At 63.6% G+C, this 54807-nt stretch carries 59 protein-coding genes (2 of these 59 running past the window's edge); 41 read left to right on the forward strand and 18 right to left on the reverse strand.

Annotated elements, in window-relative coordinates:
• Both NO357_RS13740 and pbpC read left to right on the forward strand, forming a co-directional pair.
• Positions 1-20 carry the 3' portion of an alpha-2-macroglobulin family protein gene (locus NO357_RS13740; RefSeq protein WP_306736264.1) on the forward strand. Its footprint begins 5416 nt before the window's first position, so the window shows 20 of its 5436 coding nt (coding positions 5417-5436); its start codon lies beyond the left edge, outside the window; it ends in the stop codon at positions 18-20.
• Entirely contained in the window at positions 17-2062 is a 2046-nt protein-coding gene (gene pbpC / locus NO357_RS13745) for a penicillin-binding protein 1C (protein ID WP_306736265.1), read from the forward strand. Before NO357_RS13740 ends, pbpC begins: the two co-directional genes overlap by 4 nt.
• Before the next feature lie 52 nt (positions 2063-2114).
• On the opposite strand, the gene NO357_RS13750 is transcribed toward pbpC, so the two are convergent.
• Positions 2115-3290: an acetyl-CoA C-acyltransferase family protein gene (locus NO357_RS13750; protein ID WP_306736266.1), complete on the reverse strand. Its 1176-nt coding sequence runs from the start codon at positions 3288-3290 to the stop codon at positions 2115-2117.
• A 117-nt stretch (positions 3291-3407) separates the two neighbouring features.
• On the opposite strand from NO357_RS13750, the gene NO357_RS13755 reads away from it, so the two are divergent.
• Complete coding sequence (locus NO357_RS13755) at positions 3408-4964, forward strand: hypothetical protein (protein ID WP_306736267.1); 1557 nt, start codon at positions 3408-3410, stop codon at positions 4962-4964.
• Positions 4965-5220: 256 nt separating this feature from the next.
• On the opposite strand, the gene NO357_RS13760 is transcribed toward NO357_RS13755, so the two are convergent.
• Both NO357_RS13760 and NO357_RS13765 read right to left on the reverse strand, forming a co-directional pair.
• The gene (locus NO357_RS13760; RefSeq protein ID WP_306736268.1) at positions 5221-5961 is read right to left on the reverse strand and encodes a metallophosphoesterase family protein; all 741 of its coding nucleotides are present in this window, start codon (positions 5959-5961) and stop codon (positions 5221-5223) included.
• A complete protein-coding gene (locus NO357_RS13765; RefSeq protein WP_306736269.1) occupies positions 5958-6944 on the reverse strand; it encodes a LysR family transcriptional regulator in 987 nt (328 codons plus the stop codon). Before NO357_RS13765 ends, NO357_RS13760 begins: the two co-directional genes overlap by 4 nt.
• A gap of 89 nt (positions 6945-7033) precedes the next feature.
• On the opposite strand from NO357_RS13765, the gene NO357_RS13770 reads away from it, so the two are divergent.
• Positions 7034-7498: a cupin domain-containing protein gene (locus NO357_RS13770; RefSeq protein WP_306736270.1), complete on the forward strand. Its 465-nt coding sequence runs from the start codon at positions 7034-7036 to the stop codon at positions 7496-7498.
• A 4-nt stretch (positions 7499-7502) separates the two neighbouring features.
• Complete coding sequence (locus tag NO357_RS13775) at positions 7503-7877, forward strand: hypothetical protein (protein ID WP_306736271.1); 375 nt, start codon at positions 7503-7505, stop codon at positions 7875-7877.
• Positions 7878-7945: 68 nt separating this feature from the next.
• On the opposite strand, the gene serA is transcribed toward NO357_RS13775, so the two are convergent.
• A complete protein-coding gene (gene serA / locus NO357_RS13780; protein ID WP_306736272.1) occupies positions 7946-9541 on the reverse strand; it encodes a phosphoglycerate dehydrogenase in 1596 nt (531 codons plus the stop codon).
• Between the two features lie 93 nt (positions 9542-9634).
• Positions 9635-10780 carry a phosphoserine transaminase gene (locus tag NO357_RS13785; RefSeq protein WP_306736273.1) on the reverse strand — a complete coding sequence of 382 codons (1146 nt, stop codon included), beginning with the start codon at positions 10778-10780 and terminating at the stop codon, positions 9635-9637.
• Positions 10781-10938: 158 nt separating this feature from the next.
• Between NO357_RS13785 and serB the strand changes: the two genes are divergently transcribed.
• The gene (serB, locus tag NO357_RS13790; RefSeq protein WP_306736274.1) at positions 10939-11814 is read left to right on the forward strand and encodes a phosphoserine phosphatase SerB; all 876 of its coding nucleotides are present in this window, start codon (positions 10939-10941) and stop codon (positions 11812-11814) included.
• A gap of 169 nt (positions 11815-11983) precedes the next feature.
• Positions 11984-12814 (forward strand): 3-oxoadipate:acetyl-CoA acetyltransferase, encoded by an 831-nt coding sequence (locus tag NO357_RS13795; protein ID WP_306736275.1) that lies wholly within the window; start codon positions 11984-11986, stop codon positions 12812-12814.
• Positions 12815-12856: 42 nt separating this feature from the next.
• Here NO357_RS13795 and NO357_RS13800 read toward each other — a convergent pair whose 3' ends face one another.
• Entirely contained in the window at positions 12857-13090 is a 234-nt protein-coding gene (locus tag NO357_RS13800) for a hypothetical protein (protein ID WP_306736276.1), read from the reverse strand.
• A gap of 199 nt (positions 13091-13289) precedes the next feature.
• Between NO357_RS13800 and NO357_RS13805 the strand changes: the two genes are divergently transcribed.
• The 3 genes from NO357_RS13805 to NO357_RS13815 are packed head-to-tail and all read left to right on the forward strand — an operon-like array spanning position 13290 to position 14803.
• Positions 13290-13811: a glutathione peroxidase gene (locus NO357_RS13805; RefSeq protein ID WP_306736277.1), complete on the forward strand. Its 522-nt coding sequence runs from the start codon at positions 13290-13292 to the stop codon at positions 13809-13811.
• Positions 13808-14242 carry a thiol-disulfide oxidoreductase DCC family protein gene (locus NO357_RS13810; RefSeq protein WP_306736278.1) on the forward strand — a complete coding sequence of 145 codons (435 nt, stop codon included), beginning with the start codon at positions 13808-13810 and terminating at the stop codon, positions 14240-14242. Before NO357_RS13805 ends, NO357_RS13810 begins: the two co-directional genes overlap by 4 nt.
• Before the next feature lie 3 nt (positions 14243-14245).
• A complete protein-coding gene (locus tag NO357_RS13815; protein WP_306736279.1) occupies positions 14246-14803 on the forward strand; it encodes a CIA30 family protein in 558 nt (185 codons plus the stop codon).
• A gap of 10 nt (positions 14804-14813) precedes the next feature.
• Here the strand turns inward: NO357_RS13815 and rlmN are convergent, their stop codons facing one another.
• Positions 14814-16001 carry a dual-specificity RNA methyltransferase RlmN gene (gene rlmN, locus NO357_RS13820; RefSeq protein ID WP_306736280.1) on the reverse strand — a complete coding sequence of 396 codons (1188 nt, stop codon included), beginning with the start codon at positions 15999-16001 and terminating at the stop codon, positions 14814-14816.
• Between the two features lie 170 nt (positions 16002-16171).
• Between rlmN and NO357_RS13825 the strand changes: the two genes are divergently transcribed.
• Positions 16172-16840 carry a hypothetical protein gene (locus tag NO357_RS13825; protein ID WP_306736281.1) on the forward strand — a complete coding sequence of 223 codons (669 nt, stop codon included), beginning with the start codon at positions 16172-16174 and terminating at the stop codon, positions 16838-16840.
• A 16-nt stretch (positions 16841-16856) separates the two neighbouring features.
• Here the strand turns inward: NO357_RS13825 and NO357_RS13830 are convergent, their stop codons facing one another.
• Positions 16857-17633 (reverse strand): SDR family oxidoreductase, encoded by a 777-nt coding sequence (locus NO357_RS13830; RefSeq protein ID WP_306736282.1) that lies wholly within the window; start codon positions 17631-17633, stop codon positions 16857-16859.
• A gap of 107 nt (positions 17634-17740) precedes the next feature.
• Positions 17741-18268 carry an invasion associated locus B family protein gene (locus NO357_RS13835; protein ID WP_306736283.1) on the reverse strand — a complete coding sequence of 176 codons (528 nt, stop codon included), beginning with the start codon at positions 18266-18268 and terminating at the stop codon, positions 17741-17743.
• 177 nt (positions 18269-18445) lie between these two features.
• Here NO357_RS13835 and NO357_RS13840 point away from each other — a divergent pair, with 177 nt between their 5' ends.
• Positions 18446-19438: an asparaginase gene (locus tag NO357_RS13840; RefSeq protein ID WP_306736284.1), complete on the forward strand. Its 993-nt coding sequence runs from the start codon at positions 18446-18448 to the stop codon at positions 19436-19438.
• 94 nt (positions 19439-19532) lie between these two features.
• Here the strand turns inward: NO357_RS13840 and NO357_RS13845 are convergent, their stop codons facing one another.
• The gene (locus tag NO357_RS13845) at positions 19533-20375 is read right to left on the reverse strand and encodes an LOG family protein (RefSeq protein WP_306736285.1); all 843 of its coding nucleotides are present in this window, start codon (positions 20373-20375) and stop codon (positions 19533-19535) included.
• 76 nt (positions 20376-20451) lie between these two features.
• On the opposite strand from NO357_RS13845, the gene NO357_RS13850 reads away from it, so the two are divergent.
• The 6 genes from NO357_RS13850 (at position 20452) to uraH (ending at position 24856) form a co-directional block, all read left to right on the forward strand.
• A complete protein-coding gene (locus NO357_RS13850) occupies positions 20452-21372 on the forward strand; it encodes a threonine/serine dehydratase (RefSeq protein WP_306736286.1) in 921 nt (306 codons plus the stop codon).
• A 185-nt stretch (positions 21373-21557) separates the two neighbouring features.
• Entirely contained in the window at positions 21558-22385 is an 828-nt protein-coding gene (gene dapD / locus NO357_RS13855) for a 2,3,4,5-tetrahydropyridine-2,6-dicarboxylate N-succinyltransferase (protein WP_306736287.1), read from the forward strand.
• Positions 22385-22747: a hypothetical protein gene (locus NO357_RS13860; RefSeq protein ID WP_306736288.1), complete on the forward strand. Its 363-nt coding sequence runs from the start codon at positions 22385-22387 to the stop codon at positions 22745-22747. Before dapD ends, NO357_RS13860 begins: the two co-directional genes overlap by 1 nt.
• 96 nt (positions 22748-22843) lie before the next feature.
• Entirely contained in the window at positions 22844-23176 is a 333-nt protein-coding gene (locus NO357_RS13865) for a DUF8846 family protein (protein ID WP_306736289.1), read from the forward strand.
• A gap of 102 nt (positions 23177-23278) precedes the next feature.
• The gene (locus NO357_RS13870; protein WP_306736290.1) at positions 23279-24280 is read left to right on the forward strand and encodes a type I glyceraldehyde-3-phosphate dehydrogenase; all 1002 of its coding nucleotides are present in this window, start codon (positions 23279-23281) and stop codon (positions 24278-24280) included.
• A 222-nt stretch (positions 24281-24502) separates the two neighbouring features.
• Complete coding sequence (gene uraH / locus NO357_RS13875; RefSeq protein WP_306736291.1) at positions 24503-24856, forward strand: hydroxyisourate hydrolase; 354 nt, start codon at positions 24503-24505, stop codon at positions 24854-24856.
• Positions 24857-24871: 15 nt separating this feature from the next.
• Here the strand turns inward: uraH and NO357_RS13880 are convergent, their stop codons facing one another.
• On the reverse strand, positions 24872-25801 hold the full coding sequence (locus tag NO357_RS13880) for a LysR family transcriptional regulator (RefSeq protein ID WP_306736529.1): 930 nt from the start codon (positions 25799-25801) through the stop codon (positions 24872-24874).
• Positions 25802-25908: 107 nt separating this feature from the next.
• Here NO357_RS13880 and NO357_RS13885 point away from each other — a divergent pair, with 107 nt between their 5' ends.
• Genes NO357_RS13885 through ade form a run of 6 tightly spaced genes read left to right on the forward strand, consistent with a single transcriptional unit; the run spans position 25909 to position 34688 of the window.
• Positions 25909-27153 (forward strand): urate hydroxylase PuuD, encoded by a 1245-nt coding sequence (locus NO357_RS13885; protein ID WP_306736292.1) that lies wholly within the window; start codon positions 25909-25911, stop codon positions 27151-27153.
• A gap of 3 nt (positions 27154-27156) precedes the next feature.
• Positions 27157-28611: a xanthine dehydrogenase small subunit gene (gene xdhA / locus NO357_RS13890; RefSeq protein WP_306736293.1), complete on the forward strand. Its 1455-nt coding sequence runs from the start codon at positions 27157-27159 to the stop codon at positions 28609-28611.
• Entirely contained in the window at positions 28608-30908 is a 2301-nt protein-coding gene (gene xdhB / locus NO357_RS13895; protein ID WP_306736294.1) for a xanthine dehydrogenase molybdopterin binding subunit, read from the forward strand. Before xdhA ends, xdhB begins: the two co-directional genes overlap by 4 nt.
• Positions 30905-31720, forward strand: a complete 816-nt coding sequence (gene xdhC / locus NO357_RS13900; protein ID WP_306736295.1) for a xanthine dehydrogenase accessory protein XdhC — start codon at positions 30905-30907, stop codon at positions 31718-31720. The genes xdhB and xdhC overlap by 4 nt, the downstream gene beginning before the upstream one ends.
• Positions 31717-32997 carry a guanine deaminase gene (guaD, locus tag NO357_RS13905; RefSeq protein WP_306736296.1) on the forward strand — a complete coding sequence of 427 codons (1281 nt, stop codon included), beginning with the start codon at positions 31717-31719 and terminating at the stop codon, positions 32995-32997. The genes xdhC and guaD overlap by 4 nt, the downstream gene beginning before the upstream one ends.
• Complete coding sequence (ade, locus tag NO357_RS13910; RefSeq protein WP_306736297.1) at positions 32994-34688, forward strand: adenine deaminase; 1695 nt, start codon at positions 32994-32996, stop codon at positions 34686-34688. The genes guaD and ade overlap by 4 nt, the downstream gene beginning before the upstream one ends.
• Positions 34689-34776: 88 nt before the next feature.
• On the opposite strand, the gene NO357_RS13915 is transcribed toward ade, so the two are convergent.
• Positions 34777-35478, reverse strand: coding sequence for an HAD family hydrolase (locus tag NO357_RS13915; RefSeq protein WP_306736298.1), 702 nt, complete (start codon positions 35476-35478; stop codon positions 34777-34779).
• 107 nt (positions 35479-35585) lie between these two features.
• Here NO357_RS13915 and clpS point away from each other — a divergent pair, with 107 nt between their 5' ends.
• The 6 genes from clpS to NO357_RS13945 all read left to right on the forward strand — a co-directional run bounded on the left by clpS (position 35586) and on the right by NO357_RS13945 (position 40810).
• Complete coding sequence (clpS, locus tag NO357_RS13920; protein WP_306736299.1) at positions 35586-35924, forward strand: ATP-dependent Clp protease adapter ClpS; 339 nt, start codon at positions 35586-35588, stop codon at positions 35922-35924.
• A gap of 22 nt (positions 35925-35946) precedes the next feature.
• Complete coding sequence (locus NO357_RS13925; protein ID WP_306736300.1) at positions 35947-36939, forward strand: class I SAM-dependent methyltransferase; 993 nt, start codon at positions 35947-35949, stop codon at positions 36937-36939.
• A gap of 42 nt (positions 36940-36981) precedes the next feature.
• Positions 36982-37797, forward strand: a complete 816-nt coding sequence (locus tag NO357_RS13930; RefSeq protein ID WP_306736301.1) for an SDR family NAD(P)-dependent oxidoreductase — start codon at positions 36982-36984, stop codon at positions 37795-37797.
• 22 nt (positions 37798-37819) lie between these two features.
• On the forward strand, positions 37820-38713 hold the full coding sequence (gene hemF, locus NO357_RS13935; protein WP_306736302.1) for an oxygen-dependent coproporphyrinogen oxidase: 894 nt from the start codon (positions 37820-37822) through the stop codon (positions 38711-38713).
• A gap of 127 nt (positions 38714-38840) precedes the next feature.
• The gene (locus NO357_RS13940; RefSeq protein WP_306736303.1) at positions 38841-39590 is read left to right on the forward strand and encodes an SDR family NAD(P)-dependent oxidoreductase; all 750 of its coding nucleotides are present in this window, start codon (positions 38841-38843) and stop codon (positions 39588-39590) included.
• 176 nt (positions 39591-39766) lie between these two features.
• A complete protein-coding gene (locus NO357_RS13945; RefSeq protein WP_306736304.1) occupies positions 39767-40810 on the forward strand; it encodes a cytochrome-c peroxidase in 1044 nt (347 codons plus the stop codon).
• 126 nt (positions 40811-40936) lie between these two features.
• Here the strand turns inward: NO357_RS13945 and hemE are convergent, their stop codons facing one another.
• On the reverse strand, positions 40937-41986 hold the full coding sequence (hemE, locus tag NO357_RS13950) for a uroporphyrinogen decarboxylase (RefSeq protein ID WP_306736305.1): 1050 nt from the start codon (positions 41984-41986) through the stop codon (positions 40937-40939).
• A gap of 103 nt (positions 41987-42089) precedes the next feature.
• Here hemE and hemC point away from each other — a divergent pair, with 103 nt between their 5' ends.
• The 5 genes from hemC (at position 42090) to rpsO (ending at position 45318) form a co-directional block, all read left to right on the forward strand.
• Complete coding sequence (gene hemC, locus NO357_RS13955) at positions 42090-43052, forward strand: hydroxymethylbilane synthase (RefSeq protein WP_306736306.1); 963 nt, start codon at positions 42090-42092, stop codon at positions 43050-43052.
• On the forward strand, positions 43049-43555 hold the full coding sequence (locus NO357_RS13960; RefSeq protein WP_306736307.1) for a DUF1643 domain-containing protein: 507 nt from the start codon (positions 43049-43051) through the stop codon (positions 43553-43555). Before hemC ends, NO357_RS13960 begins: the two co-directional genes overlap by 4 nt.
• Positions 43555-43851, forward strand: a complete 297-nt coding sequence (locus tag NO357_RS13965; RefSeq protein ID WP_306736308.1) for a DUF5665 domain-containing protein — start codon at positions 43555-43557, stop codon at positions 43849-43851. The genes NO357_RS13960 and NO357_RS13965 overlap by 1 nt, the downstream gene beginning before the upstream one ends.
• Positions 43852-43959: 108 nt before the next feature.
• A complete protein-coding gene (locus NO357_RS13970; protein ID WP_306736309.1) occupies positions 43960-44904 on the forward strand; it encodes a calcium-binding protein in 945 nt (314 codons plus the stop codon).
• Between the two features lie 144 nt (positions 44905-45048).
• Positions 45049-45318 carry a 30S ribosomal protein S15 gene (gene rpsO / locus NO357_RS13975; protein WP_306736310.1) on the forward strand — a complete coding sequence of 90 codons (270 nt, stop codon included), beginning with the start codon at positions 45049-45051 and terminating at the stop codon, positions 45316-45318.
• A gap of 86 nt (positions 45319-45404) precedes the next feature.
• On the opposite strand, the gene NO357_RS13980 is transcribed toward rpsO, so the two are convergent.
• Complete coding sequence (locus NO357_RS13980) at positions 45405-45956, reverse strand: HPF/RaiA family ribosome-associated protein (protein WP_306736311.1); 552 nt, start codon at positions 45954-45956, stop codon at positions 45405-45407.
• A 56-nt stretch (positions 45957-46012) separates the two neighbouring features.
• On the opposite strand from NO357_RS13980, the gene NO357_RS13985 reads away from it, so the two are divergent.
• Both NO357_RS13985 and pnp read left to right on the forward strand, forming a co-directional pair.
• On the forward strand, positions 46013-46537 hold the full coding sequence (locus NO357_RS13985; RefSeq protein WP_306736312.1) for a DUF2267 domain-containing protein: 525 nt from the start codon (positions 46013-46015) through the stop codon (positions 46535-46537).
• A gap of 266 nt (positions 46538-46803) precedes the next feature.
• The gene (gene pnp, locus NO357_RS13990; protein WP_306736313.1) at positions 46804-48963 is read left to right on the forward strand and encodes a polyribonucleotide nucleotidyltransferase; all 2160 of its coding nucleotides are present in this window, start codon (positions 46804-46806) and stop codon (positions 48961-48963) included.
• 335 nt (positions 48964-49298) lie between these two features.
• On the opposite strand, the gene NO357_RS13995 is transcribed toward pnp, so the two are convergent.
• On the reverse strand, positions 49299-49952 hold the full coding sequence (locus tag NO357_RS13995) for a peroxiredoxin (protein WP_306736314.1): 654 nt from the start codon (positions 49950-49952) through the stop codon (positions 49299-49301).
• Between the two features lie 167 nt (positions 49953-50119).
• Here NO357_RS13995 and NO357_RS14000 point away from each other — a divergent pair, with 167 nt between their 5' ends.
• The 3 genes from NO357_RS14000 (at position 50120) to trxC (ending at position 53174) form a co-directional block, all read left to right on the forward strand.
• Positions 50120-51565: an aldehyde dehydrogenase family protein gene (locus NO357_RS14000; protein ID WP_306736315.1), complete on the forward strand. Its 1446-nt coding sequence runs from the start codon at positions 50120-50122 to the stop codon at positions 51563-51565.
• Positions 51566-51631: 66 nt separating this feature from the next.
• A complete protein-coding gene (locus NO357_RS14005) occupies positions 51632-52669 on the forward strand; it encodes a serine/threonine protein kinase (RefSeq protein WP_306736316.1) in 1038 nt (345 codons plus the stop codon).
• A 70-nt stretch (positions 52670-52739) separates the two neighbouring features.
• On the forward strand, positions 52740-53174 hold the full coding sequence (trxC, locus tag NO357_RS14010) for a thioredoxin TrxC (RefSeq protein WP_306736317.1): 435 nt from the start codon (positions 52740-52742) through the stop codon (positions 53172-53174).
• Between the two features lie 89 nt (positions 53175-53263).
• Here trxC and NO357_RS14015 read toward each other — a convergent pair whose 3' ends face one another.
• Positions 53264-53488 (reverse strand): hypothetical protein, encoded by a 225-nt coding sequence (locus tag NO357_RS14015; protein WP_306736318.1) that lies wholly within the window; start codon positions 53486-53488, stop codon positions 53264-53266.
• Between the two features lie 184 nt (positions 53489-53672).
• Here NO357_RS14015 and NO357_RS14020 point away from each other — a divergent pair, with 184 nt between their 5' ends.
• A complete protein-coding gene (locus tag NO357_RS14020) occupies positions 53673-54056 on the forward strand; it encodes an acyl-CoA thioesterase (protein ID WP_306736319.1) in 384 nt (127 codons plus the stop codon).
• A gap of 33 nt (positions 54057-54089) precedes the next feature.
• Here the strand turns inward: NO357_RS14020 and NO357_RS14025 are convergent, their stop codons facing one another.
• Positions 54090-54476, reverse strand: coding sequence for a DUF302 domain-containing protein (locus NO357_RS14025; RefSeq protein WP_306736320.1), 387 nt, complete (start codon positions 54474-54476; stop codon positions 54090-54092).
• 20 nt (positions 54477-54496) lie between these two features.
• Positions 54497-54807, reverse strand: the 3' portion of a protein-coding gene (locus NO357_RS14030) for a L,D-transpeptidase (protein ID WP_306736321.1). Its footprint extends 244 nt past the window's final position; 311 of the gene's 555 nt are visible here — the last part of the coding sequence; its start codon lies off the right edge, out of view; the stop codon is at positions 54497-54499.

Below are 54807 nucleotides of genomic sequence, written 5' to 3' on the forward strand. Positions count from 1 at the left end.
GGTTTCGCATCGCCGAATGAGGACCTGGCTGCTCATAGCCCTGGCCGTCCTCATGTTTGTCGGGGCCGCAGGGCGCGATGCGCTGGACCGCTGGGTGGCGGGGACCGAACTGCCGCCGCTGCTGGCCGAGACCTCGGTCGAGATGCGCGACCGCGAGGGTCAGCTTTTGCGGGTTTATACGCTGCGAGACGGGCGCTGGCGGTTGGGGGCAGGGGTGGCGCAGGTTGATCCCGTGTACCTGCGGATGCTGGTGGCTTATGAGGACCGGCGGTTCTGGCGCCACGCGGGGGTGGACATGCGGGCGATAGTGCGCGCGGTGGCGCAGGCGATTTGGCACGGCAAGGTGGTGTCGGGCGGGTCGACGCTGACCATGCAGGTGGCGCGGCTGCTGGAAGACAGCGGCACCGGGAAAATCTCGGGCAAGATCAGGCAGATGCGGCTGGCGCTGGCGCTGGAGCGGAAGCTGTCGAAAGAGGAGATTCTTGCGCTTTACCTGACCCATGCGCCTTTTGGCGGCAATCTCGAAGGTGTGCGGGCGGCGACGCTGTCTTGGTTCGGCAAGGAGCCGCGTCGGCTGACGCCGGCGCAGGCGGCGCTTTTGGTGGCGCTGCCGCAATCGCCCGAGGCACGGCGGCCGGACCGCGACTGGAAGGCAGCCAAGACGGCGCGCAACCGGGTGCTGACGCGGATCCGCGCGGCGGGGATCATCGGAGCGGAGGCGCATGACACCGCCTTGGCCGAGCCGGTGCCGCGGGCGCGGCGACCTTTTCCGGCACTGGCGCCACATCTGACCGATCGGGTGCGGGCGCAGGAGCCTCTCGCCGTGCGGCATGACCTGACGCTGGATGGTGAGCTGCAGACAGCGCTGGAACGGCTGGCGACAACAAGCTTGCGCGGGTTGCCCGATCAACTGTCGATCGCGATGCTGGTGGCCGATCACAGGAACGGCGAAGTCCTCGCCTCGGTCGGATCGGCAAGTTATGGCACCACCAGCGCGCGGCAGGGCTTCGTGGACATGACCCAAGCCCTGCGCAGCCCGGGCTCGACGCTGAAACCGCTGGTCTACGCCATGGGGTTCGACCGTGGGTTGGCGCATCCCGAAACGATCATCGACGACCGGCCAGTGGCGTTCGGTTCCTATGCGCCGCAGAACTTTGATGGCGGGTTCCGGGGCGAGTTGCGGGTGGCCGAGGCTCTGCGGCTGTCGCTCAATATCCCAGTAGTGATGTTGATGGACGAGATCGGCCCGGCCCGCTTCATGGCCGGGCTGCGCCGTGCCGGAGTTGAGGCGGTGGTCCCGGGTGGCAAACCCGGACTGGCGGTGGCCCTTGGTGGTGTTGGTATACGGCTTCAGGATCTGGTGCAGCTCTATGCCAGCCTGGCGCGTGGTGGTGACGCTATTGAGCTGAGGTGGAAATCCGCTGAGGTGCGGGGAGAGGGGCAGCGCGTCGTCAGCCGTGCCGCGGCCTGGCAGGTGAGCCATATCCTGGCCGGCCTGACCCCGGCCGGGGGCAAGGGAAAGGGCCGATTGGCCTACAAGACCGGCACGTCCTATGGGCATCGCGATGCCTGGGCCATTGGCTTCGATGGGGCGCACGTCGCCGGCGTCTGGATCGGGCGGGCGGACGGCACGCCGGTGCCCGGGGCGTTCGGTGGCGAGTTGGCCGCACCGATCCTGACTGAACTGTTTCACCGGCTGAAACCCGCGCTTGATGAGCTGCCGCCGCCGCCGCCCGAGACGCTGATCGTGGCCAACGCCCGGTTGCCGCAGCCGCTGCAGCGCTTCCGTGGCCGCCGCGCGGTGTTCGAGGCAGCCGCCGATGCACCGGTGCTGGCCTTCCCGCCCGACGGCGCCACGCTGCCATTGGAAGACGACATCCCGCTGGTGGTGAAGATCCGCGAGGGCCGCCCCCCGTTCACCGTGCTGGCGGACGGGGCGCCGCTGGTGACCGGCGCGCGGGGACGCGAGATTGAACTGCCGTGGCGCGGCACGGGCTTCCTGAACCTCTCGGTAATCGACGCAAAGGGGCGGTCGGCGCGAGTCAGTATTCGGCTGGAGTGAGACGTCAAATAGGCCCCGGGACAAGCCCGGGGCCGGGCGGGTAACGTTGCGCTCAGAGCGCCTCGATAGCTAGTGCGATGCCCTGGCCACCACCGATGCACATGGTGATCAGCGCCTTTTTCCCGCCCACCCGGGCGAGTTCGTAAAGTGCCTTGACCGTGATGATCGCGCCGGTGGCTCCGACCGGGTGGCCAAGCGCGATGGCGCCGCCGTTGGGATTGACCTTCGCCGGGTCAAGGCCGAGGTCCTTGTTGACCGCGAGCGCTTGGGCCGCGAAGGCTTCGTTCGACTCGATCACGTCGAAGTCGGAAGCGGAAAGTCCAGTTTTTTCAAGGAGCTTTCCGACTGCAGGGATCGGGCCGATGCCCATCACCTCGGGACGGACGCCGGCGTGGGCATAGCCCAGCACCCGGGCGCGGGGTTTGAGGCCAGCGGCCTCGGCCGCTTCGGCGCGGGCCAGAACCAGCGCGGCTGCACCGTCGTTGATGCCGCTGGCGTTGCCGGCGGTTACTGTGCCGTCCTTCTGAAAGACCGGGCGCAGACCGGCCAGCGCCTCGGCCGAGGTGGCCTTGGGGTGTTCGTCGGTGTCGAAGGGGACGAGATCGCGCTTCACGCGAACCTCGACCGGCACGATCTGGTCGCGGAAGCGGCCTTCGGCTATGGCGCGGGCGGCACGGGCCTGGCTTTCCAGTGCGAAGGCATCCTGGGCCGCGCGGGAAATGTCATGTTCGGCGGCCACGTTTTCCGCGGTTACGCCCATATGCCCGGTGCCGAAGGGGCAGTTCAGCGCGCCGAGCATCATGTCGAGCGTTCTGACGTCTCCCATCTTCTGGCCGAAGCGTTGCTGCGGCACGATATAGGGTGAGCGGCTCATCGATTCCGCCCCGCCGGCAAGACCGAAATCGGCATCTCCCAGCATCAGAGACTGCACCACCGAGACGATCGCCTGCGCGCCCGAGCCGCAGAGGCGGTTCACGTTCATCGCCGGCGCGGAGTCGGGAATGCCGGCTTCGATCGCGGCCACGCGGCTGAGATACATATCGCGCGGTTCGGTGTTGATCACGTGACCGAACGCCACGTGACCGATCTGTCCACCTTCAACGCCCGAGCGCGCCAGCGCTTCTTTCGTTGCGATGGCGCCGAGTTGTGCTGGCGGTGTGGCGGCGAGCGCGCCGCCGAACGTGCCGATGGCTGTGCGGGCACCGTCGAGAATTACAATATCAGTCATGAGTCTTGCCCCGGGATGGTGAAGGTTTCGTTAAAGGACCATACGGGGCGGCCGGGTCGGGGAAAAGAGGTCAGTCCGAGACTTGCCCCGGCGTCACAACTGTGCCAGCAGTCCTCCATGCAATTGACTGCCTATGGACCGCTGACTGAGGCCGAGCAGAAGCTGATCGCTGACTGCTCGGCGGGTGGGCGGATCACCATTGGCGACGGCGAATTACCCAAGGCGGAGACACCGGCGGTGTCGATCCGGGCCGGGTTGATCCGGATGTTGTTGACCGGCAGCGAGCCTGCCCTCACGCTGCATGACAAGGGATTGCGGTTGCGCGGGGCATGGATCAGCGGGGCGCTCGATCTGCAGGGGGCGGATATCTCGCATGACCTTTCGCTGACCGCCTGCCGTCTGCCGGCAGCGGTTGAAATCGTGAACGCGCGCCTGCGCGGCCTGTTCTTCTCGGGCTGTGCGATGGCAGGGCTTTCAGGCGATCACGCGCGGCTCGACGGGGCGCTGTTTCTGCGCGCGGGCACCCGGGTGGAGGGTGAGATTGCGCTGGCCGGGGCGCGCATCGCGGGTGATCTTCAGCTTTGCGATCTTTCCATCGTAAGCCCCGGGCAAGACGCGGTTTTCGCTCCGTCGCTGACGGTGGACGGATCGGTTTTCCTTGGCAACTACCCCTATGTTAACGGCGAGACCGCGCTGACTACAAATGGTGCGCTCTTTCTGGCTTCGGCCAGTGTTGAGCACGACTTGTTCATAACGCATGTGTCGATTGCGACGAAACGGGATATGATAGCCGGTGTCTTTCACGGCTCGGAGGAGCACGGTGCCGACAATGCGCTATCGCTGGCCCGGGCGCAGATTGGCGGCATCCTCTATTTCAAGCAGAACCAGATCGCCGGCGGGACGGTGTCGTTGGCCGGCGCCCATGCGGCGCGGTTTCGCGATGAACCGGAAGGCCCGGGCGCCGTCTATCCGATCCGGCTTGACGGCTTCACATATGACGATTTCTCGCGCCACACCGAGACCGATCTGAGTGCCAGGCTGCGCTGGCTGGAACGGCGGCCGACGGACACGCCGTTCACGGCCCAACCCTATGAGCAGTTGGCCCGGGTTCTGCTGCACCTCGGGCACAGGCGGGACGCGCGCACGGTGCTGATGCGTAAAGAGCGGATCCTGCGTTGGGAAAACCGGCAATCCATTAACAATCCGTTGCGCAGAGGCGCGGTTTTCCTGGCCGATTCGGTGCTGCGGGGCGCGGTGGGCTATGGCTATCGGCCGGGGCGGGTTCTGGGGCTGGCGATCCTATTGATTTTGTCTATGGGGCTGTTTTTTCAAAGGGCCTGGGAGGCAGGCGACATGGCGCCAAACGCCGCGCCGATCCTGGTCTCGAACGCTTGGATCGACGCCACCGAGACGCATCCAGAAAATCCCGGCGCTTTCTGGGCATCGAAAGGTCAGGCGGGGCAGGATTGGGAGACATTTCAAGCCTTTGCCTATGCCGCCGACATCGTGATCCCGATCGTTAACCTCGGCCAGGAAAGCGCTTGGGCGCCATCGACCGCGCGAAGCCCCTGGGGGCAGGCAGGGTGGTGGATCCGGTGGTTTGCGAAGGCCGCAGGGTGGATCATTACAGCCTTGGGCGCGGCCGCCGTGACCGGTCTGGTGCGCAACGATTAACCTTTGGCCATGTTGCCGGAAAACCACTGTATGGCAGGTTGGCTGGCGCCTTGTCTGGCACGCTGGCTGGCAGGTGAAACAGGTGCATTGTGCTGCGTGCAATGGTGACCACAAGGAGCGGCGGAGTCACGATTTGTCAGGAACGCGGGCACGTGGCGGCCCGGTCAGAACCGGAAACCGCGCGGCTCGGGGGCCTTTCCACCTGCTCGCCGCGGGTTGGGGACAACCCGGCCGGACCCGGGACGCAGAACGCCCGTCAAGGCGCGAGCGGGACCCGGCCTTTCGGGGTCAGCACCCAGGCATTCGCCCCTTCGATCACAGCCGCGGTCAGCGGCCGGCCCCAGCCGGCACCGCTGTCGAGGTTGATGCGGTTGCCGTAGTGGCGCGGAGCATCGATGGCGGAATGACCGTGCACGACAAGCCAGTCGAAGGGCTCGACATGGGTCAGGAAGGGATCGCGGATCCACAGCAGGTGGTCTTCGGTCTGCCAGTCGAGTGGCAGTTTCGGATCGATACCGGCATGGACGAAGAGCAGGTGGTCCTCGACATGGTAAAGTGGGCAGGCGCGCAGGAAATCGAGATGGGCCTGCGGCACGGCGTCCTGCGTGCCGGCGATAAGCTCGGGCAGGGGCAGGGTCGGATCGATATCGTAGGAGGCCAGTGTGTCGAGCCCGCCGATCATATCGTGCAGCCAGCCCTCGCCGGACTCGATGATTTTTTTCGACCGGAAGGCGCTGTGATCAATGCGCCCAGCCTCGAGAAAGTCGAGGAACATGCGGTCATGGTTGCCCCGGAGCACGATCCAGTCGCGGCCCTGAGCCCGGCCCGAGATCAACGTGTCGAGCACGGCGCGGCTGTCGGGGCCGCGGTCGACCAGATCGCCCAGCACCATGACGCGGGCCCGCGTGCCGCCATCTGCCTCGATCAAGGTGAGAACGTCGAGCAGCATGTCGTGCTGGCCGTGGATGTCGCCAATGGCGTAGATGGGTTCGGTCATAGAGTGGGCCTGTTTTTCGACTCCGCTTTAACGGCTTTCTCGGCCGAGGAAAAGGTGGGCGGGAGCGCGAGAATCCGCGCGATCTGATCACGCAGCCAGGTATGAGCCGGATCATGGCTGGCGCGACGGTGCCAGACCATGCAGAGCTGGGCCGGGGCGATGGGCATTGGTGGGCGAAAGATGTCCAGCCCGAGCCGCTGCGCCGCGCGCCGGGCGAGCTGGGTCGGTAGCAGCGCGACCAGGTCGCTGTCGGCCACCGCGTTGTAGACACCCGAGAAGACCGGCATCGTCATCACGACCCGGCGTTCACGACCGACGGCGGCAAGCGCGGCATCGCCCATGCCGCGCACCCGGCCTTCGGGCGAGAACAGCACGTGGCCGAGATCGCAGTAGAGGTCGATCGGGACGACATCGCCGGGCTGCAACCCGGCTTGGGCGAGGCGTGGATGACCGCCGCGGGCGACGAGCGAGAACGTCGAGGGAGAGAGGTCGCGGCTGTCGGCCCAGGCCGGGAAGTCGGCCCGCGGGATCAGAGCGATGTCGATTTCGAACTGCTCGATCGTGTCGACGTAGTTGTCGGGTACCAGATTGACCAGCTGGACGCGGATGCCGGGAGCGGCGGTCATCAGGTGGCGGGCCAGATCCGGCATCAGCAGTTCGGCGAAATAGTCGCTGCCCGAGAGGCGAAAATTCAGCTCAGCCGTGCGCCGGTCGAACCGCGCAGGAGCCGAGAGAATCGCCTCGATCTCGCTCAAGCGGTCGCGCAGCGGCTGTTTGAGGTCGAGTGCAAACTGGGTGGGTGCGAGGCTGCGGCCGAGACGGGTGAAGAGCGGGTCACCGAGCGCGTGGCGCAGCCGGGACAGCGCCGCCGAGACGGCGGGCTGGGTCAGGCCGATGCGGCGGGCGGCCCCGACGGTGGAGCCTTCCTGGAGCAGCGCGTCGAGGACGCGCAGGAGGTTGAGGTCGAAGGTTTTGAAATTCATGGTGTTAATATATCTTATATCAACAATCGATTTTCCATATGTAATTCGCGGCTGCACCCTGCCTTCGACCCTGAACGGAGGACGCTGGTATGAACATTCTGGGACCCGATGCGCTGGAATGGATGGGGTCGGTCTATCGGATCCTGCTGGAGGCGGGCGAGACCGGGGGCGCGGTGGCGATTTTCGAAAGCGTGACCGGGCCGGGCGAGGGACCGCCGCTCCACATTCATGGAGACGCGGACGAAACATTTGTCGTTCTGTCCGGCGATGTGGAATTCTGGGTGGAAGGTGCGCGAACGATACGCGGCCCGGGACAGGTGGCTTTCGTGCCGAGAGGGCGGGAGCATGGTTTCCGGGTTTGCGGTGAGGCGCCGGCGCGGATGCTGACGATGCTGACGCCCGGCGGCTTCGAACGGTTTTTCTGTGAGATGGTAGCGGGGGGATACCGTCTTCCCGAGGACATGGGCCGTGTGCGTGCTGTGGCCGAACAATATCAACTGGAATTCACCGGGCCGCCTTTGGATGCGCCCGGGGCCCAGAATAAGGGAGGGTGAGTGGATGAAAGGTGTGGCTTTGTATTTCTTCGTAACGGCCGTGCTGGCGGTGACGGGTGGCATGATCTGGGGTATCCAGATGTCGGCCACCGGCAATCACATGCTGGCAGGTGCGCATGCGCATCTCAACCTGGTGGGCTGGGCGACGATGGCGCTGTTCGGTATCTACTACCACCTGACGCCGGCCGCGTCTGAGGCCGCTTTGGCAAAGATCCACTATGGCGTTGCGCTGGCCGGGCTGGTGATCATGGTGCCGGGGATCGTCCAGGCGATCCGTCAAACCGGCGAGACGATGGCGAAGATCGGCTCGGTCCTGACGCTGTTGTCGATGGTTATTTTCCTGGTGACCGTGCTGATTCACGCGCGGCGGACGACCTGACGCCGCAACAAACGAAAACCGCCACCCCGATGGGAGTGGCGGTTGTGCCTTACGCTTTGGTGTCACGATCAGGCGACGTCGAATTCCAGCGGCTGGACCTGCTGGAACAGGCCGGTGTCCTTGAGCTTGGCCAGCACCGGGTCGGGCACCGGCGCGTCGACATAGAGCAGCGCGATGGCGTCGCCGCCCGCCTTGTTGCGGCCAAGGGTAAAGTTGGCGATGTTGACGCCGTTTTCACCCATGGTCTGGCCCAGCGTGCCGATGATGCCGGGCACGTCCTTGTTGGTGGTGTAGAGCATGTGGGCGCCGACCTCGGCATCGATGTTGATGCCCTTGATCTGGATGAAGCGCGGTTTGTCATCCGAGAATACGGTGCCGGCGATCGAGCGTTCGCGCTTGTCAGTGACGACGGTGACCTTGATATAGCCTTCGAAGGCACCGGACTGGTCCTGGCTGGTGGTCGAGATCTGCACGCCGCGTTCCTTGGCCATCACCGGAGCCGACACCATGTTCACGTCCGGGTTGGTGGCCTTCATGATGCCCGACACGACGGCGCAGTTGAGCGCTTCGAGGTTCATGGTGCTGGCTTCACCGTCATAGAGGATGTTGATCGCCTTGATCGGCTCGTCGGTGAGTTGGCCAATGAAGGCGCCGAGGTGATCGGCAAGTTTGATCCAGGGACCCATGACCTTGGCCTCTTCGGCCGTGACGCTGGGCATGTTCAGCGCGTTTTCCACCGCGCCAGTCAGAAGATAGTTCGACATCTGCTCGGCCACCTGCAGGGCGACGTTCTCCTGCGCCTCGGTGGTGGCCGCACCCAGATGAGGCGTGCAGACCACGTTGGGCAGGTTAAAGAGCACATTGTCGGTGGCCGGCTCGACCGAGAACACGTCGAAGGCGGCGCCGGCGACATGGCCGGATTTCAGAAGCTCGGCCAGTGCCTCTTCGTCCACGAGACCGCCGCGGGCGCAGTTGACGATTCGCACGCCCTTCTTGGTCCTGGCGAGGGCGTCGCGGCTTAGAATATTGCGGGTGGCCTCGAGCAGCGGCGTGTGCAGCGTGATGAAATCGGCTCGGGCCAGCAGGTCGTCGAGTTCGACCTTTTCAGCGCCTTTCTCGGCGATTTTCTCGGCGCTGAGGGTGGGATCGTAGGCGATGACCTTCATTTTGAGGCCCCGCGCGCGGTCGGCAACAACGCTGCCGATGTTACCGATGCCGATGATGCCAAGAGTCTTGTTGGTGAGTTCGGAGCCCATGAATTTCGACTTTTCCCATTTGCCGGCATGGGTCGAGGCGTTGGCATCGGGGATCTGCCGGGCCACCGCAAACATCATGGCAATGGCATGTTCGGCGGTGGTGACCATGTTGCCGAAAGGCGTGTTCATCACGATCACGCCTTTCTTCGAAGCGGCGGGTTTGTCGATATTGTCGGTGCCGATGCCGGCGCGACCGATGACCTTGAGCTTGTGTGCATTGGCAAGGATCGTTTCGGTCACCTTGGTGGCCGAACGGATGGCGAGGCCGTCGTATTGACCGATGATTTCGGCCAGTTTTTCTTTGTCTTTGCCCACGTCGGGCATGAAGTCGACATCGATGCCGCGGTCACGGAAGATCTGCACGGCGGTTTCAGAGAGTTTGTCGGAGACGAGTACTTTGGGGGCCATTTCGGGCGTCCTTTTGAGTGATATGCCGGGGAAAGGCGGGCTGAAGCCCGCCCTACGCAGGATATGTAGGCCGGGCTTCAGCCCGGCACGCGGTCAGGATTGCGAGACGATCTCGGCGTCGAACGCCCATTCGATCCAGGGCATCAGGGCCTGGACGTCCGCCGTTTCCACCGTGCCGCCGCACCAGATGCGCAGCCCCGGGGGGGCATCGCGATAGGCGCCGATGTCGAAGGCCACGCCCTCGTCCTCGAGCCGCTTGGCGACGGCCTTGGCAAAAGCGGCGCCGTCCTGGATGCGGGTATCGGTGAACTTGAGGCAGACCGAGGTGTTCGACAGCGTCACCGGGTCATGGGCGAGGAAATCGATCCAGTCGTGAAGCTCGACGAAATCGGCGACGGCCTTGGTGTTGGCGTTGGCGCGGTCGATCAGGCCATGCAGACCGCCGACCGAGCGGGCCCAGTCCAATGCCACGAGATAATCCTCGATCGCGAGCATCGAGGGCGTGTTGATGGTGGCGCCGGTGAAGATGCCCTCGATCAGCTTGCCACCCTTGGTGAGGCGGAAGATTTTCGGCAGCGGCCAGGGTGGCGTGTAGGTCTCTAACCGTTCCACGGCGCGCGGGCTGAGGATCAGCATGCCATGCGCGGCTTCGCCACCCAGCACCTTCTGCCAGGAGAAGGTGGTGACGTCGAGCTTGTCCCAGGGCAGGTCCTGGGCAAAAGCGGCCGAGGTGGCGTCGCAGATGGTCAGCCCCTCGCGATCGACCGGAATCCAGTCGCCGTTCGGCACGCGGACGCCCGAGGTGGTGCCGTTCCAGGTGAAGACGACATCGTTCGAGAAATCGACGGACGCGAGGTCGGGGAGTTCACCGTAGTCGGCGGTTTTGATGGTGGCGTCGAGCTTGAGTTGCTTGACCACGTCGGTGACCCAGCCGGCGCCGAAGGATTCCCAGGCCAGCATCTCGGTGCCGCGGGCGCCCAAGAGCGACCACAGCGCCATCTCGACGGCGCCGGTATCGGAGGCGGGAACGATGCCGATCTTGTAGTCGGCGGGGATGCCCAGCACCTCGCGGGTGCCCTCGATGGCATCCTTGAGCTTTGCCTTTCCGATGGCGGCGCGGTGCGAGCGGCCAAGGGCTGCGTCGCTGAGCTTGTTCAATTCGAAAGTGGGGATTTTGGCGCAGGGGCCAGAGGAAAACCGCGGATTGGCCGGCCGCGGTGCCGGTTTTGACATAGCCATTGATGCTATCCTTCCAGATATGCGCCCCTCGTTGGGGAGGGGTGTCCCACCGCCGCATTTACGCCGGTCGCGGCCCTTTCGCAAGTGCAGAAATGTCGTTAGAAGCCGCTGATGTGTCGGAACGCGGCACGTTGAGACTACGATCGGAAGCCTCGCAAATGCATATCGTCACGCTTTTGACTGCGCCTGCTGCGCCCACGCTGGACGCCGCTCTGATCGATTCGCTGCGAAATGCCTGGGGCGGTGGCGAAGCGCGCTGGCTGGCACCGGGCGAGGCGGCTGAGTTCGATTTGCAGACCCGGCCCGAGAATTTCTGGGAAGTATGGGCGAATGTGCAGAGTCTGGGGGTCGATCTCGTCGTCCAGCAGGCCGCGGCACGGAAGAAGAAAATGCTGCTGGCCGACATGGATTCGACCATGATCCGGCAGGAGTGCATCGACGAGCTGGCCGAGGTGGCGGGCGTAGGTGACTATGTCAGGGATATCACCGCGCGGGCGATGAATGGCGAGCTGGATTTCGAAGGCGCGCTGACCGAGCGGGTGGGATTGTTGAAGGGTCTCGACGCCGGGGTGATCGACGAGGTGTTGCGCACGCGGATCGAGTTGATGCCGGGCGGGCGGGCGCTGGTGGCGACGATGCGGGCCAATGGGGCGTATACGGCGTTGGTGTCCGGCGGGTTCACCGCGTTCACGGCCAGGGTGGCGGCAGAACTGGGATTTGACGAAAACCGGGCGAATACCCTGCTGATCGAGGACGGCAAGCTTACCGGCGACGTGGCGCGGCCGATTCTCGGCCGCGAGGCCAAGGTACAGGCGCTGAAGGAGATCACGGCGAAGCTGGGTATCGCGGAAGCGGAGGCGATGGCCGTGGGCGACGGGGCCAACGATCTGGGCATGCTGGGCCTGGCCGGGGCGGGCGTGGCGCTGCATGCCAAGCCCAGCGTGGCGGCGGAGTGCGAGATCCGGGTGAATTTCGGGGATCTGACGGCGCTGCTCTACGTGCAGGGCTATGCCAAGGCGGATTTCGCCGGGTGAACCGAGGAAGACCTGGGTCCACCCGTGCCCGGCGGGTTGCACGCCGCTGCCGGCGGTGATGATATCGCAGAGCCTTTCGCTTGCCGAAAGGGCGGCAGCGAGGGGCCAGCCCCTCGCGCTCCCCGGAGTATTTACGGCAAGATGAAGGACCGGACAAAGGAGAGACGTTATGGGCAAACCTTGCATCATCTGTGTCGCGATCACCGGCAGTGTGCCGACCAAGGCGGACAATCCGGCGGTGCCGATCACCGTCGAGGAGCAGGTCGAGAGCACGCAGGAGGCCTTCGAGGCGGGGGCGTCGATTGCCCATTGTCACGTTCGGATGGAGGATGGCACGCCAACCAGTGATCCCGGGCGGTTCGCGCAGCTGAAGGAGGGGCTGGAGAAACACTGCCCTGGCATGATCATCCAGTTTTCGACCGGCGGCCGGTCGGGGGCGGGGGCGGAGCGGGGCGGGATGCTGCCCTTGCGACCGGACATGGCGAGCCTGACGGTTGGGTCGAACAACTTTCCTACGCGGGTTTACGAGAACCCGCCCGATCTGGTGGCGTGGCTGGCCGGCGAGATGACCAAATACGACATCACGCCCGAGATCGAGGCTTTCGATTTGAGCCACATCCACCAGGCCGTGCTGATGAAACACGCGGGGCTGTTGCCCGGCAAGCTCTATGTCCAGTTCGTGATGGGGGTGAAGAATGCCATGCCTGCCGACAAGGACGTGTTCGATTATTACGTCAAGACAATGCAGCGGCTGGCGCCGGACGCGGAATGGTGCGCCGCCGGCATCGGTCGGAACCAGATCGAAGTCAACGAATGGTGCATCGCTGCCGGCGGCCACACCCGCACGGGTCTGGAAGACAATGTGCGGCTGGACCGCGAGCATCTGGCGCCGTCGAATGCGGCGCTGGTGAAGCGCGCGGTCGATCTGTGCGAGAAATACCAGCGTCCGGTCGCCACTTGGCAACAGGCGCGCGAGATACTGGAACTGCGACCTGTTTAGGCGCCGCGCCGGGCCGAAGCCCGGCCCGCGGGGCTTCGCGGATCAGGCGGCGTAGCGGGGTTCGCGTTCTTCCGGTTCGGGCTCGGCCAGGGTGCAGAGGTCTTTGCCCTTCATCAGCGAGGTGACAATCCGGCCTTCGTCAGTGTCCCGGATGCCGTAGCCATAACCGCGCAGGCGGAATTTCCATTCCCGGTCCGACAGCGACATCTCGCGTTCATGCAGGACGATCTCGCAGATCTTGCGGGTCATTTCGGTGTCGAGCTGCTCGTGTTTCATGGTCTTGGTCCCTTCCCGAGGATTGTTTCTGATTCGAGGATGGTCCGGGCAAATGGCGGGAATTTAGCCCGATTTGGGAAATTTCGGGCCGAGCGGTCGGTCAACGGTCCGGATTGTGCCGCAATTGGTGTCAGAGGCTGCATGATTGTGATCCGGATTGGGCGGACGGCCGTAAACCAGTCAGCAAGAGGAGAGAGCCATGTTTCGCATCTTCGTTCTGAGCATTCTGATTCTGCTTGGAGTTCAGGCCCGGGCGCTCGAGCTGAGCGCGCCGTTCGACTCGATCGACGGCGGCACGTTGAGCCTGGCGCAGTGGCAGGGTCAGCCAGTGCTTGTGGTGAACACCGCGTCGCAATGCGGCTTCACCTATCAGTACCGCGGGTTGCAGGACCTCTATGACCGTTACCGCGACCGCGGGCTGGTGGTTCTGGCCGTGCCGTCGGACGATTTCCGGCAGGAGTTGGCCAGCAATGCAGAGGTGAAGGAGTTCTGTGAGCTGCAATACGGGATCGACATGCCGATGACCGGCATCACCCATGTCAAAGGCGCCCGGGCACATCCATTCTACAAGTCGTTGCGCGCCGAAACGGGGTTCGTGCCGGGGTGGAACTTCAACAAGGTGCTGATCGGGCCGGACGGCCAAGTGGTGAAAACCTATGGCTCCGGGGTCAAGCCGCTGTCGCGGGCGATTACCGGCGAGATCGAGGCGCTGCTGAAGTGAGGGGCGGAGCGCGGGCAGAAACCGACGGCCAGGCGGACAGAACCACCGTCTACTATGACGGTGCCTGTCCTTTGTGCCGGGCCGAGATTTCCTTCTACACGTCCCGCGACGCCGCCGGGCGGCTTGAGCTTGTCGACGTGTCGCAGCCCAATGCCGCGCTGCCCGAGGATCTGGAGCGGGACGCGGCCTTGGCGCGGTTTCACGTGATGACACCGGCAGGGCGGCTGAGGTCGGGGGCCGCCGGGTTTGCCGCGCTCTGGGCGGAGGTGCCGGGTTGGGGCTGGGCGGCGAAGGTAGCGGGCCGGCCGGGCATGTCAGCCGTGCTTGAGCTTGGCTATCGGCTGTTCCTGCGGATGCGGCCGGCGATCGTGCGATTGTTCGTGGCCAGCCAGGGTCTGCGGGCCGGGTGGCGCAGGCGAGAGAAGGGTTAAGCGATGCAGACCAAGCTTGGAGTGGTCGCCGGGTTCTGTGCCGTGATGCTGGCAGCCCCGTCGGCGCGAGGACAGGACAGGATGATCGAAGATTTCACTGGCTCCCCCGGTGACCGCTGGGAATACATCAGCGACCAGGTGATGGGGGGCGTGTCGAGCGGGCGGGTCTCGCTGCAGCGTGACGGCGGGCAGGTTTTCCTGCGCCTGCAGGGCGAGGTCAGCACGGCCAACAACGGTGGCTTCATCCAGGCGCGGCTGAAACTGTCCGAGCGGCTGCCAAACACCGCGCAGGGGCTGGAGCTGAAGGTTCGGGGCAACGGCCAGACCTACTACGTGCATGCGCGCACCGGTGGGACGGTTCTGCCGTGGACGTTCTATCAGGCGTCCTTCGAGGTGACGCCGCGGTGGGCAACGGTGCGGATTCCGTTCGAGGCGTTCCAGGCGCGCGGGCGGATGCTGCGCAAGACGCTCGCGCCCGAGGCGATCAGGAGCCTGGCGGTTGTTGCCTATGGTCGCGATCACACGGCCGACCTTTCGGTGGCGGATATCAGGATTTACTGACGCGGTGTGCTTACAGCCCGGCTTCGGCGGCGATCTGGGCTTTTGACTTCCGCGCCCGTTCGGTGGCGGATTTGAGCTGGCCGCAGGCGGCCATGATGTCTTCGCCACGCGGGGTGCGGATGGGCGAGGCATATCCGGCCTTGTAGATGATGTTGGCGAAGCTTTCGATCCGTTCCCAATCGGAGCGTTCGTAAGGCGAGCCGGGCCATTCGTTGAACGGGATGAGGTTGATCTTGGCGGGGATGCCGCGGATCAGTTTCACCAGCCGGCGGGCATCTTCGTCGCTGTCGTTCACGCCCTTGAGCATGACATACTCGAACGTGATGCGCTCGGAGTTCGAGGCCTTGGGATAGGCACGCAGGGCATCGAGCAGTTCGGCGATGGGCCAGCGCTTGTTGATCGGGACCAGCTTGTCGCGGATCTCGTCGGTGGTGGCGTGGAACGAGATGGCGAGCTGGCAGCCGATCTCTTCGGCGGTGCGCGCAATTTCAGGCACGACGCCGGAGGTGGACAGCGTGATGCGGCGGCGCGAGAGGGAAATGCCCTCGGGGTCCATGGCGATCTTCATCGCGTCGCGGACGTTGTCGAAATTGTACAGCGGCTCGCCCATGCCCATCAGCACGATGTTACTGAGGAGCCGCGGGCGGGCGTCGGAGCCTTCGCCGGGTTTGGGCCATTCGCCGAGATCGTCGCGGGCGACCATGATCTGGCCGACGATCTCGCCCGCTGTGAGGTTGCGCACCAGTTTCTGCGTGCCGGTGTGGCAGAAGGAACAGGTCAGCGTGCAGCCGACCTGAGAGGAAATGCAGAGCGTGCCGCGGTCTTCCTCGGGGATGTAGACGACCTCGACCTCGTGACCGCCGGCGATGCGGACGAGGTATTTGCGGGTGCCGTCGGCGGAGACCTGTTTCGACACGACCTCGGGGCGCTCGATGACGAAATGCTCGGCCAGCTGGGCACGGTAGGTCTTGGCGAGGTTGGTCATTGCGTCGAAGTCGGCGCAGCCCTTCTGGTAGATCCACTGCCAGACCTGGTTTTCGCGCATCTTGGCCTGTTTCTCAGGTGTGCCTGCCTCGATCAGCGCCGCGTGGAGCTGCGGACGTGTGAGGCCGATGAGGTTCACCTTGCCGTCGTCGCGTCTTGGCAGACGAGGCAGGGCAGTGACCTCGGGGGTGATGGGCGTGTCTTTGGCGGCCATGGGCGCGGGTCCTCGTGCGGAGATGGGCATATATAGGGGGATCGCGGGAAAATGCAAAATGCCTGTGGACGTTGCCGCGACATAGGATGCAACTTGAAGCATTTGAATGGACGCTGGGGCCCGGCATGATAAACTTAAAATGCAGTAAGGTTTCGACAAGGAGGCTTTCGATGCGTTCACTTCTTTTCGCCATGTTTCTTTTGGCCGGTCTGATCACCTTGCCCGTGCAGACCCTAGCGCAGGGTGGCGGCGATACGCTGGCCAAACTGAATTTCTGCGATCCCCTGATGGGGCTGAACGAAGATAATGACGACGATGACGAGGACTACGAGCGTGAGTTGGTCCGGCTGTTCGACCAGGAGCGCAGCGAAGTTTTGACGTCGGAAGCGGATGTCATGAATGCGCTTTACGAGGAGAAATGGGACCTGGCCACGGGGGCGATCGTGGAACGGGCAGAACTGTGCGCCAACGAACCAAGCTATGTCGTCCAATGGACACAGATCATGGGCGAAGGCGAGGACGGTCAGCCGGCCGTTGTGGCCGAGGGACTTCTCAGCTATCGCCGCGACGGCACGTTCCGCTTCGTTTTCGCCAAGCGACCCTATGACGGCACCTGGGAATTCAAGGAAGGTCAGATGAATATGACCGCGTCATGGCTCAACGCCGGCGAAACCCTGGTTGTGCCGGTCGAGCGGGTGATCACGCCTGTTGAGATCATCTATTCGAACGGACGCGAGAAGGATTCCTACGAGGAAGAGATCTACCGCGTCGGGCCGTTTCGCAACCTGCGGCTTTCGACCACGCATAAAGGACAGTTGCAGGACTGCAAGTGCCCCTGAGGCATCCAGGGAACGGTCAGACAAGCCCCTGAAGGTCGGCGTCCACGGCGAGCGCCTGGCCTGAAATCGTGCGACCGCGGGAGCTGGCGAGAAAGAGCATCATGTCGGCGAGTTCCCCGGCCGTGACCATCTGCGGGATCGAAGCCTGAGACATGATCGTTTCGCGGGTCTCTTCGAAGCTTTGGTTGAGGGAACGGGCCTTGGCGGCGATGACGCGGTCCTGCCGTTCGCCCGCGACGATGCCGGGCAGGATGGCGTTGACGCGGATACCGAAAGGCCCCAGCTCTCGGCTGACCGACTTGGTGAACCCGATGACGCCCCATTTCGCCGCAGCATAGGGAGTACGGTTGCGGAAACCGAAGCGCCCCGCGGCGGAAGACAGGTTGACGACCGAGGCGTTGGATGAGGCCTTGAGCGGTTCGACTGCGAGCCGGGTACAATTGAACTGCGACGTCAGGCAGATGTTCAGGGTGCGGTCCCAGTCTTCGGGATCGATCGCTTCGACAGGGGCGGTGGGGCCGGCGATGCCGGCGTTATTGATCAGGCAGTCGAGACCGCCGAGGTCTTCCAGCGCCTCTTCGAAAAACGCGGTGACGGCGGCGCGGTCGGCCACGTCACAATGGGTGGCGAGGATCTGCGGGTCGGTTTCGGCCAGCGCCGACAGCGCGGCGGCATCGACGTCACAGACCGCGACACGGGCCCCTTCGGCGGCGAAGGCGCGCGCGGTCGCGAGGCCGATGCCGTTCGCCCCGGCGGTGACGATGACGCGGTGTCCTTTCAGGCCCAGTTCCATGGTTTTCTCGCTCCCTTTTTTCCGCATGAAACGGCGAATGCAGGGGAGAGGCAAACGAAAACGACCCCGCGTCGGGGTCGTCCGTCATCCAGCAAATGGCGCCAGGTTCAATTGCAGCGTTTCTCGGCGTCTTCCACGGCGGCGGTGAAGCCTGAGAGCGAGAACGTATCCTTGGTAGTGGTGCCGCGCGCCGAGCGCGCCGTCAGCACCGCCTCGGCGCCGCGTTTCATCGCCGTCAGGATCTTGGCGTCCTCGGCGGGCGAGGCGGGCCAGGCCCATTCGCCTTCGGTGAAAAGCTCGAAGGAATTGCCATCGACATTCATATTGACGGTCGACCCCGGGGCGAAAGGATAGCCGCCGGTGAAGGTAATCTGCCCGGCGACGCCGGCATCGGGACGGAAGAAGGCCATCAGCAGGATGTCGGAGCGACGCACGGCCACGACCCGGCCGTCGCGGGTGTTGACGGTTTCCTTGGGCGATGACACCGCCCAGCATTCGCGCGGACTGGCGTCCTCGAACACCGACCAGTCGGTTTTTGCGGCGACCTGGTTGGTGCTGGTTTCCTGCGCCGAAACGCCCGCTCCGGCCAGCATCAGGAGAGCCCCGGCGAAAGCTTGCGCAACACGTGATACCATTTCTACAGCCTCCAGCTGTCTTTTTTGCCTCAATTCCCGGCGCCACACGCTCTTGGTTTTGACCTTGTTTGGCGGTGCGCCGAATTTTCAACTCGACATTGCTACATTAGACTGAAATCTGCCATGGACGGAAGAGGAATTGGCAATTTTTCGCGTAACATCAAGGGGAGCGGCGGAATGACGGCACCGGTGGAATTGGCGCAGGTCTGGCGCGGGGATTTCCTGGAGTGCGTGCATATGGGGCACGCGGTGGTCTGCAACGCACAAGGTGAGGTGATAAAGGCCTGGGGCGATCCCGAACTCGTGGTGTTGCCACGATCGTCGTCGAAGATGATCCAGGCGCTGCCCTTGGTCGAAAGCGGGGCGGCGGATGCGGCGGGGCTGACCTCGGAACATCTGGCGCTGGCCTGCGCCTCGCATAACGGGGCGGACATCCATGTCCGCCGGGTGCGGGCCTGGCTGGCGGATCTCGGGCTTTCGGATGACGATCTGCGCTGTGGCGGGCATATCCCGCGCGATGAGGCAGAGGCGAAATGCATCATCTGCGGATCGGGCCACCCGGAGCAGGTGCACAACAACTGTTCCGGTAAACACGCCGGGTTCCTGACCCTGACAAAGTATCTCGGCGCCGGCCCGGAGTATGTCGACGCGGACCACCCGGTGCAGACGGCGGTGCGCGATGCCTTCGAGGAGGTGACCGGCGAAGACAGCCCGGGTTTTGCCATTGACGGCTGCTCGGCGCCGAATTTTGCATCCTCGTTGAAAGGCATGGCGCGGGCAATGGCTTGGTTTGCCACTGCTTCGGAGACCGACGCGCGGGGCCGTGCCGCCGTACGGCTGCGCCAGGCGATGGTGGCGCATCCCGAACTGGTGGCGGGCGAGGGCCGGGCCTGCACAGAACTGATGCGCGCAATGAGCGGCAAGGTGGCGCTGAAGACCGGGGCCGAAGCCTATTTCGGGGCAATATTGCCGGAGCAGGGGCTGGGTGTTGCGCTGAAAATGGTCGACGGGCAGACGCGTGGGGCGGAAAGCGCGATTGCGTCCATTCTGGTTGAGCTGGGGGCGCTCGACGCGGGTCATCCCACGGCGCAGCGCTTCATCAACGCGCCGATCCCGAATTGCCGCGGCATCGTGGCAGCCAATGTGAGGTCGGGGGCGGCGTTTCTTTGACAGTGCGGCTCGGTGGCGCGGGCAGAACGGCCGCCGGGCCCCTGCGCCTGCACTCCCCCGCGCCGGCGCGGGGCGGCGCAACGGCCAGAGTGGTTCAACGGCCCGGCAAATCTTCGCGGCAGGGAGACGGGTCGAAATTATCGATGATCCGGACAGCGTCTTCGGCGGTATCGACGAAGCGGAACAGATCGAGATCCTCGTCAGAAATCGTGCCGGCCTCGGCCAGCGCCTTCCAATTGACGATCTTCTCCCAGAACGCGCGCCCGAAGAGCAGGAAGGGCACACGCTTCATTCGGCCGGTCTGGATCAGGGTAAGGCTCTCGAACATTTCGTCCATCGTGCCGAAGCCACCGGGAAAGATGCAAATCGCCCGCGCACGCATCAGGAAATGCATCTTGCGGATGGCGAAATAGTGGAAGTTGAAACATAGGTCAGGCGTGACGTACTCATTCGGGGCCTGCTCGTGCGGCAGCACGACGTTGAGACCGATCGACGCGCCGCCGGCCTCGGCGGCACCGCGGTTTCCGGCCTCCATCACGCCCGGGCCGCCACCGGTGCAGATGACGAATTCCTTGCCGTAATGCTCCATCGACTTAGCCGTCATCAGGCGTGAGAAGTCGCGGGCGACATCGTAGTAGTGCGACAGTTCAGCCAGCGTCTTGGTGCGGGCCTTGTCCTTCTTGGCGGGTTCCGGAATGCGGGCGCCGCCGAACAGGACGATGGTCGAGACGATGCCGCGCTCCTCGAGGATGAGCTGGGGTTTCAAGAGCTCGAGTTGCAGCCGCACCGGGCGCAATTCGTCGCGCAGCAGAAAATCCTCGTCGTCGAAGGCCAGGCGATAGGCCGGTGCGCGGGTCTGCGGCGTGTCGGGGACATGTTCGGCGGTCGAGCGGTCGAGGCCGGCGTCGCGGAACGGGCTGGTGCGGTCGTCTTTCATCGGGTCATCCCTGCTTGCGCATTTGCCTCACGCCTATAGGGTTTGCGAGGTCAACTCCAGTGACAGGGAAGTGAGAATGGATTGGAATGGCGAGATTGAGGCGGCGCGGGCACGAATTGCCGGCCATGTCGTGAAGACACCGGTGCTGGAGGCGCAAGGCTTCGGGCTGGATCACCCGGTCGAGATCAAGCTGGAACAGGTTCAGCATACCGGCAGTTTCAAGGCGCGCGGCGCGTTTAACACGCTTCTGAGCGGGGATGTGCCGGAGGGTGGCGTCGTGGCGGCCTCAGGTGGCAACCATGGCGCGGCGGTGGCTTATGCGGCGCGGGCGCTGGGGCATAGGGCGCATATCTTCGTTCCGGAATTGGCGGGACCGGCGAAAATCGCGCTGATCCGTTCTACCGGGGCCGAGCTGACGGTGGTGGACGGGGAATATGCCAATGCGCTTGAGATGGCACGGGCGCACGAGGCGGACACCGGGGCGATGCAGATCCATGCCTATGACGCAGTGCCGACGGTGGCGGGCCAAGGGACCTGCATGGCGGAATGGGAAGAACAGGGCCTGAAGGCCGAGACCGTTCTGATTGCGGTGGGTGGTGGCGGACTGATTGCCGGGGCGCTGGCCTGGCTGCAAGGGGTGCGCAAGGTTGTGGCGGTGGAGCCCGAGACCTCGTGCGCGCTGAACGCCGCTCTGGCGGCGGGCAATCCGGTGGATGTGGACGTCTCCGGTGTGGCCGCGAATGCGCTGGGGGCACGGCGGATCGGCGAGATCTGCTATGGGCTGGCGGCGCGACATCTGGCTCGGTCGGTGACGGTGAGCGACGACGCCATCCTGGCGGCGCGCGACGCGCTCTGGCGCGAGCGGCGGCAGCTGGTGGAGCCGGCGGGGGCCACGGCGCTGGCCGCACTGATGAGCGGCGCCTATCAGCCGGAGCCGGAAGAAAGGGTGGCAGTTCTGGTCTGTGGTGCAAACGTAGCGCCCGACCCGTTGGGCTAGGCGTTCAACTCTCCGGAGATACTCTGGCGGTTTTTTTGGGGGGGCGCCACTAGGCCTGCGTGGCCTGAACTCATTCTACCCTTTAATGGCCGGCCCGGCGCTTGACAGCGGGCCGCATTGAACAGGGCGGGGCTTGCCGCTATAGGCGGCGCCAATGCAAGGATTCTTTGAGGGAGACGGAACCCATGTCGAACGCACAACTGGAAGCCGCCATCGAGGCCGCGTGGGAGACCCGCGATGCGATTACGCCCACCACCACCGGCGAGACCCGCGAGGCGATCGAGGACACGCTCACTGCGCTCGACAGTGGTAGCCTGCGGGTGGCCGAGAAACAGGCGGACGGCAGCTGGCACGTCAACCAATGGGCCAAAAAGGCGGTGCTGCTGGGCTTCCGCCTGAAGGACATGGAAGAACAGGTCGGCGGGCCGCAGGGCGGCGGCTGGTGGGACAAGGTCGACAGCAAGTTCAAGGGCTGGGGCGAAAACCAGTGGGCCGCGGCCGGATTCCGCGCGGTGCCGAACTGCGTGGTGCGCAAATCGGCCTATATCGCTCCGGGCGTCGTGCTGATGCCATCGTTCGTGAACCTCGGCGCCTATGTCGACGAGGGAACTATGGTCGATACCTGGGCCACTGTCGGCAGCTGCGCCCAGATCGGCAAGAATGTACACCTTTCCGGCGGCGTCGGCATCGGCGGGGTGCTGGAGCCGATGCAGGCGGGGCCCACCATCATCGAGGACAATTGCTTCATCGGGGCGCGGTCGGAAGTGGTGGAAGGCTGCATCGTGCGCGAGGGCTCGGTGCTGGGCATGGGCGTGTTCATCGGCCAGTCGACCAAGATCGTTGACCGCGAAACCGGCGAGGTGATGTATGGCGAGGTGCCGCCCTATTCGGTGGTGGTGGCCGGGTCGATGCCGTCGAAGAACGGGATCAACCTCTATTGCGCCGTGATCGTCAAGCGGGTGGATGAAAGGACCCGCTCGAAAACCGGGATCAACGAATTGCTGCGCGACTGATGTCGCGCGTCGTGACCGCGGCGCTTTGCGCGCTCGGGACAACTCTGGGGACCGTGGCCGTGGCGGGGCCGTATGACGGGGTCTACCGCCCCGACTACCCGGGTGCAGAGAGTTGGGATTGCCGCACGGTCGGTCTGGATGGCGGCGCGCTGGCAGTGCGCGACGGCAGGTTCCTCGGTGTCGAGAACAGTTGCATCTTGACCAATCCGGTCAATGTGCGCGGCATGGCGGCGACGCTCTATGATGCCGAGTGCAGCGGCGAGGGCGAGACCTATTCCATGAGGATGATGCTGATGACGACACCGGATGGCATCGCGGTGATCGAGGACGGCCTGGCCGACAACCTGGTGCGCTGTCCGTGAGCGTGCCGTCCGCGTGACGCCCCTGTCGCCGCGGCGCGGGGCTGGACCTTTGCCGGGCGATGCGGCAAGGCAGGGGCCGCGGGTGGAGGGAAAGCCATGGCGAAAAGCGACAAGGCATCGAAACAGCGGGTCTTTACCCTTCTGGTCGAGATCGGCCGCAAGGCGGGCGACGGCTTGCCCGATGGCGCGACCGGCGCCGCGCTGATGGTCTATGCCAGCGGCGTGGACGAGGCCGAAGCGGTGCGCGAAACCGTGGCGATCCTGAAACAAGCCGACACCGCGCCGCTGGACGTGTCGGGCTATGGCACGCTGGAAGAGCGGCTGGCGGAAGGGCACGACATTTCCGACGAGGAGCGCGCGCTTATGGCCCGCGCACTGGAGGAAAACGCGGTGATCGTGGCGCAGATGACGCCGTTTTTCGACGATTGAGTCCGGCGGGCCGGGTCGGGCCGACCAGGACCGGCTTGACACCGGTGGTCCGGGGCGGCTGGATGATAGTCAGAATTGCTGACCTGTTTCCGGAGCGCGCAGATGCCAGGCCAACCAGTGAAAATCGCGATTAACGGGTTCGGGCGGATCGGACGGTCGATCCTGCGGATGCTGCTGACCACGCGGGCGGGTGAGCCGTTCGAGCTGGTGGCGATCAACGACATCGCGCCGCTAGAGGCCTGCGCCTATCTGTTCGCCTATGACAGCGTGTTCGGGCCCTTTCCCGGCGTGGTGGAGCACGCGCCGGGCGCGTTGATCGTCGACGGGCGGCGGATTCGGTTCTCCGCGGAACCGGATATCCGGGCAGTCGATCTGAGCGGGGTCGACGTTCTGCTGGAGTGCACCGGGGCGGCGGGCAATCGAGCCGATGTCGAGCGCGGGCTGGAGGCGGGCGCGGGCAACGTGCTGATCTCGGGGCCGTCGGAGGTGGCGGATGTGACCGTGGTGTTGGGGGCGAACGAGGGCGATCTGGGCGATCACCGGATCGTGTCGAATGCCAGCTGCACCACCAATGCGCTGGCGCCTTTGCTGCAGCTTCTGGAGGCCCATTGGGGGGTCGAGAGCGGGCATATGACCACGGTGCATTGCTATACCGGGTCTCAGCCCACGATCGACAAACCGAAGGAGAACCTGGCGCGGAGCCGCGCGGCGGCGCTGTCGATGGTGCCGACAACGACGAGCGCGGCGCGGCTGATCGACGTGGTGCTGCCGGCGCTAACAGGCCGGATCGAGGCGCGGGCGGTGCGGGTGCCGACCGCGAGCGTTTCGGCGATTGACCTGACGGTGCAGACGCGTGAGCCGGTGACGGTGGACGCTGTGAACGCGGTGTTGGAACGGGCGGCGCAGGAAAGCGCGGTTTTCGGCTGGATCACGCAGCCGCTGGTTTCGACCGATCTGCGGGCGCGGCCCGAGTCGATCGTGATGAGCGGGCGGGAAACCAGTGTCTCGGTGGGCGGATTGCTGCGGGTGTTCGGCTGGTATGACAACGAGTGGGGGTTTTCCAACCGGATGCTGGATGTAGCGGTGCGGATGACAATGCGATAGGGCGATGCCGGGTTGGCGGGCGGCGAGGGAGCCCGCCAACCCGGCATGGGTGGCCCCGGCGCGCCGGGGTCTGCGACCGGGTTTCTGGGGAGGCGGCGAGGAAGAGTATGTTTGCAGAGATGAAGCCTGATTTTCCGAAAGGTTTTGAAAGTGATTTGTGCAGACGGGACTTGGGGTGGCGGCTCTTTGTGGGCATGATTGGGTAAAAGGAAAGGAAACGGCATGGCGGGATTTCTGACGACGCATGTGCTGGACACGGCGCGAGGCTGCCCGGCGGAGGGGCTGGAGATCGCGCTTTACCGGCTGGACGGGGAGAGCCGGGTGCATCTGAAGACGCTCGTCACCAATGATGACGGGCGGACGGACGAGCAGATCCTGTCGGAGACAGAGTTTTCGACAGGGGTTTATGAGCTGGTCTTCCAGGCCGGCGATTACCTGCGCGCCTCGGGGCAGGCGGGGGCCGAGCCGCTGTTTCTCGACGAGGTGCCGATCCGCTTTGGCATAAGTGAGGCGTCGCACTATCACGTGCCGCTGCTTTTGTCGCCGTTTGGTTTTTCGACCTATCGCGGCAGTTAAAGCTTTCGCGCGGTTCTACCCGGAAGGCCGTGCCTTGGTGGACGCGCTCAGTGCCTTCACGATGCGCTTGACCATGAAATCGAGGAAGAGCCGCACCTTGGCGTCCTGCTTGCGCCGGTGGGTGTAGAGCGCTGCAAGTTGCACCGTGATGGGCGGCGTGTCTTCCAGCACGGGGACGAGCGCGCCCGAGGCCAGATGGTCGGCCACTTCGAAGACCGGTTTCAGAATGATGCCCTGCCCGTCGAGCGCCCAGTCGGTGAGCACGTCGCCATCGTCCGATTCGAACGGGCCGGTAACGGCGAAACGCTTGATGCCCTCTGCCGTTTCCAGCGGCCATTGGAATTCAGGCGCGCCTGGATAGCGCAGGTTGAGGCAGTCATGAGCGCCGGTGGTGAGTTCCGCCGGGTCGGACGGCGTGCCCTTGCGCGCGAGATAGTCGGGTGAGGCGCAGAGCAGGCGCGGACAATCGGCGATCTTTCGGATGCGCAGGGAACTGTCCTCGGGGGTGCCGAGGAAGAACATCACGTCGAGCCCTTCGGCGGTGACGTCGAGTTTGCGGTCGGAGAGCCGCAGGCGCAGGTTGATCAGGGGATAGTCGGCTTTAAAGGCCGGCACCTCGGGCGCGATCAGGCGGCGGCCCAGGCCCAGGGGCGCGGCGGCGTAAATGGTGCCGCGGGGATCGCGGGTGACCTGGCCCACCGCCGCCTCGGCCTCGGCCACGGCATCCAGAACCCGGGTGGCCCCGTCATAGAAAATGCGGCCCTGCTCGGTCGAGTTGAGCCGCCGCGTGGTGCGCTGAAAAAGGCGGGCATTCAAGTGATCCTCGAGCTGCGAGATGCGTGAGGAAGCAACGGCCGGAGAAATGCGCAGATCGCGCGCTGCCGCCGACATCGAGCCCAGTTCATAGACACGCACGAAGGTTCGGATATTGTCGAGATAGGACATGAGCCGTGCCATTATCAGGTATTTTTTGAAAGTGATGGGGTTTTTCCGATGGTTCAAGGAAAAAACACGATTGCGTAGGGTTTGGTAAAGAAAACAGGGAGTCAGACATGTTCGAGGCGGCAATCCTGTGGGACTGGGCGTCGTTTGCCATCCGCTGGCTGCACGTGATCACGGCGATCGCCTGGATCGGTTCGTCCTTCTATTTCATCGCGCTGGACCTCGGGTTGCGCCGAGACGGTGACCTTGGCGGCGCCGACGGCGAGGAATGGCAGGTGCATGGCGGCGGCTTTTATCACATCCGCAAGTACCTGGTGGCCCCCGAGGCGATGCCCGAACACCTGACCTGGTTCAAGTGGGAGAGCTATTCGACCTGGTTGAGCGGCGCGGCTCTGCTGGCGGTGGTCTATTGGGTGGGTGGGGAGCTTTACCTGCTTGATCAGCAAAAAGCCGATTTGGCTCTGTGGCAGGGTATCCTGATCTCGGCGGCGTCGCTGACCATCGGTTGGCTGGTCTATGACGTTCTCTGCAAGAGCGGGTTGGGCGAGAAACCGACGACGCTAATGTTGCTGTTGTTTGTGCTGCTGGTGGCGATGGGGTGGGGATACAATCAGATCTTCACCGGCCGGGCGATGATGCTGCATCTCGGGGCCTTCACCGCCACGATCATGACGGCGAACGTGTTCTTCATTATCATGCCCAATCAGCGAGTTGTGGTGGCCGATCTGAAAGCGGGGCGCAAGCCGGACCCGAAATATGGCAAGATTGCCAAGCTGCGCTCGACCCACAACAATTACCTAACGCTGCCGGTGGTCTTCCTGATGCTGTCCAATCACTATCCGCTGGCGTTTGCCACCGAATGGAACTGGGTGATCGCGGCGCTGGTGTTCCTGATGGGGGTGACGATCCGGCATTTCTTCAACTCGATGCACGCGCGGCAAGGCATGCCGTGGTGGACTTGGGGTGCGACCGCGGCGTTGTTCCTGGCGATCGTCTGGCTGTCGAGCCTGGGTGGGGGGACGAGCGAGCCTGAGGAAGAGGCGGCGCTGAGCCCGGCGCAAGTGCGGTTTGTCGAGGCCGAGGGGTTCGAGGACGTCGTTGATCTGGTGATGGGGAACTGTGCGATGTGCCATACGGCCGAGCCAGCTTATGACGGGATCCATCATGCGCCCAAGGGGGTTTTGCTCGAGACCGAGGCGCAGGTCGCGGCCTATGCGCACGAGATTTACCTGCAGGCGGGGTTGAGCCGGGCGATGCCGCCGCCAAATGCCAGTTGGATGGAACCGGAAGACCGGAGGGTGATCGTAAGGTGGTATCGCGCGGCGACAGGCGCCAAGCTGGCCAGCGGGAGTTGAGAAATGGAAACGCGCGACGAGATAAGGTTTCTGCTGAACGGCGAAGAGGTGCGCCTTGGCGGGGTGAAGGCCCGCGAGACGCTGCTGGATTTTCTGCGGATCGAGCGGCGGCTGACCGGCACCAAGGAGGGGTGCGCCGAAGGCGATTGCGGCGCCTGCACCGTGCTGGTGGGGCGGCTGGACGGGGCCGGGCTGCGCTATGAGCCGGTGAATGCCTGTATCCGCTTCCTGGCGACGGTGGATGGCTGCCACGTGGTCACGGTGGAGCATCTGCGCGGTCCCGATGGCGGCATGACGGCGGTGCAGCAGGCGATGGTCGAACATCACGGGTCGCAATGCGGCTTTTGCACACCGGGGATCGTGATGGCGCTTTACGCGCTATGGATGGAAACGCCGCGACCCAGCGAGGCGCAGGTGGAAGAGGCGCTGCAGGGCAACCTGTGCCGCTGCACCGGCTATTCGCCGATTGTGCAGGCGGCGCGGGCGGCGGCGACATACGGGCTGCCTGAGAGTGATCCGTTGCTGGCTGAACGCGACTCGGTGACAGCTCGGTTGGAGACGCTGCGTGATGGGGTGAGGGTGGTTCTGGAAGACGGGTATCTGCCGGCGGATGTGACGGATTTTGCAGGCCTCTATGTGGCGCACCCCGAGGCCACCGTCGTGGCAGGGGCGACAGACGTCGGGTTGTGGGTGACGAAGTTCCTGCGCGAGATTTCTCCGGCGATCTTCATCGGTCATCTCGACGGGTTAAAGGCGATCGAGGAGACAGCGGATACAATCCGGATCGGCGCCGGCGCGAGCTATACCGAGGCCGCGCCGGTGCTTCTGGGCGCCTTCCCGCACCTGGCCGAGTATTGGAGCCGGATTGCCGGCTGGCAGGTTCGCAATGCGGGCACGGTGGGTGGCAACATCGCCAACGGATCCCCGATCGGCGACACGCCACCGGTGCTGATCGCGCTGGGTGCCCGGCTGGTGCTGCGTCACGGGGACGTACGGCGGGACATCCCGCTCGAGGACTTCTTCCTCGACTATGGTCGGCAGGACCGGCGCCCCGGCGAGTTTGTCGAGGCGATCGTCGTTCCAAAGGCGATGCCGGGCAGTTTGCACGCGGCCTGGAAGGTTTCGAAGCGGCGGGACGAAGATATTTCCTCGGTTGCTGCCGGGTTCGCGATGCGGGTTGAGGGCGGCAGGATCGCCAATCCCAAGCTGGCCTTCGGTGGCATGGCTGAAGTGCCGAAACGGGCGAGGGCGGCCGAGGCGTTGCTGGACGGCGCCGCGTTCGACGCGGCCAGTTTCGAGGCCGCTGCCAACGTGTTGGCCGAGGACTTCACCCCGCTCAGCGACTGGCGGGCCTCGGCGGACTATCGGATGCTGGTGGCGCAAAACCTGCTGCGGCGGTTCTGGGCGGAGCAGGGCGCCGGAGCAGTGGCCCGGCTGACACGGAGGATCAGCGCATGATCAAGGGTGGCGTGCATCAACCGATCGCACATGACAGCGCAGTGAAACATGTCACCGGACGGGCCGAGTATTGCGACGATATCCCCGAGCCCGCCGGGACGCTGCACGCCTATCTCGGCGTGTCGGAGGTAGCGCATGGGCGGATCACCGGCATGGACCTGAGTGCGGTTCTGGCGGCGCCCGGGGTTGTCGGCGTCTTGACCGCGAAGGACATCCCCGGCGAAAACCAGATCAGTGCGGTCGGTGCCGGCGATGAACCGATCTTCGCGGAAGAGGTGGTCGAGTTCCACGGCCAACCGCTGTTCGCCGTGGTCGCCGAAACCCGCGACGCGGCCCGGCGAGCGGCAGCGCAGGCGAAGATCGAGATCAACACGCTGGATCCAGTGGTGACTGTAGGCGACGCCGTGGAGCGCGGCATGCCGCATGTCACCGCCCCGCTGACCCTGGTACGGGGCGACGCGGCGGCGGGGTTGGCGCGTTCGGCAAATCGCATACGCGGGCGTATGGAGATCGGTGGGCAGGAACATCTCTATCTCGAGGGTCATATCGCCTTTGCCATTCCCGGCGAGGATGAGGACGTGGTTGTGCATTGCTCGACCCAGCACCCAAGCGAGGCGCAGCATATGGTGGCCCATGTGCTAGGAGTGCCGTCGCATTCGGTGGTGGTGAACGTGCGCCGGATGGGCGGCGGGTTCGGTGGCAAGGAAAGCCAGATGAACCTGTTTGCCTGTGTCGCGGCCGTGGCGGCGAAACGCTGGAACCGACCGGTGAAAATTCGTCCCGACCGCGACCAAGACATGGCTTCGACCGGGAAAAGACACGATTTCTTATGTAGTTACGAGGTCGGTTTCGACGACGACGGCCGGATCGAGGCGGTCGATGCCGAGTTGGCGGCGCGCTGCGGCGTCGCCGCCGACCTGTCCGGCCCGGTGACCGATCGGGCGTTGTTCCATGCCGACAACGCCTATTTCTTCCCCGACGTGCGTCTAAGTTCGCGACCGATGAAAACGCATACGGTATCGAATACGGCCTTTCGCGGTTTTGGTGGGCCGCAAGGGGTGGTGATGGGTGAGCGGATCATCGAGGAGATCGCCTATGCGCTGGGTCGCGATCCGCTGGAGATTCGCAAGGCGAATTTCTATAGCGCCGGCCGGGATGTCACCCCATATCACCAAACCGTCGAAGACAACATACTTGAACGTATTGTTGGCGAGCTGGAGGAGCGCAGTGACTATCAGGCGCGGCGGTCGGCGGTTCTGGAGGAGAACGCCACCGGTGGCCTCATCCGTCGAGGGATTGCGCTGACGCCGGTGAAGTTCGGCATTTCCTTCACCGCGACCTGGTACAACCAGGCTGGGGCCTTGGTGCATGTCTACAATGACGGGTCGATCATGCTGAACCATGGCGGTACCGAGATGGGGCAGGGTCTCAACATCAAGGTGGCGCAGGTCGTGGCCGACGCGTTCCAGGTCGATCTCGATCTGGTGAAGGTGACGAAAACCACGACCGAGAAAGTGCCAAACAGCTCGGCCACGGCGGCTTCGAGCGGGTCCGATCTGAACGGCATGGCGGCGCGCGATGCCTGCGAGCAGATCAAGGCGCGTTTGGTTGAATTCGCCTGTGATAGCAAAGGGATAAAGCCGGAAGAGGTGGAGTTTCGGCCGGGCCATGTGCGGGTCGGTGATGCGGACATAGGTTGGGCCGACTTCGTGAAATCGGCCTATCTGGCGCGGGTGCAACTTTCGGCCGCCGGGTTTTACAAGACGCCGAAAATCCACTGGGACCGCGAGACCGGGCAGGGCCGGCCATTCTACTATTTCGCCTATGGTGCGGCCTGTTCCGAGGTGTCGGTGGACACGCTGACCGGCGAATACCAGGTCGAGCGGGTGGACATCCTGCATGATGTGGGCCGCTCGCTGAACCCGGCGATCGACGTCGGTCAGGTGGAGGGCGGGTTCATCCAGGGCATGGGATGGCTGACCACGGAAGAGCTGTGGTGGGACGCTCAGGGCCGGCTGCGAACACACGCGCCTTCGACCTACAAGATCCCGCTGGCCTCGGACCGGCCGCGGGCGTTCAACGTGACTCTGGCGGAATGGTCGGTGAACCCGGAGCGCACGATCAAACGCTCGAAAGCCGTGGGTGAGCCGCCTTTCATGCTGGCGATCTCGGTGCTCGAAGCGCTGTCGATGGCCGTGGCGAGCGTGGCGGACTATCGCGAATGTCCGCGACTGGATGCGCCGGCCACGCCCGAGCGGGTCCTAATGGCGGTTGAGAGAATGCGGGGAGTGGTATGACTCTGACGCAGTTTTTGGAGGAATATCAAACGGTTGTGCGCGTGTCGCTGACGCGAATTCGGGGCTCGTCGCCTCGGGAAGCGGGGGCCGAGATGTTCGTCTCGCCTGATGGGGTGTACGGAACGATCGGGGGCGGGCAGCTGGAGTACCTGGCACTCGATCAGGCGCGGGCAATGATTGTGCAGGGCAGGCAACATATGGCGATGGATGTTCCGCTCGGCCCCGAGATCGGGCAGTGCTGTGGCGGCCGGGTGGACCTGAGCCTCGACCGGCTGGATGCCGCCGCCCGGCAGACCGCGGTGCAGCGGGCGCAAGACGCGGCAGCGGCCTGGCCGGAAGTTTTGATTTTCGGCGCCGGGCATGTCGGGCGGGCCCTGAGTGTCGCGCTGGCCCCCCTGCCATTGCGCGTGCGGCTGATCGACAGCCGCGCCGAAGAGCTCGCGCGGGCGCGGGCCGCCGAAGGATGCCTGACGGCCTTCCCGGAACGCGAGATCGCGCGGGCCGGGACAGCTGCGGCTTTCGTCGTTGCAACGCATGATCATGCGCTGGATTTCCTGCTGGCCGGCGAAGCGCTACAACGGCGGGACGCGTCTTATGTCGGCATGATCGGATCGGCCACGAAACGGGCCCGGTTCGAACGCTGGCTGCGTCAAACCGAGGCGGCAGCCGGGGCGGACCGTCTGGTCTGCCCGATGGGGCAGGTCGGGTTGGGCGACAAACGGCCGGAGGTGATTGCCGCCTTCGTCGCCACCGATCTCTTGCAAGCCTTTGCGGCGCAAAATGCCTGGCAAGGTGCGGAGATGGCGCAATGAGCCGAACATTGCTGCGGGGGCGAGTGCTGAGCTTTCACGCCGCACCGCAAGGCGCAGACGACAGCGCTTTTACCTATCTCGAGGACGGTGCACTCCTGATCGAAGACGGAAGGATCGTGAAGCGGGGGAGCCATACCGAGTTGAAAGGTCTGGCCGAACTCGAGATCGACCATCGGCCGCATCTTCTGATGGCGGGGTTCATTGATGCACATGTCCACTTTCCGCAGGTCCAGGTGATCGCGTCCTGGGGAGAGCAACTGCTCGACTGGCTTGAAAACTATACCTTTCCGGCCGAGATGGGCTTTGCCGATCCTGTTCATGCCGCAGAAATGGCGCGGATCTACTACGACCTGCTTTGCGCCCACGGAACGACCACGGCAGCGTCCTACTGCTCGGTCCATGCGGCGTCGGCAGAGGCCTATTTCGCAGAGGCGGCGCGGCGCAACATGTGCATGATCGGCGGCAAGGTGATGATGGATCGTGGCGCGCCGGAAGGGTTGCGCGATACGCCACAGTCTGGATACGACGATAGCCGCGCGCTGATCGAGAACTGGCACGGCAAGGGACGAGCGCACTACGCGATCACGCCGCGGTTCGCGATTACCTCGACCCCCGAACAGCTGGAGGCGGCCGGGGCGCTGGCGGCGGAGTATCCGGACTGTTACGTACAGACCCATGTCGATGAGAATCTGAACGAAATCGCGCTGGCGGCCGAGCTCTACCCCGGGGCGCATGACTATATGGGGATCTATGAAAAATTCGGTCTGCTCGGGCCGCGGTCGTTGATGGGGCATTGCATCCACATGACTGCCCGCGAGATCCGGGTGCTTGCCGAAACCGGAGCGAAACCGGTCTTCTGCCCGACCTCCAACCTGTTTCTTGGCAGCGGGCTTTACGATGATGCCGGGTTGCGGCGGCAGGGTGTTCACGGGGCGATTGCCACGGATGTCGGCGGCGGCACCAGCTATTCGATGCTGCAGACTATGAACGAGGGCTACAAGGTGCTGCAGTTGCAGCGCCAACAACGGCATCCGTTCGAGATGTTTCACTGGATCACGCGCGGTAACGCCGTGGCGCTTGGGCTGGAGGACCGGATCGGCACGCTGGAGCCCGACACGGACGCCGATGTGGTCGTTCTGGATGCCCGCGCGACGCTCGAGATGCGGCTTCGCGCCGAAACCGTGGAGACCCTGGCGGAAGAGTTGTTCCTGCTGATGATTCTGGGCGATGATCGGGCCGTCGTGCAAACCTATGTGGCCGGAGAGGCAATGAAATGACCGAACTGGAGCGCGTGATCGCGGTGGCGCGCGGCGACGAGCCGGCCGATATCGTGTTGCGCGGCGGGCAGGTTTTTGACGTGATCACCGGTGACATGATCGCCGGTGACGTGGCGGTTTGCGGTGACCGGATCGCCGGCTTTGGTGCACCGTATGAGGGCGGCGAAATCATTGACGTTAAGGGACTAATTCTGGTTCCCGGTTTCATTGATACGCACCTGCATATCGAAAGTTCGCTGGTGACTCCCTACGAGTTCGACCGCTGCGTCGGGCCACGTGGGGTGACGACGGCGATCTGCGACCCGCATGAAATTGCCAATGTGGTTGGGGTCAAAGGGATCGAGTATTTCCTTGAGGCCTCCGCGCACACGCTGATGGATATCCGTGTGCAGTTGTCCTCCTGTGTGCCTTCGACCGAGATGGAGACGGCGGGGGCGCGGATCGGGGCCGAGGATCTTTCGCGGCTCAGGGACCACCCGCGCGTGATCGGGCTGGCCGAGTTCATGAACTATCCTGGAGTGATCCATCGTGATCCGGGGGCGATGGCAAAACTGCACGCCTTTGAGGGCCGGCATATCGACGGGCACGCGCCGCTGTTGTCGGGGCGCGATCTCAATGCCTATGTCGCGGCAGGCATCCGGACCGAGCATGAGGCGACGAGCGCGGCAGAAGCGCGCGAGAAACTGCAGAAGGGCATGCGGGTGCTGATCCGCGAGGGCTCGGTGTCCAAGGACATGCGCGCTTTGGCAGAGATCCTGAACGATTATACGTCGGCGTACTGTTGTCTCTGCACCGACGATCGCAATCCGCTGGATATTGCCGAGCAGGGCCATCTCGATCACATGATCCGCAGCCTGATCGGGTTGGGCTGTTCGCCGCGGGCGGTTTACCGGGCGGCGAGCCTGAGCGGGGCCGAGGCCTTCGGGCTGAAAGACAGGGGCCAGATCGCGCCGGGCAAGCGGGCTGATATCGTGGCGGTTGACAGCCTGGACAGGTGCAGCGCGCAGATGGTGATGGCGGGTGGCGTGGTACTGAGCGACGATGCCTTCGCACGGCGAACCATCGTCGCGCCGGTGGGGCGCGCCTCGGTCAAGGCGCGGGCGGTGACGGCTGAGGATTTCCGCTCCGGGGGAAACCAAGACCACACGGATGTTATTGGAATCATAGAAGGAAAGATCATCACGGCGCATCTGCGCGAGACCATCCCGATCGTGGATGGTGACAAGCGACCGGATTTGGCGCGCGACCTCGTAAAGATCGCGGTGCTGGAGCGGCACGGTCTGAATGGCAACATGGCGACGGGTTTCGTCAAGGGGTTCGGGCTGACGGCAGGGGCGATCGGCTCGACCGTCTGCCATGATCATCACAACATCGCCGTAGTGGGGGCCGATTACGCTGACATGGCGTTGGCGGCCAACCGTCTGGGCGAAATCGAGGGCGGGTTCGTCGTGGTGCGGGACGGTGCCATTCTGGCCGAACTGGCATTGCCGGTGGCGGGATTGATGAGCCTGCAGCCATACGAAGCCGTACGGGATGAGCTGATCCCGCTACGCGAGGCGGCCAAAAGCCTGGGTGTGACTTTGCATGAGCCTTTTTTGCAGCTTGCCTTCCTGGCTCTGCCGGTGATCCCGAGTCTGAAGATCACCGATCGCGGTCTGGTGGACGTGGAGCGGTTCGAGATCATTTCGTGACAGTCACTTGAAAAAACCGTGCTGCAAACAGGGGACAAAGGCGCCCGTCACATTCTCGGCAAGATGAAAGCGGAACCGGCGAATGGCGTCAGCCGATGGCCTCGACCAGCGCGGGTAGTTCACCGAGGTCGACGAGTTCGGCATAACGGGACGAGCGGGGCGGCGGTTCGGCCTTCTCCAGTTCCCATTCCAGCCCGTGCGGAACGTAGATGCCCCAACCGCCCGCGGCGATGGCCGGCAGCACGTCGGACCGCATCGAGTTGCCGACCATCATGGCGCGGCCCGGGCCGTGCCCGTGGCGGGTGAAGGCGGCTCGGTAAGTCTCGGGCGTCTTGTGGGAGACGATCTCGACTGCATCGAACAACTCGCCCAAGCCCGATTGCGCCAGTTTGCGTTCCTGGTCGAGCAGGTCGCCCTTGGTAATCAGCACCAACCGGTAGTCTTCGGCGAGCGAGGTGACGGCGTCCTGGGCGTGAGGCAGCAGTTCGATCGGATGGCGCAGCATGTCCTGGCCGGCCGAGATGATCTCGTGGATCACCGAGCCAGGCACCCGGTCGGAGGTGACTTCCAAAGCGGTTTCGATCATCGACAGCATGAAGCCCTTGATGCCGAATCCATAATGACCGAGGTTGCGGCGTTCGGCATCGAGCAACCGTTCGGCGAGGTGATCGGGATCGGCGTAATCGGCCAACAGGCCGGCGAATCGCTCCTGCGTGATCTGGAAGAATCGTTCGTTGTGCCAGAGCGTATCGTCGGCATCGAACCCGATTGTTGTCAATTTCCGCGTCATTCTCAGGCTCATCCCCGGGCCAGTACCACCGCACCCTCTTTTCTCGCTGGTAACAGAGGTTATATAGAACGTCCCAGGCAATGACACCGAAATGAGACGTGAGACGCATGTCCGAATGGACGCATATCATGGCGGGTAAAGGAGATGACGAGGGCGACACCTCGGTCATCGTGCAGACGCGGCCGAAGACCAAGCGGCCGCCGCTCTACAAGGTGCTGATGCTGAACGACGACTACACGCCGATGGAGTTCGTCGTGCATGTACTGGAGCGGTTTTTCGGCATGAACCACGCCCAGGCCTTCGAGATCATGTTGACGGTACACAAGAAGGGTATCGCGGTTGTCGGCGTGTTCAGCCACGAAATTGCCGAGACCAAGGTGGCGCAGGTAATGGACGCGGCGCGCCGGCACCAACACCCGCTGCAATGCACGATGGAACGGGAGTGAGGGCCGTGGGCTCTTTTGCCGCATGAAGCCCTCACGTCTGGCATTCTTCCTGGAACGCAAAGGCTTTGTCCTGCCCGAGACGGGCGAAATCGCCGTGTTCGGGGCGCGGGCGGAGAGTGACCTGTCGATGTTGCCGAAGGATCGGCTGCGGCTGATCTGCGGCCTGAAGCCGGACGTCGATGCTTTGCAGGCCGCCGGCTATGCCGTGGTGACGGGGCTGCCGCACCAGGCGGCGCTGGCGTTGGTGTTCCCGCCACGTGCCAAGGCGCAGGCCCGGGCGATGGTGGCGCAAGCGCTCGAGTTGGCGGGCGTGGCGATCATCGACGGGCAGAAACACGATGGGGTCGACAGTCTTTATCGCGATCTGCGGGTGCGCGCCGACTGCGGCCCAGCTTTTTCCAAGGCGCATGGAAAGACCTTCGTGGTGCAAGCCGGGGATGACCGGCTGGCCGACTGGCGGCAATCCGGTGCAGCGTCACTGAACGCCGATGGGTTTGTCACCGTGCCAGGGGTGTTTTCCGCCGACGGGATTGACCCGGCCTCGAAACTGCTTGCCGCGGCGCTGCCGGCGCGGCTGAAGGGACACGTGGCGGACTTCGGCGCCGGGTGGGGCTATCTGGCAACTGAAATCCTGAAGCATGAGGGGGTGGAACGCCTTGATCTGGTGGAGGCCGATCATGCGGCGCTGGAGTGCGCCCGGGAGAACGTGACGGACCTTCGGGCGCGGTTTCACTGGGCCGATGCCTGCACCTGGCGTCCGGAACAGCCGCTTGACATTGTGGTGATGAACCCGCCGTTCCACACGGGTCGCAAGGGCGTACCGGCGCTGGGACAGGCGTTTATCCGCAATGCCGCCACCTGTCTTGCGCCCGGCGGGCGGCTTTTCATGGTGGCGAACCGGCACCTGCCCTACGAGACCGCGTTGCGCGAGAGTTTCCGCGAGGTCGAGGAGATCGGCGGCGACACGCGGTTCAAGCTCTTTGCCGCGGCGCGGCCCTCTCGCCCAAGGCGCTGATTTGGCCTAGGGTCAGACCCGAGAATCACGAAAAGGCTGCACATGTCGCTTTCGATTGCCGGAAAAACCGCGATTGTCACCGGGGCTGCAAACGGTGTGGGCCGGGCGATCGCCCGCCACTTTGCCGACAAGGGAGCGAACGTGATGTTCGCCGACATGGATGAAGAAGGGTTGGCGCGGGAGGTCGGCCAGAACGGGGCGGTAGACGAGGAAAACAGCAATATTCGCTGCTTCACCGGCGATCTGCGCGAAAAGCTGACACTGGCTAACCTTTTGTCAGCAACCATCGATGCCTTCGACCGGGTTGACGTTCTGGTCAATGCCTCGCGGCAGGTGATCCGATCCGATCCGCTCAACCCCGATGACGACGCGGTCGAGGAGCTTTTGCAGCAGAACCTGATGACCTCGCTGCGGCTGAGCCAGGTGGTGGCCAAACGCATGATCAAGCAGGCGGAGGAAGAAGGTGGCGAAGGGCCGGTGGGCTCGATCATCAACCTGTCGTCGATCCTGGCGAGCCGGGCGCATCCCGAACTGATGGCGCTGTCGATCTCGAACGCGGCGCTGGAGCAGATGACCCGGTCTCTGGCCGTGGCGCTGGCGCGTACCGGTATCCGGGTAAACGCCGTGGCGATGGGTTCGGTGATGAGCGCCAGCATGCAGGACCGGCTGAAGGAGCATCCCGACTTCCGCCACGTGATCGAGACGGGCACGCCGCTCGGCCGGATCGCCAGCGCCAGCGAGCTTGCCGAGACCGTGCAGTTCCTGGCCAGTGACGGGGCGGGTTTCATGACCGGCCAGGTGCTGACCGTGGATGGCGGGCGGACGCTGCTCGATCCGGTGACAGCGCCGGCGCATTGATGATCAGCAAGAGAAAGACCCGATGACAGAAGAGATGCAGGAAGAAAAAGCCCGCGCCAGCGCTTGGTTTCGCGAGCTACGCGACCGGATCGTGGAGGCATTCGAGGGGCTCGAAGATCGACAGACCGAGGGACCGTTTGCCGATCAGCCGCCGGGGCGGTTCGAAGTGACCGAGACGACGCGTGCCGGAGAGGACGCCGAAGATGCCGGTGGCGGGCTGATGAGCGTGATGCGAGGTGGCCGCGTCTTCGAGAAGGTCGGCGTGAATGTGTCGACCGTGTACGGCCGCCTTGGTGAGCGGGCGCAGGCGGCAATGATGGCGCGCAAAGACATGCCGGGGATGCACGACGACCCGCGGTTCTGGGCCAGCGGCATCAGCCTGGTGGCGCATATGCAGAACCCGCACACGCCGGCGGTCCACATGAACACCCGGATGTTCTGGACGCCGCATGGTTGGTGGTTCGGGGGTGGGTCCGATTTGAACCCGTGTATCGAGTATGACGACGATACCGCGCATTTCCATTATGTGCAGAAGCAGCATTGTGATCGCCACGACGAGACCTTCTACTCGCGGTTCAAGGCTTGGGCGGACGAGTATTTCTTCGTCCCGCACAGAGGCCGGGCGCGGGGCGTCGGCGGGATATTCCTCGACGATCACAACACCGGCGACTGGGAGGCGGATTTCGCTTTCATACAGGATGTCGGGCGCGCCTTCCTGCCGGCCTTCCTGCCGGTGACGGAAAAGCGGATGGGTACTCCATGGGATGCACAAGAAAAGGACATCCAGCTGATACATCGCGGCCTCTATGCCGAATACAACCTGGTCTATGACCGGGGCACGAAATTCGGGCTTGAAACCGGTCACGATGCCAATGCAGTGCTGATGAGCCTGCCGCCAATGGCGAAGTGGATCTGAAGTGATTCCCTCGAGCGCTTCCCGGTCTCCGACCCCGGCTCCGTCGGGCGGCAACGGAGCTTTGGATTGAGATGGCCGTCGCCTTCGGCAGGGGTATCTACGGAGAAATGAAAGGAAGGGGCCGGGGATGAAAACGGCTTTGGTGACGGGAGCGGCGCGGGGGATCGGGCTGGCGACGACAAGGTTGTTGCTGGAAGACGGCTGGCGGGTGGCGATGATCGATCGCGATGCGCCGGAGCTGGCGCGGGCGGCGGCGGATTTACAGAACATACTGCCGGTGGTCTGCGATGTATCGATCCCCGAGGAGGTCGAGGCGATGGTTTTGCGGCTGGCCGAGACCTGGGGCAGCCGGATCGATGCCCTGATCAACAACGCGGGCGTGGCCGAGTTCGGGCCGATGGCGGACTGCGATTTCGCCATGTGGCGCCGAGTGATGGAGACCAATCTCGACGGGGTGTTCCTGGTCAGCCAGGCCTGTGCGCCGATGTTGAAAGAGGCGCGCGGCGCGATCGTGAACATCGCCTCGATCAGCGGATTGCGCGCCTCGACCCTGCGGGTGGCCTATGGCACCTCGAAGGCCGCCGTGATTCAGCTGACCAAGCAGCAGGCGGCGGAACTGGGAGAATGGGGGGTGCGGGCCAATTGCGTCTGTCCCGGCCCGGTGCGCACCAAGCTGGCGATGGCGGTGCACAGCCAGGAGATCATCGATGCCTATCACGACGCGATTCCGCTGAACCGCTATGGCAGCGAACAGGAGATTGCCGAAGTGATCGTGTTCCTGTGCGGTGAGAAGGCGAGCTATGTGACGGGGCAGGTTATCGCCGCCGATGGCGGGTTTGACAGCACCGGGGTGGGGTTGCCTGCGCTGCGGGAGTGAATTTGAGGCGGGACACTTCATTTGTTAAGCTTTTATTAGTGCAAGGTTTTTTGTGAATCCGGTGTTTGGAATTGATCTGAATCATAAAGATGAATCATTGATATCTATATAGGCGGACCATGTCAGGAAACGCGCGGAGTAACCTTGACATCCATGGCATGGAGGCCTGATCCCAAATGAACCGGTTTCGTCTGATTTCCACCACAACCCTGAGTTTTGCCATTGCGGGCGCCGCTGCCGCGAGCGAGCTGCGCGATGCGTCCAAGGACATGTTCGCGCCGCTGCCGTCGACCATTCCTGCGGTCAGCGACAACCCGATCACGCCGGCGAAAATCGATTTGGGCAAGGCGCTGTTCTTCGACCCTCGGATGTCCGCCTCGGGCGTGTTTTCCTGCAACTCGTGCCACAACCTGGCGACGGGGGGCGACGACAACATGCCGACCTCGATCGGTCATGGCTGGCAGAAGGGACCGCGCAACTCGCCCACCGTGCTGAACTCGGTCTTCAACGAGGCGCAGTTCTGGGACGGTCGGGCCGAAGACCTGAAGGCGCAGGCCAAGGGGCCGGTGCAGGCGGGTGTCGAGATGGCCAACACGCCGGAAAACGTGGTCGCGACGCTGAATTCGATGCCGCAATACGTGCACTGGTTCAAAGAGTCTTTCCCGGACGAGACCGACCCGGTGACATTCGACAATTTCGCCAAGGCGATCGAGGCCTACGAGGCGACACTGACGACGCCCGCGCCGTTCGATGCGTGGCTCAATGGCGATGACAATGCGATGAGCGCCGAGCAACTGGCCGGGCTGGAGCTGTTCATGGATAAGGGCTGTGCCTCGTGCCACAACGGCGTGAACTTGGGCGGCAACGGGTATTACCCGTTCGGCCTGATCGAGAAGCCGGGCGCTGATATCCTGCCGGAAGGGGACAAGGGCCGCTATGCCGTGACCGAGACGGCGGATGATGAGTACGTGTTCCGCGCCTCGCCGCTGCGCAACATCGACCAAACAGCCCCCTATTTCCATTCCGGCCTGGTGTGGGATTTGAAAGTGGCGGTGCAGATCATGGGTGAAAGCCAGCTGGGCGAGGACCTGAGCGACGACGAAGCGGACAAGATCGTGGCCTTCCTGGGCTCGCTCACCGGTGAGGTTCCGGAAGTCACCTATCCGGTGCTGCCGGCCGAGACCGCCGCTACGCCGCGCCCGACCGGCGAGGTCAAGTAAGCGCTTTGCCGGGGCTGTTGCGGGTCCGGCTCTTCGCTTCGGTTTTACTGGCACGTTCTGCTTGGGGCGTGCTTTTTTCAGGTTTGGCAGAGGTCCCGGATCTGGTCCAGGACGGGGCAGGCGGGATCAGCCGCCACGCACCGTGTCGATCATCAGCTGCACATTCGCGGGGTCGGCATCTGGCGTGATGCCGTGGCCGAGGTTGAAGATATGGGGGCCTTTGGAAAAGGCCTGCACGATGCGGCGGGTTTCGTCGATCAGGTTTTGCCCGCCGGTAACCATGTGCGACGAGGCCAGGTTGCCCTGGACGCAGCCATCCTTCTGGACATTCGCCGCCGCCCATTCCGGTGTCACGCTGTCATCAAGTGCGACGCAGTCGGCGCCGGTGGCGGCGTGGAAGCCGATGTATTTGTCCCCGGCTTCGCGCGGAAAGGCGATGACGGGAATGCCGGGATGGCGGGATTTCAGCTCGGCGATAATGCGCTTGGCAGAGGCGGTGGCGTATCTGTCGAAGTCTTCGCCCTTGAGCGAGCCGGCCCAGCTGTCGAACAGTTTCACGCATTCGGCGCCGGCCTCGATCTGCTGACTGAGGTATTGGATCGTGGCCTCGGTGATGCGGTCGAGCAGGGCCTCGAAGAGGGGGCGGTTCTCGTCTTTGAGCGCGTGCGCCGGACCCTGGTCCGGGGTGCCGCGGCCGGCGATCATGTAGGTGGCAACCGTCCAGGGCGCGCCGGCGAAGCCAATCAGCGCCGTTTCCGGCGGCAGCTCGCGGGTGAGGAGGCGCACGGTTTCATAGATCGGTGACAGTTTGTCGTGGATCGCATCGGCCGGTTTCAGGGCGTCGAAATCGGCCTGTGACGTGATGGTCGAAAGCCGCGGGCCTTCGCCGGTGACGAACCACAAATCGGCACCAAGTGCCTGCGGCACCAGCAGAATATCGGCGAACAGGATCGCCGCGTCGAAGCCGTAACGGCGGATTGGCTGTAGCGTGACCTCGGCCGCGAGGTCTGAATTGTAGCATAGCGACAGGAAGTCCCCGGCTTCGGCGCGGGTGGCGCGGTATTCCGGCAGGTAGCGACCGGCCTGGCGCATCATCCAGATCGGCGGGGTCGGCAGGACCTCGCCCGCGAGCGCGCGCAGAATCTTTTTCGTGGGTCGTTTCGTCTGCTCGGCCATGTTGCGTCCTTTTCGTCTCTGGGAGGTTTCGTCCCCTTCCGCGACCGGGATGTCAAGCGCACGACGGCTTGAAAGGACCTTTGGACGCGCTTAACAGGGGCACATGACAAAAGATTTACCGACTCCCGACGTCCCTTTGAAAATCGGCACCCGCGGCTCGCCGCTGGCTCTGGCGCAGGCCCATGAGACTCGCCAAAGGCTGGGCGCGGCGTTCGAGCTGCCGCCGGAGGCCTTCGAGATCGTCGTGATCAAGACGACCGGAGACGACGCGGCGCTGATCGCCAAGGACAAGCCGTTGAAAGACCTGGGTGGCAAGGGGCTGTTCACCAAGGAGATCGAAGAGCAGCTATTGGCGGGCGGCATCGACATCGCGGTGCATTCGATGAAGGACATGCCGGTGGACCAGCCCGCGGGGCTCGCGCTGGACTGCTATCTGCCGCGCGAAGACGTGCGCGACGCGTTCATCTCGCCGGGCTTCGGCGGTCTGGCAGATCTTCCCGAAGGCGCGATCGTGGGCACGTCGAGCTTGCGCCGGCGGGCGCAGTTGAAGGTCGCGCGGCCCGACCTGACGGTGGTCGAATTCCGTGGCAATGTGCAGACCCGGCTGCGGAAGCTGGACGACGGGGTGGCAAGCGCGACTTTCCTCGCCATGGCCGGGCTGACCCGGCTGGGTATGATCGGCGAGGTGCCGGCGACGGCGATTTCGCCCGAGGACATGTTGCCGGCGGTGGCACAGGGGGCAATCGGGATCGAGCGACGCGCTGATGACACTCGTGTCGCTGCGATGCTGGAGGGGATCCACGATCCAACGACCGGTCAGCGGCTGGCTGCGGAGCGGGCGTTCCTGGCGGCGCTGGACGGATCCTGCGAAACGCCGATCGCCGGGTTGGCAGAACTTGATGGCGGTAACCTGCGGCTGCGCGGTGAAATTCTGCGGCCGGACGGCAGCGAGCGGCTCGATGACGACGTGACCGGCGCTATCGAGGACGGTGCCGAGATCGGTCGAGCGATGGCGGCGCGCCTCCTGGCGCGGGCCGGAGACGGTTTCTTCGACTGGCGGGCATGATCGAGCGGACGCATATCAAGGGTGATGCGCCCTCGACCGCGGTCTACTCCGATTGCGAGCGCTATCGCTACATGCTGACGCGGACCTGGGACGAGGGTGCGAGTCGGGCGTTGTTCATCATGCTCAATCCTTCGACTGCGACGGAGGTGCAGAACGACCCGACCGTTGAGCGCTGCGAACGGCGGGCGCGGGCGTTGGGCTTCGGCGCGTTCCGGGTGACCAACATCTTCGCTTGGCGCGAGACCGATCCGAAAAAGATGCGGACGGCGGGTGATCCGGTAGGGTCGGAGAATGACCAGGCGATTGCCGAGAGTTGCCCCTGGGCCGATCAGATCATCGCCGCCTGGGGCACGCATGGGGCGCATCTGGAGCGCGGGGCAGAGGTCGAAGCCCTGTTGCGGCGGACGCGGCGGCCGGTGTTCCATCTTGGTCTGACCAAGGATGGTCACCCGAAACATCCGCTTTATATTGCCTACACCCAGCAACCGGAACGGTGGTTCTGATGCAACCGGACGAAAACGGCAAGTTTGCGGATCTCGAAGCCCAGACCCAGGCGCTGAACCGGCTGACGCAGGAGGTCGAGCGGCTCAATACGCACCGCTTCGTGACGATGCACAATTCGCCCTTGCGGTTGATCCTTTACCAGTTCTTCCGCGGTCTCGCTTTTGGTCTGGGGACGGCGCTGGGGGCGACGATCCTGGTGTCGCTGCTGGCATGGTGGGTGGCCCAGTTCGAGTTCATTCCGATCATCGGCGACTGGGCGGTGCGGATCGTGGAAGAGATCGAAAAGGCCAAGTAGCGCCCTTCGTCGCAGGTCATCGTCCCTTAACCAATTAACCCTTTCTCTTTTGACGGCGGTGCCCCGTGGCGGGCAGTATGCAGGCGGCTTTTCGTTGGAGCGAAAGCGATGCTGTTTCTTACCGGTTTGATGGGTATGGTTCTGGTCGGCGCCACGGTGTTCGTGGGCATGGATGGTGGCGACCCGGCGGACAATTCAGATGACATGATGGAGGGTGACGCCAGGGTCGAAGAGATCGGGGCGGCCGGACTCGTGACCCTGGACGAAATCATCACCGGCGGCGATGAGGCCGAGGCGCTGAGCGGAGGCGACGGGTCGGATTCGATCGGTGGTGGGGCCGGGAATGACACCGTTTCGGGCGATTCAGGCGAGGATATCGTTCATGGTCAGGCCGGTGACGATACCGTGCTCGGTGGCAACGGTGCAGATATTCTTCACGGTGAGACCGGCAACGATCTGCTGTGTGGCGGCGACGGGGAGGATCATCTCTTCGGTCACACCGGCGACGATACCCTTGCGGGCGATGCCGGTGACGACACGCTCGAGGCCGGCGCCGGCGACGACAGCCTGCGCGGTGGTGCGGGCGACGACGCGCTGCACGGATACCTTGGCAATGATACGCTCGAAGGTGGCGGCGGGGCGGACACGCTGTTCGGAGGCTGGGGTGACGACGTGATCGTCGGAGCGGGCGACGGGGCAGGCGATTATCTCAATGGCGGCGGCGGGGCCGATGCGATCATCGCCGGCGCCGGCGACATCGTCACTTCCGGCGATGGGTTCGATACGGTTTTCGCCAGTGACTGGGCGCCGGAAAACGTGGCGGAGGTGCTCGATTTCGACCTCCACGAGGACACGCTGGTGGTGCTGCATGACGATCAGGAAGAGGTGCTGGAGTTGGCCCTTGAACCGGATCCGCAAGACGAGACACTGATCCATGTCGTGCTCAACGGCCAGGTCGTGATATCGCTGCACGACGCGGCGGGGTTACGCCTGGAAGACCTTCAACTCGTGCCTCAATCGGCGGCGGCCGCGCTGATGCAAGGGGTCGGCTGACGGCGCGGATTTCCGCTTTCCTTTCGCGGTAAACTCTCCTATACGCACGCATCTGTCCGGTTTCGGCCGGGCACATCTCCCACAGGACCTTGCTGGACGACATCCCGGCTTGTGCCCTCAACCCTTAAACGCAAGGAGACCCCGATGTCGATTACGGCCGTAGAAAAAGCCAGTTTGATGAAGGAATACGCCACCAAGGACGGCGACACCGGTTCGCCCGAGGTGCAGGTGGCAATCCTGAGCTCGCGTATCGCGACGCTGACCGAGCATTTCAAGACCCACAAGAAGGATAACCACGGCCGCCGTGGCCTTCTGAAGATGGTGGCCCAGCGCCGTAAGCTGCTGGACTATCTCAAGGGCAAGGACGAGGCCCGCTACTCGGATCTGATCCAGCGGCTGGGTTTGCGCCGGTAAGAGTCAAGTTCCGGATGGAACAGGGAACGCCCGTTCGGAAGAGCGGGCGTTTTCCTTTGGTGCATACGCCGAAGTGAAGGCGGCCCTCAGCCGGAAAGGGTTACGTTGGCGGCGTAGAGCCCTTTTTCGCCCTGCATCAGGCTGAACGTGATCTCGCAGTTCAGGTCCAGCTGTTCCCAGCCTTCGCCGGTGACACTTGCTCGATCGAAAAAGACCTCGCGCCCGTCGGTCATCTTGGCAAAGCCGTAACCTTCGTCGGCAAATACACGCACCACGGTACCGCGCAGGCGGTCGGGGTGCGATTTGACATGCACGCCGCCGACCTTGCGCTGATGATCGCGAAGCTGACGCAGCGCGGCATCGAAACTGTCGCGGATCGCAACGCGGGGGTCTTCGTGCGCGTTCAGGTCCCCGGGTTTGCGGTTCACGATGATGGCGCCGCCCGGTACTTCGAGTTCGACCGCAACCTTGTAAAGCTTGCCCTTGTGACCCTTGGACGTCCGCCGTTCGACCGTTACCCGACACGAGGTGATCCGATCGTAAGTCTGATCCAGTTTCGCGATCTTTTCGTTGATAATAGAGGTCAGATTGGGTGAGGCATCGACTCCGTGAAATGTGATTTGTGGCGTCGTTTCCATCGAATCCTCCTGCTGCTTAATTTCCACATTTCTCTCACGGCTCTGGACGGCCCGCCATGACCTCGGTCAAAATCCGCTTTACGCCAAATGACGCGGGTCAAAGCGCGTTGAGTTTTTTTTCTGTAAATTACAATGGATTTCGAAAGGGGGATTCCATGAGTGCACTAGGATTGAAAATCATCGATGACTCGGCACAACAGGCCAATGTGTGGATCAACGAGGTCGACGCTGCCACTGGCTGGGATCACAAACAGCGGGCTTACCGGCTTTTGCGGTCGGTGCTGCATGTCGTGCGTGATCATTTGAGCGTGGACGAGGCGGCGCAATTGGCGGCACAGATGCCGGTGATGATCCGCGGCATCTACTATGAAGGATGGAACCCGTCGAAAACGCCCATGGCTATTCGCAGTGCGGATGCGTTCGTCGAGCGGGTACAGCGAGATTTCGAAACCGATCCTTTGGGGGACGCCGATCATGCGATTGCGGCGGTGATGAGCGTGTTGAGAAAGCACGTTTCGGCCGGCGAGATGGAAGATGTGGAACAAAGCTTCACCACCCAGATTCGGGCGCTTTTCGGCTAGCGTGTGATCGGAGCGGTCGTCGGGTCGGTTTTGGGAGGCAGTGCCGCAGCGTCAATGGTTCGCCACGACGGTCGGCGAAGTGTCACGGTTTTCTGAGCGAACATCTTTCTTCCCATCCTGTTCAAACTCCTCTATAGCGCCCCCATCTGAGACGTGACGCTCTGACCCCGGCGCATGGAAAGATGGAGGGGTCGGCGGCAATGGGGCCGCCATGGAAACGGAGGACCCGGGAGGGCCCGGGAGTGCCTCCAGACAGGAAACGATATATGTTCAACGTAACACGCAAGTCGATCGAGTGGGGCCAGGAAACCCTCACTCTGGAAACGGGCAAGGTTGCCCGCCAGGCCGATGGATCGGTCATTGCAACGCTGGGTGAAACTTCGGTCATGGCCAACGTGACCTATGCCCGTGAGCAGAAGCCGGGGCAGGATTTCTTCCCGCTGACGGTTCACTACCAGGAAAAATACTATGCCGCCGGCAAGGTTCCGGGCGGCTTCTTCAAGCGCGAGGCGCGGCCGACCGAAAAAGAAACGCTGACCGCGCGCCTGATCGACCGGCCGATCCGGCCGCTGTTCGTGCCGGGCTTCAAGAACGAAGTGCTGGTGATGTGCACGGTGCTGAGCCATGACCTGGTCAACGACCCGGACATGGTGGCGATGATCGCCGCCAGCGCCGCGCTGACCATTTCGGGCGTGCCCTTCATGGGGCCGATTGCCGGCTGCCGCGTCGGGTTCGTCGACGGCGAATACGTGCTGAACCCGGATGTCGAGGATATGCACGAGCTGCGCTATGATCCCGAGCAACGTCTCGACCTGGTGGTCGCGGGCACCAAGGACGCCGTGATGATGGTGGAATCGGAGGCCTATGAGCTGACCGAGGCGGAAATGCTGGGCGCGGTGAATTTCGCGCACGAGCAGATCCAGCCGGTGATCGACCTGATCATCGCGCTGGCCGAAGACGCCGCCAAGGAGCCGTTCGATTTCCAGCCGGCCGACTACGGCGACCTGTTCGAGGCCGTGAAGAAGGCGGGCGAGAAAGAGATGCGCGCGGCCTTCGCCATCACCGACAAGCAGGAGCGCACGGCGGCCGTGGCCGCGGCGCGAGAAACCATCAAGGCGGCGCTGAGCGACGAACAGCTGGAAGACGCCAACCTCGGCAGCGCAATGAAGAAGCTGGAAGCCGGCATTCTGCGCGGCGACGTGGTGAAAACCGGCAAGCGGATCGACGGGCGCAGCACGACGGATGTGCGGGGCATCGAGTGCGAAACCGGCTTCCTGCCGCGCACCCATGGCTCGGCATTGTTCACCCGCGGCGAAACTCAGGGCCTGGTGGTGACCACGCTGGGCACCGGCGACGATGAGCAGTTCATCGACGCGCTGCACGGCACGTTCAAGTCGAACTTCCTGCTGCATTATAACTTCCCGCCCTACTCGGTCGGCGAAGTGGGCCGCGTGGGTCCTCCGGGCCGTCGCGAGATCGGCCATGGCAAGCTCGCCTGGCGCGCGTTGCAGGCGGTGCTGCCGGCGCCGACCGACTTCCCCTACACCATCCGGATCGTCAGCGAGATCACCGAGTCGAACGGCTCGTCCTCGATGGCTTCGGTCTGTGGCGGGTCGCTGTCGATGATGGATGCCGGCGTGCCGCTGAAGTCGGCCGTGGCCGGTGTGGCGATGGGCCTGATCTTGGAAGAGGACGGCGATTACGCGATCCTGACCGACATCCTGGGTGACGAAGACCATTTGGGTGACATGGACTTCAAGGTGGCAGGGACCGAGAACGGTATCACCTCGCTGCAGATGGACATCAAGGTGGCCGGCATCACGCCAGAGATCATGGAAAAAGCCCTGGCCCAGGCCAAGGACGGTCGGATGCACATTCTGGGCGAGATGAACAAGGCGCTTTCGGGGGCCGGTGACTTCTCGGTTCACGCGCCGCGCATCGAGACTATGAACATCCCGACCGACAAGATCCGCGAAGTGATCGGTTCGGGCGGCAAGGTGATCCGCGAGATCGTCGAAGTGTCTGGCGCCAAGGTCGACATCAACGACGATGGCGTCATCAAGATCGCCTCGCCGAACGGAGAAGCCATCCAGAAGGCTTATGACATGATCCACGCGATCGTGGCCGAACCGGAGGAAGGCGAAATTTACCGCGGCACCGTAGTGAAGATCGTCGATTTCGGCGCCTTCGTGAACTTCTTCGGCAAGCGCGACGGCCTGGTCCATGTCAGCCAGATCGAGAACCGCCGCTTGAACCATCCCTCGGATGTTCTGAAGGAAGGTCAGGAGGTCTGGGTCAAGCTTCTGGGCTTTGACGACCGCGGCAAGGTGCGTCTCAGCATGAAAGTGGTCGATCAGGAGACCGGCGAAGAGATGGCGCAGGAAGACAAGCCCAAGCGCAAGAAGAAGGACGAGGACGACGACTGAGTCCCCTCGCTATTGACTTGATGCGAAGCCCCGGCGGAAACGCCGGGGCTTTTACGTTGCGGCAGGGATATTTCCGCGCGATTTTTCCCCCTGGTTTTCCCGCTAGGGTCGATTAGACCTCTTCCATCGAATTGATGCGTACATATGGCGGAGCGGGCCATTCAACGGCTTCGCGGTTTACGCAAAGAGCGGATTACTGAACCCACTCGCGGGTAGTCTCTGGCCACCAGAGGCCGCAGGGGTCTTGTCGGGATGGGCAAGACCCCTGTGCTATGTTCCGAGCAAAGAAAAAGCCCCGCCGGAGCGGGGCCTTTCCAAGGTTGATGTGGCGTCGATCAGGCCGGGTCGGCGGTGGTGCGCAGATAGGGCAGCTTGACGTCGACTTTGCCGAACTTGGCCTTGGCGTCTTCAGTGGTCAGCGACAGGGCGACGATCACGTCCTGGCCAGGCATCCAGTTGGCGCCGGTGGCGAGCGGCTGCTGATACGTCTTTTGCAGGCCATCCAGCGCGCGCAGAACTTCTGCGAAGTTGCGGCCGACCGACATCGGGTAGGTCATGATCAACTGCACCTTCTTGTCCGGCGAGATGATGAAAACCGAACGGACGCTGGCCGAGTCCGCGGCGGTGCGGCCGTCGGGAAGGTAGGCTTCGGCGGGAAGCATGTCGAACATCTTCGACACTTCCAGTGATTCGTCGGCAATGATCGGGAAACCGGCCTTGGCGCCGGCATAGGCCGAGATATCGGACTTCCATTTCACGTGCTCTTCAGCCGAGTCGACCGACAGACCGATCACCTTGGTGTTGCGCTTGGCCCATTCATCAGCCAGCTGCGCGACGGCGCCGAACTCTGTGGTGCAGACCGGGGTGAAATCCTTGGGGTGCGAGAACAGGATGGCCCAGCTGTCGCCGATCCAATCGTGAAAGGAGATGGTGCCCTGATCGGTTTCGGCAGTGAAGTTGGGAACGATGTCATTGATGCGCAGGCCCATTTGCGAGGCTCCTTTTTTCCGCGGCTTAGAGATATTCAAAATCTCAGATATATTGTTCCGCAACGTTTTACACCCCCTCCCTTGCGGGTTCGCAGGTGGAGTGACAGAGTGTCGCGAATCCCGAGAAACGGTGCGGCGGATGCCGCTGAAAGACAGAGGAAATCGCGATGATCGAGAAGCGTCAGTTCTATATCAACGGCCAGTGGGTGGAGCCGGTGGAAGGCCACGACCACCATGTCATCGACCCGTCAACGGAAGACCCGGTGGCGGTGATCTCGTTGGGCGGGCAGGCCGATACTGACGCTGCCGTGGCCGCCGCCAAGGCGGCCTTTCCGGGCTGGATGGCGACACCCAAGGAAGACCGCATCGCCCTGCTGGAGAAGCTTGTCGATGTTTACAAGGCCCGGTCGGAGGAGATGGCCGAAGCGATCACGCTCGAGATGGGCGCGCCGATTGACATGGCGAAAACCCAGCAATGGGGCGCGGGTTTTGGTCACCTGAAGAATTTCGTGCGCGCAGCCAAGGGGTTCGAGTTCATCAAACCGCTGGGCGATCATGCCCCCAATGACCGGATCATCTATGAGCCGATGGGCGTGGCGGCGCTGATCACGCCATGGAACTGGCCGATGAATCAGGTCACCCTGAAGGTGGGCGCGGCGGCCGTGGCAGGCTGCACGATGATCCTGAAGCCATCTGAGGAAACACCGCTCGATGCAATGCTGTTTGCCGAAATGATGGACGAAGCGGGCTTCCCGCCGGGCGTGTTCAATCTGGTGAACGGTGACGGCGTGGGTGTCGGCAGCCAGCTTACCGCGCATCCCGACGTCGACATGGTGAGTTTCACCGGCTCGACCCGCGCTGGTATTCTGATCTCGAAATCGGCGGCCGATACGCTCAAGAAGGTACACCTCGAGCTGGGCGGCAAGGGCGCCAATGTGATCTTCGATGATGCCGACGAAAAGGCAGTGAAGCGCGGCGTCATTCACATGATGAACAACACCGGTCAAAGCTGCAATGCGCCAAGCCGGATGCTGGTCCAGCGCGGGGTCTACGACCAGGCGGTGGAAACCGCCGCCGAGGTGGCCAATTCGATCAAGGTCGGCAATGCGCATGAGGAAGGCCGCCATATCGGCCCGGTGGTGAACGAGACCCAGTGGACCAAGATCCAGGACCTGATCCAAGCCGGTATCGACGAGGGAGCCAAGCTGGTTGCCGGCGGCACCGGACGGCCCGAGGGGCTGAACAAGGGCTATTTCATCCGGCCCACAGTGTTCGCCGATGCCAACAACCAGATGCGGATTGCCCGCGAGGAGATCTTCGGCCCGGTGCTGACGATCATCCCCTTCGAGACCGAGGAAGAGGCGATCGAGATCGCCAACGACACGCCCTACGGCCTGACCAACTATGTCCAGACGCAGGATGGCGCACGTTTGAACCGGATGGCGCGCAGCTTGCGTTCGGGAATGGTGGAAATGAATGGCCAGCCGCGCGGGGCGGGCTCGCCCTTCGGGGGCATGAAACAGTCGGGCAACGGCCGCGAGGGCGGCGTCTTCGGGATCGAGGACTTCCTCGAGGTGAAGGCCGTGTCCGGCTGGTCGAACGACAACGACTGATCATAAGTGGACTTGAGAGGCGATCCGGGGCTATGACGGCCCCGGATTTTGCTTTTGGAGGCCCTGATGGCCGACTCCCCGGACAGCCTGACCTTCGTGCCCGAGACGGTGCACAAACGGGACGTGTTTTCCGAGACGATCTCGGGGCACCTGGCCGAGGATCCGGACTGCAAAGTGGTGTTGCGCAAACTGGACGGGGTACCGTGGTGGGCCCGCCCGGTTGCGGCATTCCTGGCGCGCAAGGAAATCCGCGGGTTGCGCGCGGTCAAGGGAATCGATGGGGTGCCGCAATTGCTGCGGGTGGACCGGGAAGGGCTCTTGCGCAGCTGGTCGCATGGTACGCCTTTGCAGCTGGCCCGACCGGATGATCCGGCATGGTATCGCGATGCGCGCCGGCTGTTGCGCGAGATGCGGGCGCGCGGGGTGACGCACAATGACATCGCCAAGCCGCAGAACTGGCTGCGGACCCCGGACGGACGCGCGGCGGTGATCGATTTTCAACTGGCCTCGGTGCACCGCCGCAAGGGAAAGCTTTTCAGGGTGATGGCGCGGGAAGACCTGCGTCATCTGCTGAAGCAGAAGCGAAATTTTGCGCCGCATCTGCTGACATCTTGTGAAAAGCGGTTGCTGGCGCGCAAATCTCTGCCCACGCGGATCTGGATGGCCACCGGCAAGCGGCTTTACAATTTCGTCACCCGGCGGCTGATGAACTGGCAGGATTCCGAGGGTACCGAGGACCGGCTTGCTCGAGACGAGGGCGCTGTACGGGAGGCATTGCGCCGTGCCGGGATCAGCGAGGTGGCGCTTTTTACCTATGCGCTGCCCGCCAAGGGCGTTGGGCTCTATGTTTTTGCCGAGACCGATATGGGCAAAGATCAGTTGCGCCAGTTGGTACCCGAGGACAGGGCGGAGCTGGTGCAGCCGGTGGCGCAGATGCCGCGACGCGATAATGGCAGCCTGCGCGAGGACGCCTTGCAGTTGGTGGCGACAAACCGGCTGGATGAGCTGGAGTTGATGATGGCGGCCGAGCCGGAGATGGCACCGGTGTTGAAACCGATCATCTCGGGCCGCCAGAACCTGACCGACCGGATCCTGAAAAACTGACGGCAAGGGCTTACAAACGGGCCATTCAATTATATATCCTTTTCGGAATGTGACATCAGTGGAGACTGACATGGCCCAGGCGATGAAACTGACCTGCCTCGATTGTGGCCAGGTGAACCGGGTGCCGTCCGACCGGGTGAGCGCCGGGGCGAAATGCGGCACCTGCGGTGCGAAACTGGTGTCGAACAAGGCCATCGAGGTGGATTTCGCCACGTTGCAGAAGGCTGCGCGCAACGACGATCTTCCGCTGGTGGTGGACTTCTGGGCGCCCTGGTGCGGCCCCTGTCGGATGATGGCACCGGAATTTGCCAAGGCGGCGCAAGAGCTCAACGGGCAGGCGCGGCTGGTGAAGCTGAACACGGAAAACTATCCGCAAGCGGGTCAGGCCTATGGTATTCGCGGTATTCCCACGATGGCGGGCTTCCGCGGCGGGCGCGAAAAGGCCCGGCAATCGGGCGCTATGCCGTCGACGTCGATTGTGAGCTGGGTGAAAGACGCCGTCTGACACCGGAGACTCAAGTTTCGCCCCTTTGGTTTCAGAAAGACAAAACGTGGCTGACGCGGCGGGTAACCGTGGTCTGCTGGCGCGCCATCCTAGCGGTGAGCACGATGTACCTCGGCATGCCTGTCGTGCGTGGCCATGGCGCGGGTGATCTGGATATACAGAAAGACCCCGGCCATGACCAACGCGACAGGGACGATGGAGGACACGAGATAGAGCGCCAAGGCTTGCATGAGGCTGACGTTGTAGAAGATGAGTGCCACGAGCGCGGCGATCCCGCCTGCCACCCCCGACAACATCACGATTACAAGTGCCATCTTTCCCCTTTCAAGTCCGTTTGGCGCCCCTTTGAAGGCCTTTTTTCTCCTCAAATGCGCCTGAAATGTGGCGTCGGTGCGGCTGCCGGATGACGGGCGGATTTCCGCCCATGCAAATTCTCCAACTCTTGGGTTATCTTAGCGTCATATCGTTGAGAGATGGTTAACTTGGAGACGAAGCCTGATGAGCGATGCAAAAGAGCCACGCGGAGACCTGACCCTGCGGACCGTGGCGATGCCGGCGGACGTGAATGTGAACGGCGATATTTTCGGCGGTTGGGTGCTGAGCCAGATGGACATCGCCGGGGGGATCCTGGCCATCGAGGCGGCGACCGGCCGCGTCGCCACAGTGGCGGTGAACGAGATGACTTTCGTCCGGCCGGTGAAAGTGGGAGACGTACTGTGCGTCTATGGCCGGGTGGAACGCGTCGGGAATACCTCGGTCGCGATCGGGCTCGAAGCCTGGGCGCTCCGGCAGATTACCGGGGTGCGCGAGAAGGTCACTGAAGGCGTGTTCACCTATGTCGCGATAGATGACGACGGCCGGCCACGGCCGGTCAAGGCGTAGAGGCCCCGGTTCAGGCCCGGGGCCGGATCGAGCTCAGACCGCGTCGACCACGTCCCGCAACATGTCACGAACCTGGCCCGCAACCTTGTGCAGATCGTCGTTGTCGATCGCTGCCATCGAGGCCACCGGGTCGATCGCGGATACTTCGACACCGCCTTCGACCGCGCGCAGGATCACGTTGCAAGGCAGCATCGCGCCGAGACGCGGTTCGAGCCCGATCGCCTGCCAGGCCATGTTCGGATTGCAGGCGCCGAGGATGCGGTAATCGTCCATGTCCTTGTCGATTTTCTTTTTCATCGTCGCCTTGACGTCGATCTCTGTCAGCACGCCGAACCCGGCATCCATCAGGGCTTTACGGGTGCGGGCGTCTACTTCGTCGAAGCTGGCGTCAGGGATGATACGGTCAAGCGTGTAGGACATGGATCTGGCCTCCCGGGGCGTTAGATAACGGTGACTTTGGTGCCGATGGGCACGCGCTGGTAGAGGTCTATCACGTGCTCGTTGATCATGCGGATGCAACCATTTGACACAGACCGCCCGATCGATTTGGGCGCGGTGGTGCCGTGGATGCGGAAATAGGTGTCGCGGCCGTTCTGGAACAGATAGAGCGCCCGCGCCCCCAAGGGGTTACCGGGGCCGCCGGGCTGGACATAGTCGTTGTCCTTGAACTTGCCGTAGGTGATCGGCTCGCGCTCGATCATCTCGTCGGTGGGGCGCCAGGTGGGCCATTCCTTCTTGACGTCGATGGTGG

The sequence above is a fragment of the Marimonas arenosa genome, assembly GCF_030848945.1.
In the GTDB taxonomy this organism is placed as follows: Bacteria; Pseudomonadota; Alphaproteobacteria; order Rhodobacterales; family Rhodobacteraceae; genus Marimonas; species Marimonas arenosa.

Coding starts and splice junctions, on each gene's coding strand:
- NO357_RS14015 (WP_306736318.1), bottom strand. CDS start 53,488: ATGGCACTTGTAATCGTGATGTTGTCGGGGGTGGCAGGCGGGATCGCC.
- pnp (WP_306736313.1), top strand. CDS start 46,804: ATGTTCAACGTAACACGCAAGTCGATCGAGTGGGGCCAGGAAACCCTC.
- NO357_RS13860 (WP_306736288.1), top strand. CDS start 22,385: ATGTCGCGCGTCGTGACCGCGGCGCTTTGCGCGCTCGGGACAACTCTG.
- clpS (WP_306736299.1), top strand. CDS start 35,586: ATGTCCGAATGGACGCATATCATGGCGGGTAAAGGAGATGACGAGGGC.
- NO357_RS13885 (WP_306736292.1), top strand. CDS start 25,909: ATGTTCGAGGCGGCAATCCTGTGGGACTGGGCGTCGTTTGCCATCCGC.
- NO357_RS13960 (WP_306736307.1), top strand. CDS start 43,049: ATGATCGAGCGGACGCATATCAAGGGTGATGCGCCCTCGACCGCGGTC.
- trxC (WP_306736317.1), top strand. CDS start 52,740: ATGGCCCAGGCGATGAAACTGACCTGCCTCGATTGTGGCCAGGTGAAC.
- NO357_RS13785 (WP_306736273.1), bottom strand. CDS start 10,780: ATGGCTATGTCAAAACCGGCACCGCGGCCGGCCAATCCGCGGTTTTCC.
- pbpC (WP_306736265.1), top strand. CDS start 17: ATGAGGACCTGGCTGCTCATAGCCCTGGCCGTCCTCATGTTTGTCGGG.
- xdhC (WP_306736295.1), top strand. CDS start 30,905: ATGACTCTGACGCAGTTTTTGGAGGAATATCAAACGGTTGTGCGCGTG.
- NO357_RS13850 (WP_306736286.1), top strand. CDS start 20,452: ATGGATTGGAATGGCGAGATTGAGGCGGCGCGGGCACGAATTGCCGGC.
- NO357_RS13940 (WP_306736303.1), top strand. CDS start 38,841: ATGAAAACGGCTTTGGTGACGGGAGCGGCGCGGGGGATCGGGCTGGCG.
- hemF (WP_306736302.1), top strand. CDS start 37,820: ATGACAGAAGAGATGCAGGAAGAAAAAGCCCGCGCCAGCGCTTGGTTT.
- NO357_RS13880 (WP_306736529.1), bottom strand. CDS start 25,801: ATGTCCTATCTCGACAATATCCGAACCTTCGTGCGTGTCTATGAACTG.
- NO357_RS13835 (WP_306736283.1), bottom strand. CDS start 18,268: ATGGTATCACGTGTTGCGCAAGCTTTCGCCGGGGCTCTCCTGATGCTG.
- NO357_RS13760 (WP_306736268.1), bottom strand. CDS start 5,961: ATGACCGAACCCATCTACGCCATTGGCGACATCCACGGCCAGCACGAC.
- NO357_RS13845 (WP_306736285.1), bottom strand. CDS start 20,375: ATGAAAGACGACCGCACCAGCCCGTTCCGCGACGCCGGCCTCGACCGC.
- ade (WP_306736297.1), top strand. CDS start 32,994: ATGACCGAACTGGAGCGCGTGATCGCGGTGGCGCGCGGCGACGAGCCG.
- NO357_RS13750 (WP_306736266.1), bottom strand. CDS start 3,290: ATGACTGATATTGTAATTCTCGACGGTGCCCGCACAGCCATCGGCACG.
- NO357_RS13870 (WP_306736290.1), top strand. CDS start 23,279: ATGCCAGGCCAACCAGTGAAAATCGCGATTAACGGGTTCGGGCGGATC.
- NO357_RS13925 (WP_306736300.1), top strand. CDS start 35,947: ATGAAGCCCTCACGTCTGGCATTCTTCCTGGAACGCAAAGGCTTTGTC.
- NO357_RS13800 (WP_306736276.1), bottom strand. CDS start 13,090: ATGAAACACGAGCAGCTCGACACCGAAATGACCCGCAAGATCTGCGAG.
- NO357_RS13840 (WP_306736284.1), top strand. CDS start 18,446: ATGACGGCACCGGTGGAATTGGCGCAGGTCTGGCGCGGGGATTTCCTG.
- NO357_RS13815 (WP_306736279.1), top strand. CDS start 14,246: ATGCAGACCAAGCTTGGAGTGGTCGCCGGGTTCTGTGCCGTGATGCTG.
- NO357_RS13985 (WP_306736312.1), top strand. CDS start 46,013: ATGACCTCGGTCAAAATCCGCTTTACGCCAAATGACGCGGGTCAAAGC.
- NO357_RS13980 (WP_306736311.1), bottom strand. CDS start 45,956: ATGGAAACGACGCCACAAATCACATTTCACGGAGTCGATGCCTCACCC.
- NO357_RS13755 (WP_306736267.1), top strand. CDS start 3,408: ATGCAATTGACTGCCTATGGACCGCTGACTGAGGCCGAGCAGAAGCTG.
- serB (WP_306736274.1), top strand. CDS start 10,939: ATGCATATCGTCACGCTTTTGACTGCGCCTGCTGCGCCCACGCTGGAC.
- NO357_RS13805 (WP_306736277.1), top strand. CDS start 13,290: ATGTTTCGCATCTTCGTTCTGAGCATTCTGATTCTGCTTGGAGTTCAG.
- NO357_RS13775 (WP_306736271.1), top strand. CDS start 7,503: ATGAAAGGTGTGGCTTTGTATTTCTTCGTAACGGCCGTGCTGGCGGTG.
- serA (WP_306736272.1), bottom strand. CDS start 9,541: ATGGCCCCCAAAGTACTCGTCTCCGACAAACTCTCTGAAACCGCCGTG.
- NO357_RS13795 (WP_306736275.1), top strand. CDS start 11,984: ATGGGCAAACCTTGCATCATCTGTGTCGCGATCACCGGCAGTGTGCCG.
- guaD (WP_306736296.1), top strand. CDS start 31,717: ATGAGCCGAACATTGCTGCGGGGGCGAGTGCTGAGCTTTCACGCCGCA.
- rpsO (WP_306736310.1), top strand. CDS start 45,049: ATGTCGATTACGGCCGTAGAAAAAGCCAGTTTGATGAAGGAATACGCC.
- NO357_RS13915 (WP_306736298.1), bottom strand. CDS start 35,478: ATGACGCGGAAATTGACAACAATCGGGTTCGATGCCGACGATACGCTC.
- NO357_RS13770 (WP_306736270.1), top strand. CDS start 7,034: ATGAACATTCTGGGACCCGATGCGCTGGAATGGATGGGGTCGGTCTAT.
- NO357_RS13945 (WP_306736304.1), top strand. CDS start 39,767: ATGAACCGGTTTCGTCTGATTTCCACCACAACCCTGAGTTTTGCCATT.
- NO357_RS13765 (WP_306736269.1), bottom strand. CDS start 6,944: ATGAATTTCAAAACCTTCGACCTCAACCTCCTGCGCGTCCTCGACGCG.
- NO357_RS14020 (WP_306736319.1), top strand. CDS start 53,673: ATGAGCGATGCAAAAGAGCCACGCGGAGACCTGACCCTGCGGACCGTG.
- hemC (WP_306736306.1), top strand. CDS start 42,090: ATGACAAAAGATTTACCGACTCCCGACGTCCCTTTGAAAATCGGCACC.
- NO357_RS13970 (WP_306736309.1), top strand. CDS start 43,960: ATGCTGTTTCTTACCGGTTTGATGGGTATGGTTCTGGTCGGCGCCACG.
- NO357_RS13965 (WP_306736308.1), top strand. CDS start 43,555: ATGCAACCGGACGAAAACGGCAAGTTTGCGGATCTCGAAGCCCAGACC.
- NO357_RS14005 (WP_306736316.1), top strand. CDS start 51,632: ATGGCCGACTCCCCGGACAGCCTGACCTTCGTGCCCGAGACGGTGCAC.
- NO357_RS13825 (WP_306736281.1), top strand. CDS start 16,172: ATGCGTTCACTTCTTTTCGCCATGTTTCTTTTGGCCGGTCTGATCACC.
- uraH (WP_306736291.1), top strand. CDS start 24,503: ATGGCGGGATTTCTGACGACGCATGTGCTGGACACGGCGCGAGGCTGC.
- NO357_RS13930 (WP_306736301.1), top strand. CDS start 36,982: ATGTCGCTTTCGATTGCCGGAAAAACCGCGATTGTCACCGGGGCTGCA.
- xdhA (WP_306736293.1), top strand. CDS start 27,157: ATGGAAACGCGCGACGAGATAAGGTTTCTGCTGAACGGCGAAGAGGTG.
- NO357_RS13830 (WP_306736282.1), bottom strand. CDS start 17,633: ATGGAACTGGGCCTGAAAGGACACCGCGTCATCGTCACCGCCGGGGCG.
- NO357_RS13865 (WP_306736289.1), top strand. CDS start 22,844: ATGGCGAAAAGCGACAAGGCATCGAAACAGCGGGTCTTTACCCTTCTG.
- xdhB (WP_306736294.1), top strand. CDS start 28,608: ATGATCAAGGGTGGCGTGCATCAACCGATCGCACATGACAGCGCAGTG.
- dapD (WP_306736287.1), top strand. CDS start 21,558: ATGTCGAACGCACAACTGGAAGCCGCCATCGAGGCCGCGTGGGAGACC.
- NO357_RS14000 (WP_306736315.1), top strand. CDS start 50,120: ATGATCGAGAAGCGTCAGTTCTATATCAACGGCCAGTGGGTGGAGCCG.
- rlmN (WP_306736280.1), bottom strand. CDS start 16,001: ATGGCCGCCAAAGACACGCCCATCACCCCCGAGGTCACTGCCCTGCCT.
- NO357_RS14025 (WP_306736320.1), bottom strand. CDS start 54,476: ATGTCCTACACGCTTGACCGTATCATCCCTGACGCCAGCTTCGACGAA.
- NO357_RS13995 (WP_306736314.1), bottom strand. CDS start 49,952: ATGGGCCTGCGCATCAATGACATCGTTCCCAACTTCACTGCCGAAACC.
- hemE (WP_306736305.1), bottom strand. CDS start 41,986: ATGGCCGAGCAGACGAAACGACCCACGAAAAAGATTCTGCGCGCGCTC.